The organism is Streptomyces roseochromogenus subsp. oscitans DS 12.976 (assembly GCF_000497445.1).
GTDB lineage: Bacteria > Actinomycetota > Actinomycetes > Streptomycetales > Streptomycetaceae > Streptomyces > Streptomyces oscitans.
The window spans coordinates 1,267,560-1,322,643 of record NZ_CM002285.1 but is presented as its reverse complement, the minus strand read 5'-3'; the positions used below and the strand labels follow the sequence as shown (position 1 = coordinate 1,322,643).

At 69.5% G+C, this 55,084-nt stretch carries 57 protein-coding genes, 1 tRNA gene, 3 pseudogenes and 1 riboswitch (1 of these 62 running past the window's edge); of the genes and pseudogenes, 30 read left to right on the top strand and 31 right to left on the bottom strand.

All coding sequences use genetic code 11. The features are described from left to right. Together M878_RS92125 and M878_RS55955 are read right to left on the bottom strand one after the other, a co-directional pair. Positions 1-2,019, bottom strand: the 5' portion of a protein-coding gene (locus M878_RS92125; RefSeq protein ID WP_023545244.1) for a CHAT domain-containing WD40 repeat protein. 111 nt of this gene lie to the left of the window's left edge; 2,019 of the gene's 2,130 nt are visible here — the first part of the coding sequence; the start codon lies at positions 2,017-2,019; the stop codon falls past the left edge of the window. A gap of 24 nt (positions 2,020-2,043) precedes the next feature. Beyond that, entirely contained in the window at positions 2,044-2,733 is a 690-nt protein-coding gene (locus M878_RS55955) for a hypothetical protein (protein ID WP_023545243.1), read from the bottom strand. 144 nt (positions 2,734-2,877) lie between these two features. Here M878_RS55955 and M878_RS55950 point away from each other — a divergent pair, with 144 nt between their 5' ends. Further along, positions 2,878-3,201, top strand: coding sequence for a CU044_2847 family protein (locus M878_RS55950; RefSeq protein WP_023545242.1), 324 nt, complete (start codon positions 2,878-2,880; stop codon positions 3,199-3,201). Between the two features lie 84 nt (positions 3,202-3,285). On the opposite strand, the gene M878_RS97340 is transcribed toward M878_RS55950, so the two are convergent. Next, the gene (locus M878_RS97340; protein WP_023545241.1) at positions 3,286-3,432 is read right to left on the bottom strand and encodes a hypothetical protein; all 147 of its coding nucleotides are present in this window, start codon (positions 3,430-3,432) and stop codon (positions 3,286-3,288) included. A gap of 111 nt (positions 3,433-3,543) precedes the next feature. Here M878_RS97340 and M878_RS55945 point away from each other — a divergent pair, with 111 nt between their 5' ends. Then, positions 3,544-4,317: a hypothetical protein gene (locus M878_RS55945; RefSeq protein WP_158692649.1), complete on the top strand. Its 774-nt coding sequence runs from the start codon at positions 3,544-3,546 to the stop codon at positions 4,315-4,317. A gap of 146 nt (positions 4,318-4,463) precedes the next feature. On the opposite strand, the gene M878_RS55940 is transcribed toward M878_RS55945, so the two are convergent. The 4 genes from M878_RS55940 to M878_RS55925 all read right to left on the bottom strand — a co-directional run bounded on the left by M878_RS55940 (position 4,464) and on the right by M878_RS55925 (position 8,772). Further along, entirely contained in the window at positions 4,464-5,351 is an 888-nt protein-coding gene (locus M878_RS55940; protein WP_023545239.1) for a carbohydrate ABC transporter permease, read from the bottom strand. Then, positions 5,348-6,328 carry a carbohydrate ABC transporter permease gene (locus M878_RS55935; protein ID WP_023545238.1) on the bottom strand — a complete coding sequence of 327 codons (981 nt, stop codon included), beginning with the start codon at positions 6,326-6,328 and terminating at the stop codon, positions 5,348-5,350. The genes M878_RS55940 and M878_RS55935 overlap by 4 nt, the downstream gene beginning before the upstream one ends. An 8-nt stretch (positions 6,329-6,336) precedes the next feature. Then, on the bottom strand, positions 6,337-7,650 hold the full coding sequence (locus tag M878_RS55930) for an ABC transporter substrate-binding protein (RefSeq protein WP_023545237.1): 1,314 nt from the start codon (positions 7,648-7,650) through the stop codon (positions 6,337-6,339). Positions 7,651-7,980: 330 nt separating this feature from the next. Beyond that, a complete protein-coding gene (locus M878_RS55925; RefSeq protein WP_023545236.1) occupies positions 7,981-8,772 on the bottom strand; it encodes a GntR family transcriptional regulator in 792 nt (263 codons plus the stop codon). 179 nt (positions 8,773-8,951) lie between these two features. Between M878_RS55925 and M878_RS55920 the strand changes: the two genes are divergently transcribed. The 5 genes from M878_RS55920 (at position 8,952) to M878_RS55900 (ending at position 13,248) form a co-directional block, all read left to right on the top strand. Next, positions 8,952-9,971, top strand: coding sequence for a substrate-binding domain-containing protein (locus M878_RS55920; RefSeq protein ID WP_031224249.1), 1,020 nt, complete (start codon positions 8,952-8,954; stop codon positions 9,969-9,971). Next, complete coding sequence (locus tag M878_RS55915) at positions 9,971-11,047, top strand: ABC transporter permease (protein WP_023545234.1); 1,077 nt, start codon at positions 9,971-9,973, stop codon at positions 11,045-11,047. Before M878_RS55920 ends, M878_RS55915 begins: the two co-directional genes overlap by 1 nt. A gap of 4 nt (positions 11,048-11,051) precedes the next feature. After that, positions 11,052-11,963 (top strand): ATP-binding cassette domain-containing protein, encoded by a 912-nt coding sequence (locus tag M878_RS55910; RefSeq protein ID WP_023545233.1) that lies wholly within the window; start codon positions 11,052-11,054, stop codon positions 11,961-11,963. Positions 11,964-11,965: 2 nt separating this feature from the next. Continuing rightward, the gene (locus tag M878_RS55905) at positions 11,966-12,874 is read left to right on the top strand and encodes a sugar phosphate isomerase/epimerase family protein (protein WP_023545232.1); all 909 of its coding nucleotides are present in this window, start codon (positions 11,966-11,968) and stop codon (positions 12,872-12,874) included. Positions 12,875-13,053: 179 nt separating this feature from the next. Beyond that, positions 13,054-13,248: a hypothetical protein gene (locus M878_RS55900; protein ID WP_023545231.1), complete on the top strand. Its 195-nt coding sequence runs from the start codon at positions 13,054-13,056 to the stop codon at positions 13,246-13,248. A gap of 74 nt (positions 13,249-13,322) precedes the next feature. On the opposite strand, the gene M878_RS55895 is transcribed toward M878_RS55900, so the two are convergent. The 3 genes from M878_RS55895 to M878_RS55885 all read right to left on the bottom strand — a co-directional run bounded on the left by M878_RS55895 (position 13,323) and on the right by M878_RS55885 (position 16,361). Next, positions 13,323-14,327, bottom strand: coding sequence for a Gfo/Idh/MocA family protein (locus tag M878_RS55895; protein WP_023545230.1), 1,005 nt, complete (start codon positions 14,325-14,327; stop codon positions 13,323-13,325). A gap of 64 nt (positions 14,328-14,391) precedes the next feature. Further along, positions 14,392-15,180, bottom strand: coding sequence for an SDR family oxidoreductase (locus tag M878_RS55890; protein WP_023545229.1), 789 nt, complete (start codon positions 15,178-15,180; stop codon positions 14,392-14,394). A 14-nt stretch (positions 15,181-15,194) separates the two neighbouring features. Continuing rightward, entirely contained in the window at positions 15,195-16,361 is a 1,167-nt protein-coding gene (locus tag M878_RS55885) for a phytanoyl-CoA dioxygenase family protein (RefSeq protein WP_023545228.1), read from the bottom strand. 201 nt (positions 16,362-16,562) lie between these two features. Between M878_RS55885 and M878_RS55880 the strand changes: the two genes are divergently transcribed. Together M878_RS55880 and M878_RS47125 are read left to right on the top strand one after the other, a co-directional pair. Continuing rightward, entirely contained in the window at positions 16,563-17,594 is a 1,032-nt protein-coding gene (locus M878_RS55880) for a LacI family DNA-binding transcriptional regulator (protein WP_023545227.1), read from the top strand. Positions 17,595-17,603: 9 nt separating this feature from the next. Continuing rightward, complete coding sequence (locus M878_RS47125; protein ID WP_023545226.1) at positions 17,604-18,206, top strand: poly-gamma-glutamate hydrolase family protein; 603 nt, start codon at positions 17,604-17,606, stop codon at positions 18,204-18,206. Positions 18,207-18,331: 125 nt separating this feature from the next. Here M878_RS47125 and M878_RS55875 read toward each other — a convergent pair whose 3' ends face one another. Next, a complete protein-coding gene (locus M878_RS55875; RefSeq protein WP_023545225.1) occupies positions 18,332-19,492 on the bottom strand; it encodes a Gfo/Idh/MocA family protein in 1,161 nt (386 codons plus the stop codon). A gap of 119 nt (positions 19,493-19,611) precedes the next feature. Between M878_RS55875 and M878_RS55870 the strand changes: the two genes are divergently transcribed. Beyond that, positions 19,612-20,610, top strand: coding sequence for a LacI family DNA-binding transcriptional regulator (locus M878_RS55870; RefSeq protein WP_023545224.1), 999 nt, complete (start codon positions 19,612-19,614; stop codon positions 20,608-20,610). Between the two features lie 13 nt (positions 20,611-20,623). On the opposite strand, the gene M878_RS55865 is transcribed toward M878_RS55870, so the two are convergent. Beyond that, positions 20,624-20,968 carry a cupin domain-containing protein gene (locus M878_RS55865; RefSeq protein WP_023545223.1) on the bottom strand — a complete coding sequence of 115 codons (345 nt, stop codon included), beginning with the start codon at positions 20,966-20,968 and terminating at the stop codon, positions 20,624-20,626. A 130-nt stretch (positions 20,969-21,098) separates the two neighbouring features. On the opposite strand from M878_RS55865, the gene M878_RS55860 reads away from it, so the two are divergent. Continuing rightward, positions 21,099-21,614 (top strand): hypothetical protein, encoded by a 516-nt coding sequence (locus M878_RS55860; protein ID WP_023545222.1) that lies wholly within the window; start codon positions 21,099-21,101, stop codon positions 21,612-21,614. Between the two features lie 49 nt (positions 21,615-21,663). On the opposite strand, the pseudogene M878_RS93720 reads toward M878_RS55860, so the two are convergent. Next, positions 21,664-21,825, bottom strand: a pseudogene (locus M878_RS93720) (SbtR family transcriptional regulator); the annotation flags it as partial. Between M878_RS93720 and M878_RS99535 the strand changes: the two are divergent. Then, a pseudogene (locus M878_RS99535) lies at positions 21,818-22,239 on the top strand (MFS transporter); the annotation flags it as partial. The pseudogenes M878_RS93720 and M878_RS99535 sit on opposite strands and share 8 nt — an antisense overlap. Positions 22,240-22,293: 54 nt before the next feature. After that, positions 22,294-22,367, top strand: a tRNA-Pro gene (locus tag M878_RS55850). A gap of 85 nt (positions 22,368-22,452) precedes the next feature. On the opposite strand, the gene M878_RS000000101745 is transcribed toward M878_RS55850, so the two are convergent. The 5 genes from M878_RS000000101745 to M878_RS55825 form a co-directional block, all read right to left on the bottom strand. Further along, the gene (locus tag M878_RS000000101745; protein ID WP_078630200.1) at positions 22,453-23,193 is read right to left on the bottom strand and encodes an AAA family ATPase; all 741 of its coding nucleotides are present in this window, start codon (positions 23,191-23,193) and stop codon (positions 22,453-22,455) included. 173 nt (positions 23,194-23,366) lie between these two features. Continuing rightward, a complete protein-coding gene (locus tag M878_RS55840; protein WP_023545219.1) occupies positions 23,367-24,026 on the bottom strand; it encodes a class I SAM-dependent DNA methyltransferase in 660 nt (219 codons plus the stop codon). Positions 24,027-24,118: 92 nt separating this feature from the next. Beyond that, positions 24,119-24,610 (bottom strand): hypothetical protein, encoded by a 492-nt coding sequence (locus M878_RS55835; protein WP_023545218.1) that lies wholly within the window; start codon positions 24,608-24,610, stop codon positions 24,119-24,121. Between the two features lie 319 nt (positions 24,611-24,929). After that, on the bottom strand, positions 24,930-25,163 hold the full coding sequence (locus tag M878_RS55830) for a DUF7848 domain-containing protein (RefSeq protein ID WP_023545217.1): 234 nt from the start codon (positions 25,161-25,163) through the stop codon (positions 24,930-24,932). Then, positions 25,160-25,531, bottom strand: a complete 372-nt coding sequence (locus M878_RS55825; RefSeq protein ID WP_023545216.1) for a hypothetical protein — start codon at positions 25,529-25,531, stop codon at positions 25,160-25,162. Before M878_RS55825 ends, M878_RS55830 begins: the two co-directional genes overlap by 4 nt. 156 nt (positions 25,532-25,687) lie before the next feature. Here M878_RS55825 and M878_RS99525 point away from each other — a divergent pair, with 156 nt between their 5' ends. The 3 genes from M878_RS99525 (at position 25,688) to M878_RS97335 (ending at position 28,558) form a co-directional block, all read left to right on the top strand. Next, positions 25,688-26,944: an NsdA family TPR-like regulatory protein gene (locus M878_RS99525; RefSeq protein WP_245238051.1), complete on the top strand. Its 1,257-nt coding sequence runs from the start codon at positions 25,688-25,690 to the stop codon at positions 26,942-26,944. Then, complete coding sequence (locus M878_RS55820; protein WP_023545214.1) at positions 26,935-27,462, top strand: GNAT family N-acetyltransferase; 528 nt, start codon at positions 26,935-26,937, stop codon at positions 27,460-27,462. The genes M878_RS99525 and M878_RS55820 overlap by 10 nt, the downstream gene beginning before the upstream one ends. A gap of 568 nt (positions 27,463-28,030) precedes the next feature. Continuing rightward, a complete protein-coding gene (locus M878_RS97335) occupies positions 28,031-28,558 on the top strand; it encodes a hypothetical protein (RefSeq protein ID WP_158692648.1) in 528 nt (175 codons plus the stop codon). A 132-nt stretch (positions 28,559-28,690) separates the two neighbouring features. On the opposite strand, the gene M878_RS55815 is transcribed toward M878_RS97335, so the two are convergent. Together M878_RS55815 and M878_RS55810 are read right to left on the bottom strand one after the other, a co-directional pair. Next, positions 28,691-28,948, bottom strand: a complete 258-nt coding sequence (locus M878_RS55815) for a hypothetical protein (protein ID WP_158692647.1) — start codon at positions 28,946-28,948, stop codon at positions 28,691-28,693. 369 nt (positions 28,949-29,317) lie between these two features. Further along, entirely contained in the window at positions 29,318-30,112 is a 795-nt protein-coding gene (locus M878_RS55810) for an MBL fold metallo-hydrolase (RefSeq protein WP_023545212.1), read from the bottom strand. Between the two features lie 86 nt (positions 30,113-30,198). Between M878_RS55810 and M878_RS55805 the strand changes: the two genes are divergently transcribed. The 3 genes from M878_RS55805 (at position 30,199) to M878_RS92905 (ending at position 32,976) form a co-directional block, all read left to right on the top strand. After that, positions 30,199-30,792, top strand: coding sequence for an ABATE domain-containing protein (locus M878_RS55805; protein ID WP_023545211.1), 594 nt, complete (start codon positions 30,199-30,201; stop codon positions 30,790-30,792). 93 nt (positions 30,793-30,885) lie between these two features. Further along, positions 30,886-31,026: a hypothetical protein gene (locus M878_RS97330; RefSeq protein ID WP_023545210.1), complete on the top strand. Its 141-nt coding sequence runs from the start codon at positions 30,886-30,888 to the stop codon at positions 31,024-31,026. Positions 31,027-31,536: 510 nt separating this feature from the next. Then, complete coding sequence (locus M878_RS92905) at positions 31,537-32,976, top strand: polysaccharide deacetylase family protein (RefSeq protein WP_023545209.1); 1,440 nt, start codon at positions 31,537-31,539, stop codon at positions 32,974-32,976. A gap of 36 nt (positions 32,977-33,012) precedes the next feature. Here M878_RS92905 and M878_RS55800 read toward each other — a convergent pair whose 3' ends face one another. From M878_RS55800 to M878_RS55760, 9 genes are all read right to left on the bottom strand, one after another. Next, a complete protein-coding gene (locus M878_RS55800; protein ID WP_023545208.1) occupies positions 33,013-34,062 on the bottom strand; it encodes an MASE1 domain-containing protein in 1,050 nt (349 codons plus the stop codon). Positions 34,063-34,142: 80 nt separating this feature from the next. Further along, positions 34,143-35,477, bottom strand: coding sequence for a PP2C family protein-serine/threonine phosphatase (locus M878_RS55795; protein WP_078630199.1), 1,335 nt, complete (start codon positions 35,475-35,477; stop codon positions 34,143-34,145). 195 nt (positions 35,478-35,672) lie between these two features. Further along, positions 35,673-37,100, bottom strand: a complete 1,428-nt coding sequence (locus tag M878_RS55790) for an amino acid permease (protein ID WP_023545206.1) — start codon at positions 37,098-37,100, stop codon at positions 35,673-35,675. Between the two features lie 159 nt (positions 37,101-37,259). Further along, positions 37,260-37,961 carry a GntR family transcriptional regulator gene (locus M878_RS55785; RefSeq protein WP_023545205.1) on the bottom strand — a complete coding sequence of 234 codons (702 nt, stop codon included), beginning with the start codon at positions 37,959-37,961 and terminating at the stop codon, positions 37,260-37,262. A gap of 114 nt (positions 37,962-38,075) precedes the next feature. Continuing rightward, positions 38,076-39,077, bottom strand: coding sequence for a proline racemase family protein (locus M878_RS55780; RefSeq protein WP_023545204.1), 1,002 nt, complete (start codon positions 39,075-39,077; stop codon positions 38,076-38,078). 22 nt (positions 39,078-39,099) lie between these two features. After that, a complete protein-coding gene (locus M878_RS55775; RefSeq protein ID WP_023545203.1) occupies positions 39,100-39,996 on the bottom strand; it encodes a dihydrodipicolinate synthase family protein in 897 nt (298 codons plus the stop codon). A 99-nt stretch (positions 39,997-40,095) separates the two neighbouring features. Then, positions 40,096-41,493, bottom strand: a complete 1,398-nt coding sequence (locus M878_RS55770; RefSeq protein ID WP_031224226.1) for an NAD(P)/FAD-dependent oxidoreductase — start codon at positions 41,491-41,493, stop codon at positions 40,096-40,098. After that, positions 41,486-41,788 carry a (2Fe-2S)-binding protein gene (locus M878_RS55765; protein WP_023545201.1) on the bottom strand — a complete coding sequence of 101 codons (303 nt, stop codon included), beginning with the start codon at positions 41,786-41,788 and terminating at the stop codon, positions 41,486-41,488. The genes M878_RS55770 and M878_RS55765 overlap by 8 nt, the downstream gene beginning before the upstream one ends. Further along, entirely contained in the window at positions 41,785-42,945 is a 1,161-nt protein-coding gene (locus tag M878_RS55760; RefSeq protein ID WP_031224224.1) for an NAD(P)/FAD-dependent oxidoreductase, read from the bottom strand. The genes M878_RS55765 and M878_RS55760 overlap by 4 nt, the downstream gene beginning before the upstream one ends. A gap of 176 nt (positions 42,946-43,121) precedes the next feature. Here M878_RS55760 and M878_RS000000101350 point away from each other — a divergent pair, with 176 nt between their 5' ends. From M878_RS000000101350 to M878_RS55725, 10 genes and pseudogenes are all read left to right on the top strand, one after another. Continuing rightward, entirely contained in the window at positions 43,122-43,247 is a 126-nt protein-coding gene (locus M878_RS000000101350) for a putative leader peptide (RefSeq protein WP_342452712.1), read from the top strand. A 75-nt stretch (positions 43,248-43,322) separates the two neighbouring features. Then, the gene (locus M878_RS55755; protein ID WP_023545199.1) at positions 43,323-44,210 is read left to right on the top strand and encodes a glutathione S-transferase C-terminal domain-containing protein; all 888 of its coding nucleotides are present in this window, start codon (positions 43,323-43,325) and stop codon (positions 44,208-44,210) included. A 77-nt stretch (positions 44,211-44,287) separates the two neighbouring features. Further along, a riboswitch (SAM riboswitch) is annotated at positions 44,288-44,399 on the top strand. Positions 44,400-44,432: 33 nt separating this feature from the next. Next, positions 44,433-44,612, top strand: a complete 180-nt coding sequence (locus M878_RS97325) for a hypothetical protein (RefSeq protein ID WP_158692646.1) — start codon at positions 44,433-44,435, stop codon at positions 44,610-44,612. Positions 44,613-44,784: 172 nt separating this feature from the next. Continuing rightward, positions 44,785-45,765, top strand: coding sequence for an amino acid ABC transporter permease (locus M878_RS55750; protein ID WP_023545198.1), 981 nt, complete (start codon positions 44,785-44,787; stop codon positions 45,763-45,765). Beyond that, positions 45,762-46,547 (top strand): amino acid ABC transporter ATP-binding protein, encoded by a 786-nt coding sequence (locus M878_RS55745; protein WP_023545197.1) that lies wholly within the window; start codon positions 45,762-45,764, stop codon positions 46,545-46,547. The genes M878_RS55750 and M878_RS55745 overlap by 4 nt, the downstream gene beginning before the upstream one ends. Positions 46,548-46,600: 53 nt before the next feature. After that, complete coding sequence (locus M878_RS55740) at positions 46,601-47,623, top strand: ABC transporter substrate-binding protein (protein ID WP_023545196.1); 1,023 nt, start codon at positions 46,601-46,603, stop codon at positions 47,621-47,623. 80 nt (positions 47,624-47,703) lie between these two features. After that, positions 47,704-48,357: pseudogene (locus tag M878_RS55735) on the top strand (GNAT family N-acetyltransferase); the annotation flags it as partial. A 211-nt stretch (positions 48,358-48,568) separates the two neighbouring features. After that, positions 48,569-48,688 (top strand): putative leader peptide, encoded by a 120-nt coding sequence (locus M878_RS000000101740; RefSeq protein WP_425347889.1) that lies wholly within the window; start codon positions 48,569-48,571, stop codon positions 48,686-48,688. 105 nt (positions 48,689-48,793) lie between these two features. Next, on the top strand, positions 48,794-50,002 hold the full coding sequence (locus M878_RS55730) for an LLM class flavin-dependent oxidoreductase (protein WP_023545193.1): 1,209 nt from the start codon (positions 48,794-48,796) through the stop codon (positions 50,000-50,002). 26 nt (positions 50,003-50,028) lie between these two features. Further along, entirely contained in the window at positions 50,029-51,411 is a 1,383-nt protein-coding gene (locus M878_RS55725; protein ID WP_023545192.1) for an NtaA/DmoA family FMN-dependent monooxygenase, read from the top strand. 157 nt (positions 51,412-51,568) lie between these two features. Here the strand turns inward: M878_RS55725 and absR1 are convergent, their stop codons facing one another. Next, positions 51,569-52,663 carry a beta-glucuronidase AbsR1 gene (gene absR1, locus M878_RS55720; RefSeq protein WP_023545191.1) on the bottom strand — a complete coding sequence of 365 codons (1,095 nt, stop codon included), beginning with the start codon at positions 52,661-52,663 and terminating at the stop codon, positions 51,569-51,571. Between the two features lie 95 nt (positions 52,664-52,758). On the opposite strand from absR1, the gene M878_RS55715 reads away from it, so the two are divergent. Next, complete coding sequence (locus M878_RS55715; protein WP_023545190.1) at positions 52,759-54,486, top strand: LuxR family transcriptional regulator AbsR2; 1,728 nt, start codon at positions 52,759-52,761, stop codon at positions 54,484-54,486. 11 nt (positions 54,487-54,497) lie between these two features. On the opposite strand, the gene M878_RS55710 is transcribed toward M878_RS55715, so the two are convergent. Then, the coding region (locus tag M878_RS55710; RefSeq protein ID WP_023545189.1) for a CHAT domain-containing protein at positions 54,498-55,084 on the bottom strand (587 nt) is incomplete at its 5' end.

Genomic DNA, 55,084 nt, shown 5'->3' with positions numbered 1-55,084 from the left:
CTTGAGGGAGAGGAGAGCCAGCCCCGTGTCGGCCTGCCACACGCACACGATGCCGTCCTCGTCGCCGGTGGCGATCATGCCGCTGTCGCACCGGAACGCCACCGCCCTCAGACCGCTCCCGTGCTCGACATGGAAGAGCGGCGTCCACGTCTGGGTCTCCCTCACCTGAGCGCTGTGGTCCTCGCTGCACGTGGCGATCATGCGTCCGTCCGGGGAGAAGGCGACACCGAGGACGAAGTCCTGGTGCGGTATCTGTGCCGCCTGCCGGCCAGTGCCCGTGTCCCAGACGTACGCCTTCTTGTCCTCGGACGCCGTGAGCAGCAGACGCCCGTCCGGACTGAACTTCACGTCCTTCACCGCGCGGGCATGACGCACCGACAGGACCCGGTTCCCTGTGCTCAGATCCCAGACACAGGCCGTCGCATCCGCACTCCCTGTGGCCAGATATCGCCCGCTGCCGTCGAAATCCACCGCGTTGACGAAGTGGCCGTGGGTCAATTCGGCGGTCACGGACCCGGTCTCCATGTCCCAGACACGGACGAGATTGTCCGTGCTGCCGGCCGCCAGTCTTCCGCCGTCCGGGCTGAAGGCGATCGCGTTCACCATCGTGCTCCACCCGCCGAGCCGGCGCTCCCACGTCGGCCGGCCGGTGACCACGTCCCAGACCCGCACGAGCTTGCGGGCGCCGGTGGCGAGCAGTCGCCCGCGCGGATGGACGGCCAGACTGACCACCCAGTGCCCGGTGTCGATCTCCGGGCGCGGCGTGACGCCCGGCGAGGGCATCGTCCGGGGAGGCGGGAGCGGCTGAGAGGACGATCGCTCGGGTTCGGGAGCGGAAGCCTGCTCGGAGTGCCTGGCGCGCTCGGCCTCCCACTGCAGCTGATTGATCTCGTGGACCACGGTCTGCGGAGGAGTGGACGGGCGTGGAGAGGTGAGGTCGAAGAGCCGGGCGTCACCACTGCGCTGGTACAGCACGGGGGTGAAGCACTCGAGGCTGTCGTCCTTGTCGGCGCGCAAGGCGATACGGCCCGTGCGCACGGCCTCGTGGACTGGGCGGTTCGCCGCGAGGGCCTGGTAGAAGGCCCTGGCGAAGAGCACGGCGGCCTTGTCGGTCACTGCGAACTGCATGGCCACCACGGCGGGCACCGTGTGCTCCAGCTCGGCTGCCGTGCTGGAGAAGAGATCCTGTGCGTGGGAGGTTCCCGTCTCGCAGCTGTTGAGGACGACCAGGCGCGGTGCGGGCTCGGCGATGCTGATCAACGAGCCGAGTGCCTCGGCGTGCAGCGGATCCTCCCGGCCGTGCTCGTCGGCGAAGACGATCATTCCCTGGCGCCGGACCTCGTCGAACTTTCCATGACCTGTGAAGTGGAAGATGTGGCAGCCGCTGAGCAGAGCCTCGAAGAGGTCCTGTTTGGTCTGGCCGCGCACCCAGTCGAGCTGCACCATCCTCTCGTCGACGAGCGGCTTGAGCGCGGTGCTCAGGCTCTCCCGCTCGGCCTCCGCGTCCAGCGCCCCCAGCGAGCCGGGAAGGGACACCATGCCGAGGATGCGCAGCGGCGGCACCACGCGCAGCGGCGACACCGGTTCCAGGATCTCGACGTACCGGATGATCGGGTGGTGCAGGCACAGATAACCGCCGAGCTTCGCGTCGTGCAGCAGTTCCCAGGGCAGCGCGGCGAGTTCCGGTGAGCGGACCCGCAGCACCATGCGCAGTCTTTGCCCGTGTTCCTGAGCCTTCTGCCTGCTGGAAAGGTAGAGCGCCTTGATCGCGTTCTGGAACACGGCGTCGTACAGAATACCGCCGACCTGTCTGGCCGGCGCCTCGAGCGCGGTCCCCGCGCCCCGCGACCGGGCGGCGGACCCGAGGACCGCCGCCTGCAGGGACGGCAGGCGCTCCAACAGCGCGGGTGCGTCGATTTCGGCGATGGCGCGGTCTTCACCGCACGGCGACGAGACCTCGACGCTGTAGCCGCCGGGGGCCTCGCTCACTTCGAGGACAAAATCGAGCTCCTCCGCCATGGCGCCCTTCTCTCCTCGGGCCCGTCAGCTCCCGTCGGGGGTCTGCGAGGGCGTGGCGGGAGTGGCGTCTCTCGGCCCTGCTGGTTGCGAGGTCGCGATCCAGTTGTTGAACTCGGAGAACTTCTGTGGATCCGATTCCTCGGCGATGACGACGATGTTGTAACGCCGGTCCGTGTATACGATCACGGGTGAATTTCCGTCCATAGTGCAGGCGTCGTCGCCATCAGTGATTGCCTGATCGCTGAGGTAATACGACGTCTTGCTCCCCTTCGTGTAGTCGCTCAAGCTGACGCACTGGGTTCCCTGGAGGTTCACGGTGCCGGCCTGTGTCATCCAGTAGTGCTGCATGGAATTCACGTCGGGGAACATGATGTACCAGACATGGTCCGGGACGGCATTCTGTGTGCCGCAGTCCAGTTCCACCGCATTCTTGGGGGCTTCGGTGGCTTCCGTGCAGTCCATCGACTGCTTGACGTCGGACGGAACACGTGCCCTGAGTTCGGCCAGTGTGGGAGCGTGCTTCGCCGTCCCGGTCGAAAGCCCCCACATTCCGCCCGCCACCAGCAACACCCCGAGAACGGCCAGGGCGACCCGTGGTACCCGATGCATCTTTGGGATGGTCATCAGGCGCCGCGAGATACCGCTGCCTATCAGAGCGGTCGCCAGCAGGAGAACGCCGATGACGATGAGAACTATCTCGACGGCGAGAGGCATCACTCACCTCCTTCGTCGGTGACACCGCATCCGGTCCGGCCGAAGCCCGCCGACCCACCCTCGCCTTCGGCACCCGCACGCGGGAATTTAAGAGAACCATCAACTATCCGGCGTTATCCGACAATTCGTGATAATTCATAGAGTATGACCATCATGGAGTTCCCGCTACATGACGGTGGCGCCGTGCTCGTCCGGGTCTCCGACGAGCAGGCAACGAGCCCGGTGCTCACCCGGGGTGCGTCGACCAACGCGATGATCGAGAGGGCCGAGGGCACGTTCGAGTCCGTGATGCGTGCCGTGCGGGCGGTGGCTTATGGCCTGACCGCGCAGGTGGAGGACTTCGTGCAGCGGCCCGACGTCCTCGTCGTGGAGTTCGGCGTCGAGCTGAACGCCCAGGCGGGCGCGGTCATCACGGCGGCCGGAGCCTCGGCTCAGCTGACAGTCAGCCTGACGTGGAACAAGTCGTGACCGGTGGCAACCACCATAGCCACCGGCCACCGGTCACCCCGCGCATGCACTCACCGGTCGATACCGCGGCAGGTCCTCGGTTGCTCAGCCCTTGTTGGAGCCGAGCGTCAGGCCGTTGACGAACTGGCCCTGGAGGGCGAAGTGCACGATCAGGGTGTCGAACAGCGCGGCTTCGGTCAGCTCGTTACCCCTGGTCGTTGGTCTGCGTCGTGCCGGGAGGAGAGAAGTCACCCATTCAGGTCAAGCCCCATAGCCCGCCGGTAGCGCGAAGTGAGTGTCAGGCATATGACAGAGGAAATACCCATCGCCTACATGGGCAGAACAGGGCGCAGAAGGAGAACCATGGCACCTCGTAACGGCCAGCCCGTCATGGGCAAGCTCGGCAAGGCACCCGCCAGGGTGGACAGGCGAACGCTCAACTTCGCGCAGTACCTCCATCCCACACTGCCCCCGGCCCCTACGGCGAAGAACTGGACCGACAAGGTCATCGACTGGCAGATGCTGGGCAATGACAAATACGGTGACTGCGTAGAAGCCGCTGCGCTCCACATGGAGCAGAACTGGTCAGCCTATGAAGGGCCTGAAGAGTTCGAGCCCACCAAGGAAGAAGCGCTGGGCGCCTACACCGACCTCACAGGGTTTCAGGCGGGGGACCCCTCAACAGACCGGGGCACCAACATGCTCGACGCGCTAAACTTCTGGCGCAAAAAGGGAATCGGGGGCAACACCATCTTCGGCTTCGCTGCCTGCGAGCCGGGCAACACCGAGCATGTGCGAAACACCATCGAACTGTTTGGCGCCGCGTTCATCGGGATGCAACTGCCCTACAGCGCCCAAGGGCAAACCGTCTGGATGGTCCCCCCGGGAGGACCGGTGGGACCGGGGCAACCCAACAGTTGGGGTGGCCACTGCGTGCCCGTCATCGGGTACACCCCGACACAGCTGATCTGCGTCACCTGGGGGAAGCTCCAGCCCATGACCTGGCAGTTCTTCCAGACCTACTGTGACGAGGCCTACGCAGTCCTCAGCGGTCAGTGGACCGATGCCAATCGCGCCGACCCCGACGGCTTCACCCTCGCGCAGCTGAGAGAGGACCTCGCGGCAATCCCCGGCTGATTCAGGTCATCGACTTCGGCGACGCAACACAGCGTGGCCGAGGGGGCCGTACCGGACTGTTCCGGTACGGCCCCCTCGGCCGTGTGATACCTCCACCCGTTGTACGTCGTTGTACGTGCCGGCCGCGTGAACCGGTGTCCTGGCAGTCAGCCCTTGTTGGAGCCGAGGGTCAGGCCGCTGACGAACTGGCGCTGGAGCGCGAAGTAGACGACCAGCGTGGGGATGGCCGTCAGGAGGGAGCCTGCCGCCACCAGGTTGGGGTCGGTGAAGTACTGGCCGGAGAGGTTGTTCAGGGCCGAGGTGATCGGCATGTTCTGACCGGTCGAGATCAGGACGAGGGCCCAGAAGAAGTCGTTGTAGATCCAGATCGACAGCAGGGTCGCCAGGGCCGCCATCGCCGGCTTGCACAGCGGCAGTGTGATCTGCCAGTACAGCCGCCACACCGAGGCTCCGTCGACCAGCGCCGCCTCCGTCAGCTCGTGCGGCAGCGAGCGCATGTAGTTGCTCAGCACGAACGCGCAGAACCCGGACTGGAACGCCACATGGATGAGGACCAGGCCGAGCGCGGAGTCGTACAGCTTGCCGCTCGCCGTGATGCCCGGCAGGTTCGTCAGCAGGTACAGCCGGTACAGCGGGGTGATGATGACCTGCTGCGGCAGCAGATTGCCGGCGGTGAAGACCAGCAGCAGGGCCAGGTTGAGGCGGAAGTCGAAGCGGCTGACGTAGAACGCCACACAGGAGGACAGGAACAGGGTCAGCAGCACGGCCGGCACCGCGATGATCAGCGTGTTGCCGAAGTAGTGCAGCATGTCCGACTGCTTGAACGCGTTCGTGAAGTTCTCGAACGTCAGCTTGTCCGGCCAGGAGACATAGCCCTTCGTGCTTGTCTCGCTGTACGGCCGTAGCGCCGAGAAGATCGCCCAGAGGAGCGGGGCCAGCCAGGCCAGAGCCGTGCCCGCGAGGAAGACGTGCAGCAGCACGCGGGCCGGGCGGATCGGGGCGCGCCGCTTCAGGGGCAGGGTGGTGCTGCTCACGCGCGCCGCTCCTTCCGGAAGGTGGCGATCAGATAGGGGATGATCACCGCTAGGGAGATCACCAGCAGGACCACGGCGATCGCGGAGCCGTAACCGATGCGGCTGGACTCGCCGATGATGTTGTTGGTGACGAGGATCGACAGCAACTCCGTGCCCTGGGCGCCCTTGTTGAAGACGAAGACCAGGTCGAAGGCGCGCAGCGCCTCGATGATGGTGACGACCAGGACGACCGTGTTGGTCGGGCGCAGGGTGGGGAAGATGACGCTCTTGAACGTCTGCCACTCGTTCGCGCCGTCCAGCGCGGCGGCCTCCCTGAGCGACGGGTCGACGCTCTTCAGACCGGCCAGGTAGAGGATCATCATGTAGCCGGTGTGCCGCCAGGACGCGGCGATCAGGATCGCCCATAGGTTCAGATGCGGGTCGCCGATCCAGTCGATGTAGTGGCCGGGCTTGTTGGCGCCGATGATGCTGTTGATCAGGCCGGTGTCCGGGTTGTAGACCAGCTGCCAGACGAAGCCGATGCAGGCCATCGAGATGACGACGGGCAGGAAGAATGCGGTCTGGTAGACCCGGCTGAAGCGGATCCGCTTGTCCAGCTGCACGGCCAGGAACAGGCCGAACGGCGTCGGGATCAGGATCAGCACCACGAACCAGATCACGTTGTGCTGGACGGCCGGCCAGAACTGCGGGTTGTCGTTGAAGAGTTGCTTGAAGTTGTCCAGGCCCACCCACTTGATCGAGTCGAACCCGATGCCGTCCCAGGTGGTGAAGGCGAGGAAGATCGAGGCGATGGCGGTGACCCAGACGAGGGCCACGTGCAGGATCGTCGGCACGCCCGCCATCAGGGCGAGCGTGATCCGGTCGCGGCGGGTCAGCAGGCGGCGGTGGCTGTGCGTGGCCCGCGTGCGCGCAGGCGAGGCGCCCGGAGGCGGCACCGCGGCCGTCTCCGGGGGCTGCGTCGTCGTATCGGTCGTCATCGGGTCGCTCACTCGGACGCGAAGATCGTCTTCTTCTGGCGCTCGATGGACGACAACAGGCTGTCCACGCCCTTGGGGTTCTGCAGGAACTTCTGCAGGCCCGGCTGCATCACCGTGGAGGTGAAGTCGGGCCGGGAGTCGCGGTCCATGAACTGGGTGAGGCTCTTGGCGCTGCCGATCATCTCGAACGCCTTCTTCTGCAGCGCCGAGTACGCCGAGGTGCTGGCCTTGTCGGAGGCGGCGACCACGCTCGGGTCGGTCTTGAGGTATATCTCCTCGGCCGCCGGGCTGCCCAGGTATTCCAGCAGCTTGACGACACCGGCGTGGTTCTTCGGGGCCTTGCTGACCATGAAGCCGTCGGTCGGCGCCTCGACCGTTTCCTGGCCGTACGCGGAGTTGATCTCCGGGAAGGGGAAGAAGTCAAGGTCGTCCAGGTCGGCCTTGTTGGTGAACTGCTGGGCCACGAAGGAGCCGAGGAGGTACATGCCGGCCTTCTTCGACACCAGCGTCTGTGCGGCGTCCTCCCAGGTACGGCCCATGAAGCCGTCCTGGTGGTAGGGGAGCAGCTCGGCCCAGTGGTCGAAGACGGCCTTCACCTTGGCGTCGGTCCAGGAGGCCTTGCCCGCCATCAACTGCACGTGGAAGTCATAGCCGTTGAGGCGGAAGTTGATCTGGTCGAAGGTGCCCATCGCCGGCCAGGCGTCCTTGTCGCCGAAGGCGATCGGGACCAGGTTGTCCTTCTGCATCTGCTTGCACAGGGCGACCAGCTCGTCCCAGGTGGCGGGGATCTTGTAGCCGTGCTGCTGGAAGACGCTCTTGCGGTAGAAGATCGCCCAGGGATACGTCGTCACCGGCACGAAGTAGTACTTGCCGTCCTCGCCCTTGCTGAGCTTCTTCATCGCGTCCGGGAAATTGTCCCCGATCTTCTGCCACACGTCGTCGATCGGTGTGGCCAGCTTCTTCGCCGCGAAGAACTGCATGCGGTATCCGGCGAACCAGTTGAACACGTCGTCCGGCGTGCCCTGCAGATACGAGTTGATCTGCTCCTGGAAGGTGTTGTGGTCCTTGGTGTTCACATCGACGGTGATGCCGGACTGCTTCTTGAAGTCCGCGTACACCGCCGCGAAGGCTTTCTTCGGCACGGCGTCCGAGGCGTTGGAGCCGAGCGTGACGGTCTTCGGGTCGGAGGAGGAACCGCTGCCTCCGCAGGCGGACAGCAAGGGGACACCGGCACCGGCGAGCAGGGCGGCACCGCCCGCTCCGCGCAGCAGCGAGCGACGGCTGGGACCGGGGACGGAAACACCGGAGGGGGAGAGGCGCATGGCGGCTCCTGAGGAAAACAGGGCTCGGTCAAGGGGATGAGTTGATCACCGAAAGGTTGTCGAAACCGCTCAGAAACCAACTCGACCGAACATCGTGGCGTAATAACAGCCCCAAGTCCGCTCATGCGTCAATAGCTCGGCCTCCACTCGACTGTCTCTTGCCCGAAACGTAATCGTCATCGTTACCTGCGAGTTCGCCGGAGCGCGGAGCCGGCGGCCGCCACGGCACGGGCGGCCGTGGGGGCTGTGTGAACACGGGTGATTCCGCTTCCGGTTCTGACCAGCGGCTCGGGTTCGGCCCAGGGGGCTCAGGTCCTGCTGATCGGCGGTTCAGGTTCTGACGAGCAGCTGGAAGTCGAAGGTGTACCGCGAGGCCCGGTACACATGGCTGCCGTACTCCACCGGCCGGCCCGTGACGTCGTACGCGGTGCGCCGCATGGTGAGCAGGGCCGCGCCCGCCTTCTCGTCCAGCAGGGCGCCCTCCTCGGCCGTCGCGCTGCGGGCGCCGATCGACTGGCGGGCGCTGTGCAGGACGATCCCGGCGGACCGCATCATGTGGTACAGGCCTGTCGACTCCAGTCGCTCCGTGGGGAGTTCGAGCAGGCCGGCCGGCAGATAGTTGCACAGGAACGCCACCGGCCGGCCATGGGTGCGGCGCAGCCGCTCCAGCACGGTGACCTCGGCGCCCTCCGCGAGGGCGAGGGCCGCGGCCGCCTCCGGGGGTGCCGGGATCCGTTCGTTGCGCAGCACCCGGGTGGTCGGGGCCTGTCCGGCCGACTCCAGGTCGTCGTAGAGGCTGCTGAGTTCCAGTGGCCGTCTGACCTTGCTGTGCACGACCTGCGTGCCCACCCCGCGGCGGCGCACCAGCAGCCCCTTGTCGACGAGGGACTGGATCGCCTGGCGCACGGTGGGCCGGGACAGGCCGAGCCGTACGGAGAGGTCGACCTCGTTGCCCAGCAGGTTGCCCGGGGTCAGCGTGCCGTGTTCGATGGCCGCCTCCAACTGCTGGGCGAGCTGGTAGTACAGCGGCACCGGGCTCGTGCGGTCCAGGGTGAAGGTGAGCGAGTCGAGCGCGCGATCACCCGGTGCCGTTCGCTGCTCGGTGCGGTGTACTGGGCTCATGCCTCTCAGGTGTAGGTCCGGGAAGGTGAAGGTGTCAATGGTTTGTACTTACATTCGGACCTGCTTGTGAAATGATGTCTTAACAAAGTATTGACAGCGGGCTCGCCAAGGACTTGTATCCCGTCCCAACGCAACAGCGTCCCTTCCCCCCGTCGCACGCACAGTGAGGTGCTGGAAAGATGGACCGCTCTTCTCCCTCCCGCTCCCGGAGACTGGCCCCGATAGTGGCCGTCGCCGCCGCGGCCGCCCTGACACTGGCGGGGTGCGCCAGCGCCCACGGCGGCAAGAAGGCCGAGGAGGCGGCACAGAACGCCTCGGCGGGCAAGGCCAACACCCCGCGCATGACCGTCGCGCTGGTCACCCACCAGGCACCCGGTGACACCTTCTGGGACACCGTCCGCAAGGGTGCCGAGGCCGCCGCGGCCAAGGACAACATCAAGCTTGTCTACTCCGCCGACCCGAACGCCGGCAACCAGGCGAACCTGGTGCAGAACGCGGTCGACCAGAAGGTCGACGGGATCGCGGTCACCCTGGCCAAGCCGGACGCGATGAAGGGCGTCATCGGCAAGGCGGAGCAGTCCGGCATCCCCGTGGTGGGCCTGAACTCGGGACTGAGCGACTGGAAGAAGCTCGGAATGCTGGAGTTCTTCGGGCAGGACGAGAGCGTGGCGGGCGAGGCCTTCGGCGACAAGCTGAACACCACCGGCGCCAAGAAGATCGTCTGTGTCATCCAGGAGCAGGGCAATGTGGGCCTCACCCAGCGCTGCGACGGTGTGCAGAAGACGTTCAAGGGCACGACTGAGACGCTGTATGTGAACGGCACGGACATGCCGTCCGTGCGGTCGACGATCACGGCGAAGCTGAAGCAGGACTCGTCCATCGACACGGTCGTCACCCTCGGCGCGCCGTTCGCGCTGACCGCCGTGCAGTCGGTGGGCGACGCGGGCAGCAAGGCGAAGGTGGCCACCTTCGACCTGAACAAAGACCTGGTGAAGGCAGTCCAGAACGGCTCGATCGAGTTCGCCGTCGACCAGCAGCCCTATCTGCAGGGCTACCTGGCGGTCGACGCCTTGTGGCTCTACAAGTACAACGGCAACTACAGCGGTGGCGGGGTACAGCCGGTGCTGACCGGTCCGGCCTTCGTCGACAAGTCCAACGTCGACAAGGTGGCCGAGTTCGCCGCGAAGGGGACCCGGTGATGAGCATGGCGCAGCAGGCTGAGCCGGCCCTCGGCAGGCCGCCGGCGTCCGGCCCGAAGGAGAGCGACGGCCGTACCGCGCGGCGCCCGCTGGCGCTACGGCTGCTGGCCCGCCCCGAGGTGGGTGTCTTCCTCGGCGCGGCCGCCGTACTGGTCTTCTTCCTGATCGCCGCGCCCGCGGTGCGTCAGGGCAGTTCGATGGCGACGATCCTGTACCAGTCGTCGACGATCGGGATCATGGCGCTGCCGGTAGCCCTGTTGATGATCGGCGGCGAGTTCGACCTGTCGTCCGGTGTCGCGGTGATCTCCTCGGCGCTGACCGCGAGCATGCTCAGCTACCAGCTGACCCTGAACGTGTGGACCGGCGTGATCGTCGCCCTGGTCGTCTCGCTCGCCATCGGGTTCTTCAACGGCTGGCTGGTGGTGAAGACCGGGCTGCCCAGCTTCCTGATCACGCTGGGCACGTTCCTGATCCTGCAGGGTGTGAACCTGGCCGTGACCAAGCTGGTCACCGGCAATGTCGCCACCGACGACATCAGCGACATGGACGGCTTCGCCCAGGCGAAGAAGATCTTCGCGTCGTCGTTCGACGTGGGCGGGGTGCAGGTGAAGATCACGGTCGTGTGGTGGCTGGTCTTCGCCGCGCTGGCGACCTGGGTGCTGCTGCGCACGAAGTACGGGAACTGGATCTTCGCGGTCGGCGGGAACAAGGAGTCGGCGCGGGCAGTGGGTGTGCCCGTGACGTTCACCAAGATCTCGCTGTTCATGCTGGTCGGTCTCGGTGCCTGGTTCGTCGGCATGCACAACCTGTTCTCCTTCAACACCGTGCAGTCCGGCGAGGGAGTGAGCAACGAGCTGATCTACATCGCGGCGGCGGTGATCGGCGGCTGTCTGCTCACCGGCGGCTCCGGCTCGGCGATCGGTTCCGTCTTCGGCGCGTTCATGTTCGGCATGGTCAACCAGGGCATCGTCTACGCCGGCTGGAACCCTGACTGGTTCAAGGCCTTCCTCGGCGTGATGCTCCTCGGCGCCGTCCTGATCAACCAGTGGGTCCAGCGCACCGCGACCCGGAGGTAACGCCATGACTGACAACGGAACCGGAACCCACGGCGCCGTCCTCCAGGACGCCGCACCCCAGCAGGACGGCCCGCTGGTCGAACTGCGCGGCGCGGGCAAGTCCTACGGCAACATCCGCGCCCTGCACGGCGTCGACCTGACCGTCCGTCCCGGCCAGGTCACCTGCGTCCTCGGCGACAACGGCGCCGGCAAATCCACCCTCATCAAAATCATCTCCGGCCTGCACCAGCACACCGAGGGCGAATTCCTCGTCGACGAGGAGCCGGTACGCTTCACCACCCCGCGCGAGGCCCTGGACCGCGGCATCGCCACCGTCTACCAGGACCTGGCGACGGTGCCGTTGATGCCGGTGTGGCGCAACTTCTTCCTCGGCTCGGAAATGACCAAGGGGCCCTGGCCCGTCCGCCGCCTGGACATCGCCCGCATGAAGGCCACCGCCGATCAGGAACTGCGCAACATGGGCATCGTCCTGGACGACCTCGAACAGCCCATCGGCACCCTCTCCGGCGGCCAGCGCCAATGCGTCGCCATCGCCCGCGCCGTCTACTTCGGCGCCCGCGTCCTCATCCTGGACGAGCCCACCGCCGCCCTCGGCGTGAAGCAGTCCGGCGTCGTCCTCAAATACATCGCCGCCGCCCGCGACCGCGGCCTGGGCGTCATCTTCATCACCCACAACCCCCACCACGCCTACATGGTCGGCGACCACTTCAGCGTCCTGCGCCTGGGCACCCTCGAACTGTCCGCGTCCCGCGCCGAGGTCAGCCTGGAGGAGCTGACCAACCACATGGCCGGCGGTGCCGAACTCGCCGCCCTCAAACACGAACTGGCCCAGGTACGCGGCGTCGACACCGACGAACTCCCCGAAGAGAGCGACCTCACCCCACCCGTCGCACCCTCCCCGGAAGGAACCCCCTGACCATGGCCACCCCCACCCCGCTGGACCGTATCCGGGTCGGCTCGGCCCCCGACTCCTGGGGCGTCTGGTTCCCCGACGACCCGCGGCAGGTGCCCTGGGAACGCTTCCTCGACGAGGTCTCCGAAGCGGGCTACGAGTGGATCGAACTCGGCCCCTACGGCTACCTCCCCACCGACCCCGCGCGCCTCAGGGACGAGGTGGCCCGGCGGAACCTGAAGGTCTCGGCGGGCACCGTCTTCACCGGCATGCACCGCGGCCCGTCCGTGTGGGAGGAGACCTGGGCCCATGTCAGCCAGGTCGCCGCGCTCACCGAGGCGATGGGGGCACGGCATCTGGTGGTCATCCCCTCCTTCTGGCGGGACGACAAAACCGCCGAGATCCTGGAGCCGCCGGAGCTGACCGCCGAGCAGTGGGCGCACCTGACCAAGGGCATGGAGCGGCTCGGTCACGAGGTCAAGGAGACATACGGCCTGGACATCGTCGTACACCCGCACGCCGACACGCACATCGACACCGAGGAGCACGTCGAACGCTTCCTGGACTCGACCGACACGGATCTGGTCAACCTCTGCCTGGACACCGGGCACTACGCCTACTGCGGCGGGGACAGCGTCAAGCTCATCGAGACCTACGGCGAGCGCATCGGCTATCTCCATCTCAAGCAGGTGGACCCGGAGATCCTCGCCGAGGTGCAGGCCGAGGGAACTCCGTTCGGGCCCGCCGTGGCCCGCGGTGTGATGTGCGAACCGCCCTCAGGGGTACCGGTGTTGGGGCCGGTGATGGAAGCGGCGCAGCGGCTCGGCGTGGACCTGTTCGCGATCGTGGAGCAGGACATGTACCCGTGCGAGCCGGACAAGCCCCTGCCGATCGCGGTCCGCACCCGACGGTTCCTGCGCTCCTGCGGGGCTTGAGGATTCCGCGCGCCGCATGGGCCGGTTCCTGCGTCTGCGGGGACCGGCCCTCGGCATGCCCGGCCGGCCGGTTCCTGCGGTACGGCAATGGATTCGGGCGGGGGACGGCCGGGAACCAACCGGGTCATGTGGGCGTTGAGCAGGACGACGGGGGACGCCCGCGCAGACGGGAGGACGAGATGACACAGCGCACGGAATCCGGGAAGACGCCCCAGGAGGCCACCGACGCGGCGGTCCCGCGCCGCACCCGCTTCGGCTCGCTGCCCGAGCGGATACGCCCCGAGGACACGGTCGAGACCAAGCCGGTGACGGTGCCGGACCCGGCGCGGGACGCCTACAACCCGGACGAGTGGCTGGTGCGTTACTGCCTCTGAGCCGCACCGAGTGGGACGGCGCCGTAACCGATGAGGCTCACGGCGCCGTCCAGCCCGTCGACGGAGGCGCGGGGTCAGGCCTGGCGGACCTCCGCCAGCGTCACCGGTCGGTGCTCATGCAGGGACAGGGTGCAGGCCTCGGCGATCCAGCCTGCCTCCAGGGCGTCCTCGATCGTGCAGGGGGAGGGGCGGGCGCCGGCCACGACCTCGGTGAACGCGGTGAGTTCGGCACGGTAGGCGTCGGTGAAGCGGTCCATGAAGAAGTCGTGCGGGGTGCCGGCCGGGAAGGTCACCCCGGGTTCGACCGAGCGCAGCGGCAGCTTGTCGTCCAGGCCGACCGCGATCGAGTCCGTGAAGCCGTGCAACTCCATGCGGACGTCGTAACCACGTGCGTTGTGGCGGGAGTTGGAGACCACCGCGATGGTGCCGTCGTCCAGGGTGAGGATCGCGCCGGTGGTGTCGGCGTCGCCCGCCTCCTTGATGTAGTCGGCGCCCCGGTTGCCGCCGACCGCGTACACCTCGGTGACCTCACGGCCGGTCACCCAGCGGATGATGTCGAAGTCGTGCACGGAGCAGTCGCGGAAGATGCCACCGGACGCCGCGACATACGCGGCCGGCGGCGGCGCCGGGTCCAGGGTCGTGGAGCGGACCGTGTGCAGCTTGCCCAGCTCGCCCGCCCGGACGGCGGCGCGCGCGGCGGTGAATCCCGCGTCGAACCGGCGGTTGTAGCCGATCTGGATCGGCACGTCGCTGCCCCGGACGGCCTTGAGCACCTCGACGCCCTCGCTCATCGTCTTCGCGACGGGCTTCTCGCAGAAGACCGGGACGCCGGCCTCGACGCCGGCCAGGATCAGGGCGGGGTGGGCGTCGGTCGCGGCCGCCACCACGATGCCGTCCACACCGGCGGCCAGCAGCGCCTCCGGCGAGTCCACGACCTCGGCCCCGAACCGATCGGCGGCGGCCTTGGCCGCGTCCGCGAACGGGTCGGTGACAACGAGTGACTCGACGGCGTCGAGGCCGGAGAGGGTCTCGGCATGGAAGGCGCCGATGCGGCCGAGGCCGAGGATTCCGATGCGCATGGGGATGAGGCTCCTTGCATTTCTTACGGGGACGAGCGGAGAGGAAGGTTCAGGAGAGGGAGGTTCAGTCGAGGCCGCCGAGCACGTTCTGGTCCCAGTCGATCACCGACCCGGTCACCACACCGGAGCGATCGGACAGCAGGAACACCACGAAGTCGGCGATCTCGTCCGGTTGGCCCAGCTTTCCCATCGGCAGCCGCGCCGCGGCCTGCTCCCGCCAGTCGTCGCCGGCGCCGTGGAAGGCGCGCTGTGTGGCGTCCTCGCCCTCCGTCGCGGTCCAGCCGATGTTCAGGCCGTTGATCCGGATCCGGTCCCAGCGGTGCGCGTGCGCCGCGTTGCGGGTCAAACCTGCGAGGCCCGCTTTGGCGGCGACGTACGGCGCCAGGAACGGCTGACCGCCGTGCGCCGAGGAGGTGATGATGTTGACGATCGTGCCAGGCGCCTTGCGCGCCACCATGTCGGCGACCGCCGCCTGCATCGCGAAGAACGGCCCCTTGAGGTTGATCGCGATGTGCGCGTCGAACAGGTCCGGCGTCGTGTCCAGCAGTGTGCCCCGCGAGGTCAGCCCCGCCGAGTTCACCAGACAGTCGATCCGGCCGTAGGCGTCCACCACCTCGGCGACCGCCGCCCTGGCCTGCTCGGCGTCCGCCAGATCGGCACGCACGAACATCGCCTTGCCCCCGGCCGCCGCCAGCTCGGCCACCAGCGCCTCACCGGGTTCGGTACGGCGGCCGGTGACCGCCACGACGGCGCCTTCCCGGGCGGCGGCCCGCGCGATCGCGGCACCGACCCCCTGGCTGCCGCCGTTGACCAGGACGATCTTGTCCCGGAGAAGTCCGTCGAGAAATCCCACTGCCCTGACCTTCCTCAGCTCGCTCGCCGTTCCGTACCTGCCCGCAGCTCGGCACGGAGCCGCTGCGGGGACCACTCCTCGCGCACCGCCCGCCGCACCACGTCCGCCTGCGCGGGCGGGGCCAGACCGTCGACCGGCGGGTCGCTGTCGAGGTTGGTCGGGAAGGGGTAGCCCTCGGCGCTCGCCGCGATCACGTTCTCCAGCCACTCCTCGCCGGCACCCTCGGCCGCGCGGCGCAGCAGCACCGGGAACACCGCGTTCGCCACGGCTTCCCGGTCCACCGTCTCCATCGCGCGTCCGAAGGCGGAGGACACCTGGAGCAGATTGGCCGTGCGCCGCACGTCCGCCGTGCGGTTGGTGCCGGCGGCGTGGAAGAGCGCCGGGTTGAAGAAGGCCGCGTCGCCCTTGGCGAGCGGGAGTTGTACGTGGCGCGCCTCGAAGTACGCCTGGAACTCCGGCAGTCGCCAGGCCAGATACCCCGGCTCGTAGCGCTGCGAGTACGGCAGATACAGCGTCGGGCCCGACGCCACCGGCATGTCGCAGTGGGCGACCGCGCCCTGCAGCGTGAGCACCGGGGAGAGGCGGTGCACATGGGCGGGGTAGGCGGCCGCGGTCGCGTTGCTCAGGAAGCCGAGGTGGTAGTCCCGGTGCGCGCTCTGGCCGGCGCCGCCCGGGTTGACCACGTTGACCTGCGAGGTCACCTGGTAGCCGGGGCCCAGCCAGGCGGCCGAGACCAGGGCCAGGATGTCGTTCGCGTAGTAGTCGGCGAACGCCTCCGGGTCGTACAGGGCCGTCTTCTCCAGCGCGTTCCACACCCGGTCGTTGGCGCCCGGCTTTGCGAAGTGATCGCCCGCGGCCGCCCCCGAGGCCCGCTGCTCGGCGATCAGCGCCTCGAACACCGCGGTGACCCGGTCGACGACGGACGGGTCGGCGAAGGCGCCCCGCACCACGACGATCCCCGGGCCGTCGGCGAGCGCCCGCACGAGCTCGGCCCGCTGCGCGTCCCGGTCCTCGGCGGTACGCAGCCGCTCACCCTCGTACACCAGGACGTTCTCCGCCACGGACGCGGCGTGCGGATAGTCCGCCAGGTGTGTCGTCCGGTCGATCAGGGCGCGGAAGGTGCCGAGGTCGCAGTCCTGCTCGGACAGCGAGGCACGGCCTGGCACGGAAGCGACGGACATGGGTGTCCTCTCGGTCAGGGCCTGGCGGCCTCGGGCCTTGGATCCCGGGCTCCGGCCGATCAGGGGCCTCCGGCCGATCACGAGCGTCCGCCCGATTGCGGCTCTCGGCCACGGGAACGATGCGGCCCTGTCATTCTTGTCAGTACAAACCCCTCCAACAACCAGCAGCTGGCCATCAAAAACCCCTCAAGGAGCCGGGCCATGGGCCACCCGTTCCCGATCCGGGAGATCGCACGTCAGGCGGGTCTCAGCGAGGCCACCGTGGACCGAGTGCTGAACGCCAGGGGAGGGGTGCGCGAGAGCACCGCGCAGGAGGTGCGCCGGGCCATCGCCGACCTCGACCGTCAGCGCACACAGGTCCGGCTGGTCGGCCGTACGTTCATGGTCGACATCGTGGTGCAGGCGCCCGAGCGGTTCTCGACCGCCGTACGCGCCGCCCTGGAGGCCGAACTGCCGTCCCTGCACCCGGCGGTGGTCCGCTCCCGCTTCCACTTCCGCGAGACCGGCCCGGCCGCCGAGCAGGTCAGGACGCTGGACCGGATCGCCCGGCGCGGCTCCCAGGGCGTGATCCTCAAGGCGCCGGACGTCCCCGAGGTCACCGCGGCCGTGGGCCGGCTCACCGCGGCCGGCATCCCGGTCGTCTCCCTGGTCACCGACCTGCCCGCCAGCCGCCGGGTCGGCTACGTCGGCAGTGACAACCGTGCCGCCGGCGCCACCGCCGCCTATCTGATGGGCCAGTGGCTCGGCGACCGGCCCGGCAACGTCCTCACCAGCCTCAGCAGCGGCTTCTTCCGCAACGAGGAGGAGCGCGAGATGGGCTTCCGCAGCGTGATGCGGGCCCGGCATCCCGAGCGGACCCTGGTGGAGATCGCCGAGGGACAGGGCCTGGACGCCACCCAGTACGACCTGGTCCGCGCCGCCCTGGCACGGGATCCGGAGATCCGCGCCGTGTACTCCATCGGCGGCGGCAACGACGCCACCCTGCGCGCCTTCGCCGACCTCGGCCGCACCTGCGCGGTGTTCATCGCCCACGACCTCGACCACGACAACACCCGGCTGCTGCGCGAACACCGGCTGTCCGCCGTGCTCCACCACGATCTGCGCCAGGACATGCGGGAGGCCTGCCATCTCGTCATGCGGGCGCACGGCGCGCTGCCCCCGGCCGGCCCGCCGCTGCCGTCCGCGATCCAGGTTGTCACGCCGTACAACATGCCCGCACCGACGGACGGCTGAGGGGGAGCGATGACACGCACCGAACAGGTCGAGATCGAGGGCGTCCCGCTCCTCGCGACCCTGGTACCCGGCGACGGTATCGGGCTCCTGGCGCTGCACGGCAGCATCGAGGGCGGCACCGCCGAACTCGCCGGCCTCGTGGCCCGCCGCTGCGGCGCCACCAGCCTCGTCTTCACCCAGCCGGGCGCCCGGGAGCCCGTCCACATACCGTCCCCACGCATGGCGGCCGATCACTGTGCACTGCTCCGGGAGTTCCTGCGGCGGGTCTCCCTCACGGTCTCCCTGCACGGCCATATGCGCCCCGAGGCGCCACGCACGGTCTTCCTGGGCGGCGCCAACCGGCCCGCGGCCCGAGTCCTGGCCGAGGCGTTCGCCGCCGGGGCCCCGCAGTTCCCGACCGTCACCGACCTGGCGGCGATTCCGCCCGGCCTGCGCGGCGTACACCCCCGGAACCCCGTCAACCTGACCCGCCTCGCCGGAGTCCAGGTGGAACTACCCCTCCTGGCCCGTACGAGCGGCGGCGCTGACATCCCGCCGGATGCGGTGGCGGACGCGCTGACCGCAGGAGTGGAAGAACTCGGCAGGCCGGTGCCCCGAGGTGCAGCGCCCTGAAGGGGCGCGGGGCTATGTCTGATATGCGGCTACCGCCGCGTGGGCGCGACAAGCCACGACGGACCCGCAGACGACTGACGGCACATCGCGGCACTCCTGGCGGCGCCTCCAGCAGAGAAATCAGATCAACCTGTCTCCACGTCCACCCAAGTCCTCCGCTGAGCGGCCAGCGTCATCGCGTCCAACGCGGCAGCGCTCCGCACCGCATCCGCAAGCGTCGTACCGTACGGCACCCCCTCGGCCACCGACCGTACGAAGCGGTACGCCTCGATCACCTTCAGATCGTCGTACCCCATCGCATTCGCCGCCCCCGGCTGAAACGCCGCGAACTCACCGGCGCCCGGCCCGACGTACACCGTGCTCACGGGCTGGTCCTGGTACGCCGAACCCCGGCTCACCGCCAGCTCGTTCAGCCGCCGGAAGTCCCAGAAGACAGCCCCCTTCGTGCCGTGCACCTCGAAGCCGTAGTTGTTCTGTTCGCCGACCGAGACCCGGCAGGCCTCCAGGACCCCGCGCGCGCCGGAGGCGAAGCGCAGCAGGCAGTTGACGTAGTCCTCGTTCTCGACCGGGCCCCGTTCGCCGCCGGCGGCGAGGGTGTGGCCGGCGGTGGCGCCGGTCGGCCGGGCCCGCTCGGGGAGGAAGATCGCAGTGTCGGCGGTGAGCGAGGTGATCTCGCCGAGCAGGAAGCGGGCCAGGTCCGCGCCGTGCGAGGCCAGATCGCCGAGCACCCCGCTGCCGCCGCGCGCCCGCTCGTACCGCCAGGTCAGGGCGCCGTCCGGGTGGGCCGCGTAGTCGCTGAACAGGCGGATGCGGACGTGGGTCACCGCGCCGATCTCACCGGAGGCGATCAGCTCGCGGGCGGCCTCGACGGCGGGCGCGTTGCGGTAGTTGAAGCCGACCGCGCCCCGCACGCCGGCCTTGGCGGCCGCGTCGGCCACCGCGCGGGCGTCCCCGGCGGTCAGCCCGACCGGTTTTTCGATCCAGATGTGCTTGCCGGCCTCGGCCATCGTCACACCGATCTCCCGGTGCAGGAAGTTCGGGGCGGTGATGCTGACGGCCCGCACGCGCGGGTCCGCGGCGACCTCCCGCCAGTCGCGGGTCGCGGAGGCGAACCCGAACTGCGCGGCGGCCTCCTCGGCCCGACCCGGCACCTCCTCGGCGACGGTGATCAGCCGGGGCCGCAGCGGGAGGTGCGGATAGTGGTGCGGCAGCCGCGCGTACGCCTGGGAGTGCACCCGGCCCATCCAGCCGAACCCGACGACGGCGACACCCAGCTCATCCACCATGACAGCCCTCCCGGGGCGACTTGGACCGGTCCACGCTCTGTCCAGGCCACCTTTGTGCTGACATGGCAAGCGTGTCAACCTTTTGACAGCGCGGCACGTCGCATGGAACGGTCCATGTCATGAGACCGCCGACGATCCGTGACGTGGCCGACCGGGCCGGAGTGTCCAAGTCGCTGGTCTCGCTGGTGCTGCGGGGCTCGGGACCGGTCAGCCCAGGGAAACGGGAGGCCGTGCTGCGGGCCGTGCGCGAGCTGGGCTACCGGCCCAACGCGGCCGCCCGCAGCCTGAGCGAACAGCGCACCCGCACGGTCGGCGTCCTCCTGGACGACCTGCGCAACCCGTGGTTCGTCGACCTGCTCGACGGCCTCAACTCCCTGCTGCACACAGCCGGTCTGCACATGCTGCTCGCCGACGCCCGGCTGAACCGGCGGATGGGACACGACCTCGCCGAACCGTTCCTGGACCTGGGCGTCGACGGCCTGGTGGTGGTCGGCACGGTTCCGGACCCCGGCGAACTCGGGGCGACGGCACGGCGGATGCCGGTCGTGGTGGCGGGTGCCCGCGAGCCGCAGCCGGCGGGTGTGGACGTCGTCGCCGGGGACGACGAGCACGGGGCCCGGCTCGCCACCGAGCACCTGCTCGGCCTCGGTCACCGGCGGATCGCCCATCTCGCGGGCCACGGCGCGGTCGGCGCACTGCGCCGGCGCGGCTTCGAGGCGGCGATGCGGGCCCACGGCGCCGAACCGGTCGTGGAGCCCGGCGATCTGACCGAGGAGGGCGGCTACCGGGGGACCGTACGCCTGCTCAGCCGCCCCGAGCGGCCGACGGCACTCTTCGCCGTCAACGACATGGCCTCGGTGGGCGCCCTCTCGGCGGCCGAGGAACTGGGCTTGCGCGTGCCGCGGGACCTCTCGGTGGCCGGCTACGACAACACCAGCATCTCCCGGCTGCGGCACGTCTGGCTGACCACGGTCGACACCGCGCCGTACGAGATCGGACGGCGCGCCGCCCGCTGTCTGCTCGACCGGTTCGACGGGCGGTACGACGAGGGGGCGGGGCGCGTCCACCTCGCCGTACCGACGCTGGAGATCCGGGGGACGACGGCGCCGCCTTCGTGAAGAGCGGGCGGCCTCACAGGTTGATCGCGTACGCCTTGCGCAGTGTCTCGTGCACCGTCCACGTCGTACGGTCGCCCGCGCGCAGCACCGCCATGTCGCCCGGCCCGACGGTCAGCGTCGGCCCCTCCGCGATCTCGATCGTCGCCGAACCGCTGATCACCACGAACAGTTCGTCCGCCTCCGTGTCGGTGACCACGCCGGGCGTGATCTGCCAGATCCCGCGGATCTGCCGGCCGTCCGGAGACTCCCAGACCACCTTCCCGGTGACCTCCGGGTTCCCGGAGACGATCTGCTCCGGGGCGAGGGGTTCGGGTTCGAGGCCGGCGTCGGGGATGTGCAGTGCGAAGCTGTGCGTCATGCGGCGAGCCTAGCCAGCGCCCCGCGCGTGCCGCCGTCGACAGAGTGTGGGGCATCAGGGCTGGTGGGAGGACACTTCGTCGGTCCGTGCGGACTGGCGCAGCGGTGCGCCCGGGGTGATCGTGGGGAGCATGGCTGACTCCCCGGCGGTCGGCACGGCACCGCCCCGGCAGCACGGCACACGCGAGGCCGTCCTGTTCGGCGGGGTGTACGGCGCCGTCCTCGCCAGCTCGATGGTGGCGGCGCTCACCCAGTACGGCCGGGTGACCCCGGCGGGCCGCCGCTACGACGCAGCCTGGCTGCTGGTGACCGCGCTCGCCTCCGCCCTGGCCCACGGCTACGCCCACTACATCGCCGAACGCGGCCCGCACCGCCGCTGGGACGTGCTGCGCACGCTGCGCGACGAGTGGCCGCTGGTCACGGCCGTGCTGCCCACGGTGTTGGTGCTGGCGGGCGCCGGCTGGGAATGGTGGCCCGCGAAGGGCCTCGAGTACCCGGCCTTCGCCCTCAACATCGTCATCCTCTTCGGCCTCGGTCTGGTCACCGCCCGCTGGTCGGCCCGGCGATGGCCGATCGCGGTGCTCATCGGGATGGGGGACGCGCTGCTCGGGGTGATCGTGGTGGTGGCGAACGCGGTGATCAAGTAGGCGGCGGGACGGGACACGCGTCCGCTCGCCGCCGACCGCGCCACCGATGTCAGCGGGCGGTGCGAACCCCGTCCAGCGCGATCGCCGGCACCCGGTCGCGCCGGGCGTCGTCGTCGAAGGCCGTGGCCGTGATGCCGGCGACCATCCGCAGCAGGTCGGTGAAGCCCATGTCCGGCCGCACCACCCCCGCGTTCTGCGCACGTTCCAGCACCACCGGTGCCGCCCTCGGCGCGCTGGCCTGCGGATTCCTCACCTTCTGGCATGACGCCCAGTGGCAGATCGCGGTGGTCGCCGGGCGGTTCGGGCTGGGCATCGGACTGGCCTTCGCCTCGATGGCCAACCTCATAGCCGGCAGCGTCCCGCCCGAGCAGACCGGCGCCGCGACCGGTATGAACGCCAGCATCCGCACCGTCGGCGGCTCCATCGGCGCCGCGCTCACCAGCGTCCTGGTCACGGCCGCCTCCAGCCCTCCGGCCTGCCGTACGCCTCCGGCTACACCCACGGCTGGGCCCTGCCGGCCCTGCTCTGCCTCGCCGCGGCCGGCGCCGCCCTGCTGGTCCCGGTCCGCCGCCACGGCCGTACGACCGCCCCCGCCACCAGCGGGGCGACACGGGCACCCGCATAGGTGCGGTAGGGTTGACCTGCGTGATCACACGGGGCACCCCGGGTGAGACCGCATCGGGACGTGGCGCAGCTTGGTAGCGCACTTGACTGGGGGTCAAGGGGTCGCAGGTTCAAATCCTGTCGTCCCGACTGGAGTTCGCTCCGTCGTTGCAGGTCAGGGCCTTGGATCACATGATGTGAGACGAGGCCCTTGATCGTTTCTAGGGCACTCGTCTCACAATTTCTCACAAACGGGGGGATGATCTCCCCTAGCCGAGGAGCTCACCCAATTTCTGGGAGCCTGCCTTGAGGCTCTGCGGGGCGGGAAGCACATACACCCGCTTGGTGAAGGACAGGTCACTGTGACCGGCCCAGGCAGAGACCACGTGTCGGGCACGCCGTTGTTTGCCATCCAGGGCAGGCAGGCGTGGCGAGCGTCGGAGAGACGAACCCGGCGCACCCCTGCCTCCTCCATGAGCTTCTGCGCCTCACGCCGAAGCTTGTCCGTTTCAAACGGGCGACCCAGTTCATCAACGACCACGTAGCCCGAGTCCTCATAGACCTGCCCGGCCTGCTCCTTCTCCCACTCCTGCCGAAGCTTGAAAGCGATGAGCGCCACATAAACGGGCTTGGGCAGCGGGAGCACCCGCTTGCCGTTGTGCATCTTGGGCTCCTTCTCAACGACCTTGTTGCGCTCTCCCGTCTGATCAACATCCTCTCGCCACCTCGCCCCGCAGACCTCGGCTGGACGCTCGGCGATAAGAGTCAAGAGCATGACGCCGAAGAGCCGATGATCCTTGCTCGCCTCGATAAAGGCTTTCACTTCAGTCTCATCCCAGGGGCGTCGCTCAGGCGCATTCTGGCCGATATCAATGAGCAAGACCCGCTCGCCCTTATGGGCGAGGCTGGCGGCGAGTGAGATAGTAGATGATGTTTTTCCAACGCCTCCCTTCCGTGAGGCAACTGCGATAACCATAGGCAAGTTAAACCCGCCGAAAGCCCGAGCAGAGGTTCGTTTCAGTGGAATTTCTTAAACTTATTGAAAGAATAGCGAAAAAATGGACATTCCGTCAATGAGGAATAAAAAATGGGCCGGCCTCCCTAATTGGGGGAACGCCGGCCTTGTTTGCGCTCAGGACCTCAACTCACTCACGACGGTCGGGTGGCACTCCCGAAGAGGGTGCCGATGTACCCCTCGGTGGGTGCCTCGATGACCTTCACGCCTGCTCGCTGGAAGCCGCCCTTGAGGAGTAGGTTTCTCCACTTCCGTGGGGTGTAGCTGTACCGGTACGTGTAGACGGGCCGTCCGGCGAAACCTCCCTTATACATCCCTTGTGGGCCGTAGGCACCCGGGATGGCCGGCGGCTGCGAGAAGGCGAAGACGCCTCCGGGGTTCAGGCGGAGCAAGACCAAGGGGAAGAGCTGCGTCGGGTTCGCGAACCAGGCGCAGCCGAAGATCGAGTAAATGGCGTCGTACGTCTCGCCGGTCGTGGCGAGGAAGGAGAGCCCCTCGCCCTGATGGAAGACGGCTCCTGTGCCCGACCACCTCTCGGTGATCTTCTTGACCATGACGGGGGAGAGGTCGAGCCCGTGTGCTTCTACGCCCTGCTTCGCGAGGAAGGCGACCGCCCGGCCGGTGCCACAGCCGATCTCCAGGGTCTTGCGTGGCTTCCCCAGTACTTCCGGACCGGGACCGTGATCTTTGTACTGTGTCCAGCGGAAGGCCGGCTCGGCGTCCGGCTCGAAGGCCGATTCGGCGTAGGCGTCCCAGACCTCGGTCTCAATGGCGTAGTCATGCTGTGCAGGCACGAAGCGTTCCTTGTCGTTGGTACGGGAGAGCCCCCGCCCTCGGGGAGCTGGATGAGGGCAGGGGCGAACCTAGGCGGGGAGACCGCCGGCCATCAGTGAGAGTCCGGCACCTTGTCGTCGCAGGGGCCGCAGTTAGAGGCGTCGACCTCCCACAGCTCGCGGTCGACGGCGAAGCCGTTCTGCCGGATGATCTCGGCGGTGCGCATCACGATGCCGTCGCGCCGGCGCTGAATCAACGGTGCATGGTGCTTGTACCGGCCGCCGTTGTGCCGCTCGCAGATGGCGAAGTACACGGGGGTGTCGAGGATGATCTGGTGGACGCCCTGGTCAACCTCGAAGCCCGGCCCCATATCGTTGCCCGGCTTCTCCATGGCGGTGATCAGGTAGGCGACGCCCTGGCCCAGGATGCGTTCCGCGAGGCTGCGCACTCGCACGGTGTCACGCATAAGGAGCCGCACTTCGCGCTCCCACAGGCCGATGCCGAGGTCGGGGATCAAGTGAGGATTGGCCTGCCCGACCTCCTCCAAGATCGCTTTCGGGTCCCGGACGATCGTCGTCTCGGGAGCCTCAAGCAGTACTGTCATGGTTGTGCCCTCTCTCTTGTGTGGTGAGGGTGCGGACCCACCCGGCTGGCCGACTGCCTAGGAAGTCCAGGCGGGTGGGGACTTGCCCCGCCCAGCTCTGTCGGGGGAGGCAGAGCCGGGACGGGAGTCTGGGTGGGCTGTGCGTCGCGTTGCCGGTTGTAGGTACGGACGAAGCTGCGCATGTAGGTGCAGCAGCTGACGCATGCATGGCCGGGAGCTGACATGCCGTCTGATTCAACCGGGCCTATGAAGACAACTTGTTCGTAGTGGCGGCCGAGAACGCACCAGCCCCAACTCATCGGTCGGCGTGGTCGACTCGTCACGACTTCGGCTCCACGAGCGCGTAGTCCTCGAAGGTACGCTTGAACCGTTCGTGTCCGGTCTGTGCGGTGTGTTCGACCATCCAGTCGTTGACGGCTTCGTCACCGCCCAGCACCATCGACTCGGCCCCGCATTCCTCGTCGTTGCCCGAGACGCAGCGCGCCTGGTAGGTGACCTCGCCCAGGGGATCTCGGATGGTCTTGTAGTCCACGAAGCGCAGTACGGCCCTCATGGTGCGGCGATCCCGTTCCTTTTCGTGTACACGGCCAGGAGCGACCTGGTACGGATCGCCACGTCACGCATGAACGCGAAGGCTTCATAGGCCGGAGTGGTCTCAGTGGGTCTCCTGCCCATGTCCAGCAGGTAGGAGGAGGCCCGAACCAGAGCCACTACCTCTTCGTCCCTCTCCACGCCGAGTTCTTCCGCCAAGAGCATGGAGAGCTGTCCGATGAGCCTGGTCGTCTTGTCGTCGATCTGCTGACGGGTCGATGTGCTCAGGCTCATCGCCAGAACCGTGCTCACCGCGTCCAAGATCAGCTCGGCATCGATCGGCGCGTCCATGCTGGGGTGCGCCTGTTGCTGTTCGGTCACGCCCGCCACCACGCTTCTCCCTCCGGTGCTCTTGCCTTGCGACGCCTAGTCAACGGCGGCTTGGACATCCGCGACAGGTGAAAAAGGGGACAGCGCCCTGCCATGACCCCGGTGATTTTTACCTTCACTCGTGTCCCCGAGGTCGCTCAGAACTACCGTGGAGGCATGCCACAGGTGAACCGGAAGCTTGCAGACCGGATGGAGGAACTCGTCATCGGTCAGGCTGAGTTAGCACGTCAGCTCAATGTCGAGATCGAACTTCTGACCGGGAAGCTTGGCAACGTCACCGACGCGGATGTGCGCCGATGGCTACGTGGTGAGACCAAGTGGCCGCAGGAGCGCATCAGGTTGTGCCTTGAACGGGTTCTGGGTGCCCGCGCTGAGGACCTAGGGTTCGTACCCCGTAAGAAGAGCAGTGCACTACCGAAGGCGGATCCTGTGCACCGTCGTACGATCCTCAACGCAGCGGGCAGTCTGGTCTTGACCATTGGGACCTCGGACGCTGGCGACTATGGGCGCCTGGGCGTCAATGATGTCCGGCGCTTCCACCAGGACTACGTGACGATCCTTCGACACGACGATGCCGGCCGGGGCCCACAGCAGGTGGAGAACTTGGCGGTCGAGCTGGCTGCTCGAATCCAATCCGCTTTGGCTGCGTCGACGGCCTCAACTCGCGTACGCGGCATGCTTCATCGGCTCGCTGCGGAGGTCATCAGCACGGCCGCCTTCGCTTCGATAGATGGCAGCGCACCACAGCGGGCTCGTGCGCATCTCACTGAGGCCCTGGCCTTGGCTGGCTTGTCCCGAGACAGCGAGACGCAGTACCACGTCTGGAACTTCATGTTCCTGGCATCAAGCCAGCGGGAGAATCACGCTGAGGCCGTCGCAGGGGCAGAGGTCATGAAGCGCTCGTCAATCGCACGGCGAGACCCGCTCTACGCCTCTCTTGGGCACATGCGCAGCGCCAACGCACTTGCGCGCACGCGACGGCAGTCTGAAGCTCTGTGTGCCCTGAGGGATGCCGAGCGAGCCTTCGGACGCGCCGACGACCAACGGCGTCCCGAGTGGATCAGGTTCTACGACAGTAGCGAGTTTGAAGCCCTCTCCTCGTTCGTATGGACAGCGCTCGGGGATCACGGAAAGGCCGAGTACTGCCTCCACCGGACCCTTGCCTCCATTCCCGGAGAAATGATCCGCAACCGGGCCTTGTATACCGCACACTTGTCCCTCGCCCAGGCCAGACAAGGAGAGTTTGAGCTCGCCTGCGCGACCGGCCGGCAGGCAGGCCTGCTGTCTCCCTCGTCCTCCGGATCACGGCGAACAGCCAAGACTCTGGCTGCGACGCGCAGGGTACTCATAGCCTCGGGCTCGAAGGCCCCCGAGGTCGCAGAATGGATTGAGGAGTCTGGCCAATGGACCTGAAGCGCTACACGCACGCCGACGCGCAGGACGTGCGGTCGCTACTGCTGGACATCCACGATGAGGCATACACCGACGATCCGAACCCGTTCCATTCGCGTGAGCGCTTCTCCTACTACGTCGACCTCTGGTCTTCACGAGAAGACTGGCAATGCGTTTCAGGCTGGGAGGAGGATGATCCGGTCGGGTATGCATACGGTTCCATGTTCAAGCCGGGCGGCTGGTGGAAGGGCCACCGGCGTCCTTCTGACCTCAGAGGCTCTGTATTCGCCTTGTCGGAGCTCATGGTGGTCCCCAAATGGCGCAGGACGGGACGCGCACAGCAGCTCCACGATGCGCTGCTCGACAAAGTGACGGCCGACATGGTTTCGCTCCAGGTAGAAGCTGAACACCCGAGAGTTCAGGCTCTATACGAGCGGTGGGGATACAGCAAGGTAGGAGAATCGAAGCCTCACGACGACTCGCCGCTGTACGCGGTCATGGTTCGGAAGCTATGGAAAGGGAACCCACTGGGGGTGTGAGGCATGCGCCTTGGTCTGGAAAAAGAGTGAACCTTCGGGACATAATTCCAAGCCCTAAGACTCAGGAGCCCGTGATTCCAAGCCAGCCACTATTACATGTTCAATGAGCTGCTCCCATGTCACACCCTTCGTCCGCCGAAGGCGGGGATACGCAAAAACCGATCCCTTGTCGTGGCCGTCGCGTTCAATGATGTTGGCTGCTGCTCGCAGCACCTCGGCAGGTGCCATCGCAAACCCCAGTCCTTGAGTGACTTGTAAAAGAGCCAGCGAAGATTCATCGCTTCGCCGAGGGTTTGCTTATACCACGGGTCTATAAGCCGTAGGTAAATTATTTCGCATCCGTCGAGTCACGCTCGGCTTCGTATTCGGGGAAAGCGAATCAAAGGGTTGTTGGGGGCCCGGCTCCTGGGGTGAGCGCCTGGACGCAGGGCTGGAGGTAGCCCAACTCCACGCTCCAACTGGACCAAAGGGGGCAAGCATCGGCGTGTCGCCGTGCCCCATGCTTAGCGTAATGGTCACGGTCGTATCGTCGGAAAGTAGTCCCTCATCGATCCTCGGAGGATGCGTTATGGACAAGTCGTTGCTGGGTCACATTGAAGCAGTGGTCGAGAGTGGGCGGGCCGTCATTTCCGCAGACGAAGCAAACATCGTGGCTATCGTCCAGGAGGCTACTAAGAGTCGAAAGACTGCCTCCTTCTATTTGTCGCGCGACCACGCTGATGCGTTTAAGGAAACGCACTGGACGACGGAACGTGTCAAAGCGGAACAACTGGAAGCCGTATCTGATGAAGAAAGGTCCAGGATCGAATCCGAGCTGGGCCTCAATAACATTGGCTCTTTCCGCATCACCAGACTCAAATGTGACTGCGGGGCCACGTATGGGCCCTTTGAATTCTTTCAGCAGGGAGTCCGCGAGCATGGCCTGGAGGCAGTGAAGTCGATCTTCGAGATGAAGAATGCGAGCTTCATTCGGGTCAACCCGGCTCTGACGCCTGTTTGCCCAAATTGCAATCAGGTCCTGGAGGATACGGGAATCACCTATGAGGGAGACACCTACGGAGGGTGCTCCTACCCGGACCCGCCTGTGTGCCGTTGACAGTCCCTCGCGCGGCGTCGTATGCGAGGGAAGCGGATAAGGGTTGTTGGGAGGTCTGGCTCCTGCCTGGGCGGCTGGGAGTAGCGGTGGAGGTAGTAGTGCTCGACCTCGGCCAGGTCGTGGGGGAGTAGGTCAAGGTCTGGCAGGCTCGACGTCCTCGGCGGCCTCGTCTGCGACGACGTGCTTGACCGCGTCGGGGTCCACTGTGCCGAAGGGACGGGCCGAGTGTTCGGCGTCGGGTCGGCTGGCCTTGAGGATGACCTCCATGCCGACGTTCTGAAGCGCCCCCTTCAGGCGGTCTGAGGCCTGGCTCCAGTTCTGGTGCGCCACCTCGGCCTCTCTGAGGCCGTGTAGCTCCACTAGGCGGGCGCTCCGCGCCTTCCTGATCAAGAACTCTCCAGCGCGTGACGCGCCCTTCCTAGGCCCTCTGGTGACGTGTGACAAGCCCTTCCTGTCACACAGACCGTGTCACCGACGTGTCACACACACCAAGGCGCACCCTGAAGCACAACCTCCCTGGCCTGGACATTGCCAGACTGTCTGGACTGGATGGACGCTGCGGACTAGGCGTCAGTTTCTGGGGGCAAGGGGTCGCAGGTTCAAATCCTGTCGTCCCGACTTTGCGAAGTCGTAGGTCAGGGGCCGTTTCAGAGATGATCTGAAACGGCCCCTGAGTCATTCTTGGGGCCGGTTGGGGCCGGCGTGCTTGCCTGGGCTGAGGGGCACGTTCGTGGCGCGTCGGCGTCGTAGGGCGCTCGCTCAGTCCAGCTCCAGGCGGTCTGCCAGGCCGGCGGCGGTGAAGGCGGCCACCAGATCGTGCCGGCCTTCGGTGAAGTGGGCCCAGCTGTCGTAGTGGACGGGGACCACCCGACGGGCGGCGAGGATCTCGGCGGCCTCGGCGGCCTGGGCGCTGTCCAGGACGATCAACTGGTTGTCGAAGAGCACGGGGAAGCGGGGAGCGCCGGCGAAGAGGATGGCGGTGTCGATGGGGGCGAAGCGGACGGCGGTCTCCCGTACCGCGTCGAGGGAGGCGTTGTCACCGCTGACGTAGACGGTGGGCAGGTCCTCGCCGGTCAGGACGAAGCCGACGACCTGGCCGGTGAACGGCTCGACCTCCTCCCGGGGACCGGGGCCGTGGATGGCGGGGACACCGGTCACGGTGATCGTGCCGCCGTCCGGGCGGTCCAGTTCGATGGACTCCCAGTCGGCCAGGCCCTTGGCCTTCTCACCCAGGTGCGCGCCCAGACGCTCGCCGCCGCTGGGTGTCGTCAAGGTGAGGGGTATGTCGGCGAGCAGGGCCCTGCCGGAGGTGTCGAGGTTGTCGGCGTGCTCGTCGTGCGAGAGCAGGACCACGTCGATGCGGCCGAGGTCGGCGGGGGTGGTCGTGGAGGGGGCGGTCTTGGTCAGGACCGGGCGGCCGGGCCGGCGGTAATCGCCGGGGCCGTCGAACGTCGGATCGGTCAAGAACCGCAGGCCGCCGTATTCGAAGAGGGCGGTCGGGCCGCCGAAGACGCGGACGGGGAACTGGCCGGTCGCTGCGGGGAGAGTGGACACGAAACACCTCACGGATAGATGTGGTCGAACCGTGAGATGACCGTAGCGGCTTCTCACGGATGCGCGCAAGCCGTACCATGAGGAATATGAAGGAGCCCGCGACGGAACAGCCCGGCCCGCCGCCCGCACAGGGCGAGGAAGAGCACCTCTCTCTTGCCCTGGCCAACAGCGCGATCGCGCTGCCCGGCGGTCTCACCGTCGATCTCCTGGGTACTCCCGCGCAGGCGAACCACTGGCTGACGGAACGCGGTCTTGCCCCGGTCGACGCCGGCATGCGGGAGATGTGCGCGTCGCAACTGCGCTCGCTGCGTGAGCAGATCAGGTCGCTGTTCGCGTCCCGCGCCGAAGGTCTGCCCGCCCTTCCCGCCGCGGTCGCGGCCATCAACGATGCGATGTCCCGTGTCCCCACGGCCCCGCTGCTGCGGTGGGACGACAAGACCGGCCCTTACCGCGCCGTCCCCCACCCCACCACCGCTGTCCTCGACCACGCCCTGGCCACCCTCGCCGCCGACGCCGCCGACCTGCTCACCGGCCCCGGCGCAGAACGCCTCACCGCATGCGGCTCCACACCCTGCAACCGCTACCTGCTCCGCTACGGCCGCCGTCACTGGTGCTCCACCCGCTGCGGTGACCGCGCCCGCGCCGCACGCGCCTACGCCCGCCGCGGCAACTCCCCGTGACGGGAGCGCTCGCGTTGTCCTGATCGACCTCTCCTGATCGACGGCAACCGCACCTTCACCCCGAAGCGCCGCGAGCGCTTCACCGAGTGGGACGTGCGCACCCACACGGTTCGTACGGTCTTCACCGCTTCCGGCGCGGCCGACCGCCCCGTGCCGGCGATGGCCCTGGCCGCCGGCGGCCGTACACTCGCGTCCGTGCGCTCCACGAGTGACGGCCGGGCGGCCGAGATCTGAAGCACCCGGACCCGCCGCAGTGACGGAGCCCTCTGCGGCTCCGTCGAGGCGGTCGTGGCCGTGCGGCCGGCCGACGGCTGCTCGTCGGCTCCGACCGGTACGCCGATGTGCGCTCGGGCAAGGCCACCGGGTGGTCGCTCGCCGACCCGCCAGATCACCGCGCTCGCCTTCTCCGCCGACGGACGCACCCTGGCCGCACCCTCCGGCCGTGGGACACCGCCGGTCGGCAGCTCCTCGGCGGCGGATTCACCCGGGCGCAGTGGCGGACGTACGCTCCCGGCGCGCCGTAGCGACAGGTCTGCCCGGTAGCGCGCTAAATCGGGGCAAAATGTGACACAGTTTCGCCGGAATCGGTCACAGGATTGTTCATGGTGACTCGGGGCCTCGCTGAACAGGGCTCACGACCAGAACGATCAGGGACCAGAAGGGCCGCAGCGTCCCTCGTGGGCGGCGGCCGGCCGGCGTCCGATCCGGGACGCGCGGCAGGCTCCTCTCCCCAGGTTCTGGTTCATGCGCTCTCACACCCTGTTTCCCACGCTCCTGCTGCTCGGCTCGCTCACCCTCACCGCGGCCTGTTCGTCCGGGGTGCCCAAGTCCTCGGGCACGGCGTCCGCCGACGCACGGCCCGACTCCTCATCGTCCGCGGCCGAGACGGTCGACCCGTCGAAGATCAAGGGCCTGAAGATCGTCAACGACAACAGCGAGCACAAGTCCTGCCCCTTCGCGACCAGCTACCCGGACGTGCCCGGCGCGCAGCCGATGACAGCCGCGATGAAGAAGGACGTGGAGGGGCGCCTCGCCTCCTTCCGCTCAGCGGCCTGCACGGCCGACGCGGGCGGCGCGCAGGGCCGTGACCTCAATGTCAGCCACCAGTTCCTGGTCGCGTCCGGCGACGTCCTCGGTGTCCGGCTCACCACGCAGGACCAGGGCGCGGCCGGGTCCGGTCTGTCGACCAGGACGTACTGGTACGACGGCAAGGCCGGCGCGTATCGCACGGCTCTCGGACTCGTCGCCGACGGCTCCCGGAACGCCTTCGTCGCCGCTCTGAAGGGCCAGCTCCAGGGCCGGGAGGGCGTGCGCGCCGCCACCCTGCACGACGCCTTCGCCGGCCCTCAAGATCGTACGACTGTCCTGGACGACATGGCTTTCACCGCCGACGGCGGACTGCGGGTGGAGTTCGACAGCGGCGAGGTGGGCACCCCCGCCGCCGGCTCCTACGTGGTGACCCTCTCCAAGGAGACCGTCACCCCGTGGCTGTCCGCGTTCGGGCAGCGCGCCCAGCGGCAGACCGTGAGCCCCGGCAGCTCGCTCGACCTGGGAGCGACCCACGTCCCAGAACCGGCTGTCCCGACCCACACCGCCTCCGGCGACGACGACACCGACTGCAAGAAGGTCAAGTGCATCGCCCTGACCTTCGACGACGGGCCCGCCGCTCCCGAGACCGCGAACCTGCTGACCGGCCTCGCCCGGTACAAGGCCCGCGTCACGTTCTTCACCGTCGGCCAGAACGTCGCCGCCCACCCCGATCTCGTCCGCGCCGAGGTGAAGGCCGGCCACGAGATCGGCAACCACACCTGGAACCACCCCAACCTCACCCGGCTCTCCCCGGAGCAGATCGCCAGTCAGCTCAACCGGACCAACGCCGCCATCGAGGCCGCGACCGGCGAGGTCCCCACCGTCTTCCGTCCGCCCTACGGCGCCGTCAACCAGAGCGTCAGGAGCGCCACGACCATGTCGCCGGTGCTGTGGAACGTGGACAGCGAGGACTGGAAGTGCCGGGACGCCGCCAAAGTCGCCCAGACCGTCATCAGCAAGGGCCGGCCCAACGCCGTCGTCCTCATGCACGACATCCACGCCACTTCGGTCGTGGCCGTCCCCGAGATCCTGCGCACCCTCACCGCGAGGGGCTACCACTTCGTCACCGTCAGCCACCTGCGCGCCACGCTGTGACACCTGGTCCTGCAGGCGTGCAGAGCAATGTGGTGCTCACGGATGAGCAGACGGCCTTGGCCGTTGTCTGCGGGGCTCCTTCTTCTCGTCTTCACCGTCGGGGAGCTTCTCGGCCTCCCCGTTGGTCAATTTCGGGCTGTAGCCGCTCGTGGCGATCTTGGCTGCCATCCCGGCGAGCTGCCCGCAGGCTCGTACGATCTCCCGCTGGGTCTGGTTCCGCTCACCGATGACGGCGGCGAGCATCAGCGCGGTCAGCGCGGCGGAGCCGTTGAACGCCTGCAGGGTGATCATGCTGGTGAGCAGGTCGCGACCGGCGAAGGGGCCCGTATGCCGGGTGGCGGAGATGATCGCATAGGTCGACACGGCAAGGGCGCAGGGCGCGGCGCCGGCCAGCTGGAAGCGGAAGGCGGCCCAGATCAGCAACGGGTAGCCGAGGAACAGGAGCGGCGTGCTGCTGGTCTCGACGAAACCGACGCCGACGGTGGCCGCCAGAAGCAGCAGCCCCTCCGCCCACCGCCACGGCGGCACGTCCTTCGGCCGGTGCGCCGAGCGGAGGACGAACAGGACCGGTGTCACCACCAGAACGCCCATCGCGTCGCCGGTCCACCAGACCCACCAGGTCGGCCAGAAGCCGCCGTGCCGCAGCACACCGGCGAGCAGCAGGGTCCCGCTGCCCGTCGTCGCACTGACCAGCATCCCGGTGAACGCACCGAGAAAGATCAGCGCGAGCGCGTCCCGCAGACGGTTCAGTTCGTTGTGGAACCCCGCACGGCGGAGCAGCGCGTACGAGCAGAGCGGCGCGAGGGTGTTGCCCGCCGTGATCGCGAACACGGCCGGGAGTGACGGGCCCAGTGAGACGTTGGCCAGAAAGGCGCCGAGCGCGATACCCGGCCAGACCCGCGGACCGCGCAGCAGCAGGCTCGCCACCGCGATACCGCTCGGCGGCCACAGCGGGGTGACCTGGCCGCGCACCAGCTGCTGGAGCAGTCCCGCCTTGGCCGAACCGAAGTACAGCGCGGCCAGGACACAGATCTCCAGGGCGGCCGAGCCACTACGCCGGAGCCGTTCTTGCCGCGCGCGATCCATCGGGCGACCTCCGAGTCGCTATCGCCCCGAGGCCCATCATCCGTCCGATCCCGCGGATCCTCCACGTCACCGTCGAGCGGTCAGGCCCGCGGGGTGCGCAGAGCGAGGATGGCCATGTCGTCGTGACCGTCGCTGGGGTGGTGATCCGCCAGCGCCCGCACGAACTCCGGCAGGGGCAGGGCGGCATGTTCCGCGGCGAGTCCGGCGAGCTGACTCAGGCTCTCGTCGATGGAGTGGCGCGGATGCTCGATCAGCCCGTCGGTGAAGAACACCACGGTCGCGTCCTGCGGCAGGAAACGTGAGTGGTCGGGCCGGGCCTGTTCGGGATCGACGCCGAGCGGCAGTCCGGGCTCGGCGAGCAGATAGCGCGCCCGGCGATCGTGGGTGACGACCAGGGGCGGGACGTGGCCCGCGGTGCTCCAGCGCAGCCGCCAGCCGGATCCCTCCGGTTCGATGCGGGCCAGGGTGGTCGTCGTGACGGGATTGCTCGTGATGGCTTCCAGGGCATGATCGAGCTGGGTGAGGATCGCGCCGGGCGGACTGGTGTGGTCGAACAGCAGGGCGCGCAGCATATTGCGGGTGGAGGCCATGGCGGCCGCGGCCTGCAGATCGTGGCCGACCACGTCGCCGATGACGACCGCTACGACCTTGTCGGGCAGCAGGATGGCGTCGTACCAGTCCCCGCCGAGCTGACTCGGCTCGGCGGCGGGCCGGTAGATGGCGGCGGCGGTGAAGGGCCGCAGGTCGGGCAGGGTGGGCAGCAGCAGCCGCTGGAACTGCTCGGCTCCCACCCGGATCCGTTCGAACAGGCGGACGTTCTCGATCGCGATGCCGGCGGCGCCGGCCAGGGCGACGACGACGTTCTCGTCGTGCAGGTCGAAGGGCTGGCCGTCGCGCCGCTCGGCCAGGTAGAGGTCGCCGTAGATCTCGCCCCGCACGCTGATGGCGACGCCGAGCAGCGTGCGCATGTGCGGGTGGCCGGGTGGGAACCCGGCGGAGGACGGATGGGCCGTGATGTCTTCGAGCCGCAGGGGTTCGGGGTAGCGGATCAGATGGCTGAGGACGCCCAGACCACGGGGCAGGCCGACCTCGGCGAGATCAGCGCGTTCCTGCTCGGACAGACCGGCGGAGACGAACTGTTCCAAGTGCTCTCCGGACGCGTCGAGCACGCCCAGGGCCCCGTAGCGGGCGCCCACCAGGTCCATGGCGGTGGTGACGATACGACGCAGCACCGCGGGCAGCTCCACCTCACGGCTGATGGCCACGACCGCGTCCAGCAGGCCCTGCAGCCGGTCCATGGCGGACAGCAGGGCACGCAGCTGGTCGTCGATCCGGCCCAGCTCGGACCGCAGCCGCACATGCAGGTCGGGGTCGTGCGCCCGCCACGGCTGTCGCCCCATCCGCTCCGCGGTCATCAGGTGCGCCTGGTGGCCGGCTGTTCGGTCGCGGCACGTGAACGGTACATGCCGACCTCCTGACACCGGGGTGCCGTCTCGGCAGCCGCGCCGGTGGTCCGGTCTCCGGGGGCCGCCTCGCCTTCGATTGTGACATCGCAGGAGAAGACCGACGCGTCAGAGCGCGGCCCACGGCACCGGGCGGGCCCTTGGGAGCTAGGCCTCGCGTCGCTGTCGGCGTGCTGCCAGCACCGCGTAGACGATGATCCCGGCGAACAGGAACAGCGCGCCCTGGTACACCGCCGCGTAGCCGGCGCCGGCCATCAGCCAGAGGGAGAAGGCGGCCGCGATCGCGGTGATCACCGAGTCCCGCGCCAGACGGGCGCGGTCCACCGACTCGCGCCGGCCGGAGACCAGGTGGAAGATCTGGGCGGCCGTCGCCAGCAGGTACGGCACGGTCGCGGTGAACGTGGTGACGAGGACCAGGACTTCGAAGACCTTCCCCGAGCCCGACAGGTAGTTGTACGCGGTCAGGAGGGAGGAGAGGACCACCGTGACGGCGACGCCGACCGTCGGCACACCCCGGCGACGGCGCCCGAACGCGGCAGGGAACAGGCCGTCCTTGGCCGCCGCGTAGGGAGTCTGGGCACTCAGCAGCGTCCAGCCGTTGAGGCATCCGGTCATCGACACCAGCGCCGCAAGCGCCACCACCGTACCGCCCCAGCTGCCGCCGAACATCGCGTCCACGGCGTCGGAGAAGGGGGCCGTGGAGGTCACCAGCCGGTTGTGCGCGACCGTCCCGAAGACGGAGAGCGTGCCCAGCAGATAGACCAGCGCGGCACCCGAGGTGCCGATGACGGTGGCGCGACCCACGTTGCGGCGGGCGTTCCTGACCTCGCCGGCGCTCACGGCGGCGGACTCCACCCCGAGGTAGGAGAAGAGCAGCAGCGCGGCGGCGGCGGACACCGCGCCGACGGCGCTGTGCCCACTGGTGTTGAACGGCCCGAGCCGGGACGGATCGAAGAAGAACAGCCCGCCCACCGCGACAAGCAGCAGCGGCACGAACTTCAGCACCGTCGAGACCAGCTGGACGGCGCCCACGTACCGGGTGCCGGCGAAGTTGGCCAGTGCGGGCAGCCACTGCAGGGCCAGGGCGGCCAGGCACGCGGTCCACTTGTGGTCGTTGACCGGGATCAGCACGTCCAGATAGCCGACGGCGGCGACGGCGAGCGCCGCGTTCGACACCCAGGTGGTGATCCAGTACGCCCATGCGGCGAGGAATCCGGCGAAGTCACCGAAGGCCTCGCGGGCGTAGACGTACGGGCCGCCGGTACGGGGGTCACGCGCGGCGAGCCGGCCGAAGACCAGGGCGAGCGCGATGGCGCCGACGGTCAGGACACCGAAGGCGACCAGGCTGACCGTGCCGTAGGGGGCGATGGAGGCGGGCAGCAGGAAGATGCCGCCACCGATGATGTTGCCCATGACCAGCGCGGTCGCGACCGGCAGACCGAAGCGACGGGCATGTCTGCTGCCGGAGTCGTGGGCGTCCACGGCGCCCGTGGTGTCGCGGGGGTCTCCGACGGGGACCGTGCGGTCCTCGGAGGGGGCCGGAGCCGGCTGCGGGGCGGTTCCGGTGACGTGCATGGGGGCGCCTCTCATCGAACAGACGTCCCAGGATCGCCGGGACCCAGTCATGCTCCGTGAAGCCCCCGCTCACCACAAAATCGCCGGTTCTTGTGGCGTCTAGCCTGGCTGATCGTGAAAAAAGTTCACCGAAGCGGAGCCAGCACCGCAAGATGTTCGCTAGTCGCGTTGCGTGCCCTCTGCCCACAGGCTGCGTACATGTCCCAGATGCCGGGTCATGATCGCGTGTACGGCCTTCTCGTCCCGCTCCAGAAGGGCGTCGAGGAGTTCCAGATGTTCCTCGGCCGAGGCAAGCAGCCGGCCGGCCTTCATCAGGGCTGTCAGGCCGTAGAGGCGGGAGCGGCCGCGCAGGTCGGCCACCACCTCGACCAGATGGGCGTTGCCCGCCAGAGCGAGCAGACCGAGATGGAAGCGGGTGTCGGCCTCGACGTAGGCGATCAGGTCGCCCGCGGCCGCCGCGCTGACGATCTCGCGGGCCGCCGGGCGCAGCGCCTCCAGCGAGACGCGGTCGGCGGAACGGGCCAGTGCCGCCACGGTGGGGATCTCGATGAGCGCGCGGATGTGCGTGTACTCGTCCAGCTGCTGGTCGGAGACCGCGGTGACCCGGAAGCCCTTGTTCGGCACGGTGTCGACCAGGCCCTCCTTGGCCAGGTCCAGCATCGCCTCCCGCACCGGCGTCGCCGAGACGCCGAAGCGGGCGGCGAGCGAGGGCGCTGAGTAGACCTCGCCCGGCCGCAGCTCGCCCGCGATCAGCGCAGCGCGCAGCGCGTCCGCGACCCGCTGGCGGTAGCTGCTGCGCCGGCCGCCCAGCCGGGGGAGCGCGGGCAGGTCCGAGTCCGGCCTGTTCTGTTCCTGTGCCATGTCACGCATCACCGGCGCGAGTCTAGAGGACGACGGGGGCGGTTGGGGAACGGCCGGAGGACGAGCCCTGACGGCCGGCGGACAAACTTGACGACCAGAGAACGAACCTGACGACTAGAGGACGAATCCTTCCGGGAAGGGATCAGTGGGGTCGAGGAGGTACTGCGCGGTGCCGGTGATCCACGCGCGCCCGGTGAAGCTGGGCAGCACCGCCGGTACGCCCGCCACCTCCGTCGTGCCGAGCAGGCGTCCGGTGAACCGGGTCCCGATGAAGGACTCGTTCACGAACTCGGTGTGCAACGGCAGTTCGCCCCGCGCGTGCAGTTGCGCCATGCGCGCGCTCGTGCCCGTGCCGCACGGGGAGCGGTCGAACCAGCCCGGGTGGATGGCCATGGCGTGCCGCGAGTGGCGTGCGGTGGCGCCGGGCGCGTAGAGGTGGACGTGGTGGCAGCCGCGGATGGACGGGTCCTCGGGATGCACCGGTTCCGCCTCGGCGTTGATCGCCGCCATCAGGGACAGGCCGGCCGCCAGGATGTCGTCCTTGCGGGCGCGGTCGAAGGGCAGTCCGAAGGCGTCCAGCGGCAGGATCGCGTAGAAGTTGCCGCCGTAGGCGAGGTCGTAGGTGACCGTGCGGCCGTCGGGCAGGGCGATCTTGCGGTCCAGGGCGACGGCGAACGACGGCACGTTCCGCAGGGTCACATTCCGCGCGGCCCCGTTCTCCACCGCCACCTCGGCCACCACCAGCCCCGCCGGGGTGTCGAGCCGGATCGTGGTCACCGGCTCCACGACCTCCACCATGCCGGTCTCCACCAGCACGGTGGCGACCCCGATGGTGCCGTGCCCGCACATCGGGAGATAGCCGGAGACCTCGATGTAGAGGACGCCCCAGTCGCAGTCGGGGCGGCTCGGCGGCTGCAGGATCGCACCGCTCATCGCGGAGTGGCCGCGCGGCTCGTTCATCAGCAACTGCTTGATGCCGTCGCGGTGTTCACGGAAGTACAGCCGCCGTTCGTTCATCGTCGCACCCGGAACGGTGCCGATCCCGCCGGTGATCACCCGGGTCGGCATGCCCTCGGTGTGCGAGTCGACGGCGTGCAGGACGAGTTTGCTGCGCATGATCCGACTCCCTTGTGCCGGCCTAGGCGAGGCCCGCGGCGACGGCCTTCTCGGTGGCGGCCCGGACCTGGGCCTCCTGTTCGAGCGGCAGCGGCACGCGGGGCGGGCGCACCGGGCCGCCGTACCGGCCGACGATGTCCATGGACAACTTGATGGCCTGCACGAACTCGACCTTCGAGTCCCAGCGCAGCAGCGGGTGCAACTGCCGGTACAGGGGGAGCGCGCTGGTGAGGTCGCCGGTCACCGCGGCACGGTACAGCTCCACCGAGGCCTGCGGCAGCGCGTTCGGGTAACCGGCCACCCAGCCCTTGGCACCCGCCACCGCCAGCTCCAGCAGGACATCATCGGCGCCGATCAACAGGTCCAGTTCCGGGGCGAGTTCGGCGATCCGGTAGGCGCGGCGGACATCGCCGGAGAACTCCTTGACACCGTGGATGTGCCCCTCGCCGTGCAGCCGGGCGAGGAGTTCGGGCACCAGGTCGACCTTGGTGTCGACCGGGTTGTTGTACGCCACCACCGGCAGCCCGGCGCGGGCGACCTCGGCGTAGTGGGCGAGGACGGAACGCTCGTCGGCGCGGTAGGCGTTGGGCGGCAGCAGCATCACCGAGGCGCAGCCCGCCTCGCCCGCCTGCTCGGCCCAGCGCCGGGCCTCCGCCGAGCCGTACGCGGCGACGCCCGGCATCACCCGCTCGCCGCCGATCGCCGCGACGGCCGTCTCCACCACCCGGGCGCGCTCCTCCGGCGTGAGCACCTGGTACTCGCCGAGCGAGCCGTTGGGTACGACGCCGTCGCAGCCGTTCGCCACCAGCCAGGAGCAGTGCTCGGCGTAGCGGTCGTAGTCGATCGAGAGGTCGTCGCGCAGCGGGAGCGCGGTGGCGACGAGGACACCGCGCCACGGGCGGTTCTGCGGGTGGGTCATCTGTGGTCCCCAATCGGATGACGTGTGACATGGTACTGAGTTGGCCAGTTATTGGGTGCTGGGTGCAGTGGCTTGTGTCGGTCGTCTCGGTCCGGTTGCTCAGTCGTCCGGCAGGCCGGCCAGGACGCCGAGCGGTACCGGCCGGGCGAACGGGCGGCGTCCCGCAGTGAGCGGGCATCCGGTCAGGCCGGCCACCGCCGGTGCGCACATCCGGCCCTGGCACCAGCCCATCCCGGCCCGCGTGAGCAGCTTCACGGTGCGCAGATCGCCCGCGCCGAGCGAGCCCGCGGCGGTGCGGACCGCGCCGGCCGTGACCTCCTCGCACCGGCACACCACCGTGTCGTCCGTGAGCCGTTCCGCCCAGCCCGCGGGCGGCGCGTACGCCGCTTCGAGCGCCGTGAAGAACGTCCGCAGCCGGGTCCTGGCCCGGGCGGCAGCCGCCCAGGAGCGCGGGTCGGGGGCGGTGCCGTGCAGGCGCGCGGCGATCGAGCGGCCCGCGATGTGTCCCTCGGCGAGCGCGAGGGCCGCGCCGCCGATGCCGGTGGTCTCGCCGGCCGCCCAGACCCCGGACACGTCGGTGCGCTGCTCGTCGTCGACTCGTACGGCCGTGCCGTCCGCCTCGGACAGTGTGCAGCCGAGCGTCTCGGCGAGGTCGGTGTGCGGCAGCATGCCGTGTCCGACGGCGAGGGTGTCACAGGGGATGCGGCGTGCGCTGCCGGGCCTGATCCGGCCGTCCTTCCTCAGAGCGGCGACGGTGACCACCTTCAGCCGGTCGGTGCCGTGCGCCTCCACGACGATGTGCCGGGACAGGGTGCGGACCTTGTGGCGCAGCAACTGCCCCGCGTACCAGGCGCCTTCGGCGAGCTTCCCGGGCTCTGCGGCGAGGGCCGGGGCATGGCGCAGCAGGGCCCTGGGGTCGGCGGACTCGACCAGCGCGGCCACCCGCGCCCCGGCCGCGTCGAGCCCCGTGGCCACCGGCAGCAGCAGGGGTCCGGTGCCGGCGACCACGACCCTACCGCCAGGCAGCACCAGGCCGCCCTTGAGCATGGCCTGCGCCCCGCCCGCGGTGACGACACCGGGGAGCGTCCAGCCCGGGAAGGGCAGCACACGCTCGTAGCCACCGGTGGCGAGCAGCACGGCGTCGGCTCGGACGGTGACTCCTTCCTCCTGCGCGGGGCCGCGCAGGGCGTGCACCGCGAAGGAGCCGGATTCTCGTTGCACACACCACACATGATGATCCGTCAGGTGGCTGATGCGTCCGGCGGCGATGTGCCGGTCGACGCCGTCCCGCAGACGCTCCCAGGTGTGCCACTGGTGGTGCAGGGCCTCGGGGCGACGGGCGCCGAGGGCTCGGGCGGGCTGCCGGTAGAACTGGCCGCCCGCCTGGTCCGCCCCGTCGACGAGGGTGACCCGGACGCCCCGGGCGGCGGCCGTCAGTGCCCCGGCGAGTCCCGCCGGGCCCGCTCCGACGACAGCCACATGCGCTCGCTCAGTCATCGTCCTGGCCCGGCCCCTCCTGTGTGCGGATCACATCGCCCGGGCGCACCGGCACCAGACAAGCCCGTTGGTTCGCACGGCCGTTGACGGTCACCAGGCAGTCGAAGCACACCCCGATCCCGCAGAACACCCCGCGGGGCCTGCCGCCGCCGCGGGTGCTCCGCCAGGCCGTCACGCCCGCCGTCCACAGTGCCGCGGCGACCGTCTGCCCGGACAGGGCCGCGAGGGGCCGGCCGTCGAAGGTGACGGTGAAGGCCTCGCCCGGCCCTGCTTGGGCCAACTCCAGAGGATTCACGGTGTGTCGCCTCCGTCGGTGTCGAACCGCTCCGGCCGGAACGGCGTGAGTTCCAGTTCCGGTGTCTTCCCGGTGAGCGTCTGTGCGATCAACTGCCCGGTGCCGGCGGCCAGTCCGATACCGGCGCCCTCGTGGCCACAGGCGTGGAACAGCCCCGGCGCGCGCGGGTCCGGGCCGATCGCCGGCAGATGGTCGGGCAGATACGGCCGGAAACCCGCGTACGTCCGCAGCGCCCGCACCCGCTCCAGGAACGGGAACAGCCCGATCGCCCCGGCCGCGAGCGCCCGTAGCGCCGGGAGCGAGAGCGAGTGGTCGAAGCCGACCCGCTCCCGGCTCGCGCCGATCAGCACCGGCCCGGCGGCCGTGCCCTCCACCACCGGCGAGGTGCGCAGGGCGGCCGAGTCGCTCGCGACGTCGGCCACATAGTCCGCGGCGTACACCTTGTGCCGGACCATGCGCGGTAGCGGCTCGGTGACCAGGACGAAGCCGCGCCGCGGGAGGACCGGCAGCCGGACGCCTGCCAGCGCCGCGAGGCCGCCGCCCCAGGTGCCGGCCGCGTTCACCACCGCCGGTGCGTGCAGGTCGCCCCGATCGGTGCGGACGCCGGTCACCGCGCCGTCCGCCGTGCGCAGTACTCCGGTCACGGTCCAGCCGGTGTGCAGGCGGGCGCCGGAGGTGCGGAGCAGGTGAGCGGCGGCGAGGGCGGGCATGACCTGGGCGTCCTGCGGATAGTGGACTCCGCCGGCCATGCCGCTGGACAAGTGGGGCTCCAGGGCGGAAAGTTGATCCGCCGCCACCGGTTCGGCTTCGACTCCGGCGGTCCGCTGGGCGGCGGCGAAGGTGTGCAGTGCGGTGAGGGTCTCCGGGGTGGAGGCGACCACCAGGCCGCCCTTGGGTTCGTACTCGACGGCCGTACCCAACTCGTCGCCCAGGCGCGACCACAACCGGGCCGACAGCAGGGCGAGGTCGAGTTCGGGGCCCGGTTCCTTGTCGGACACGAGCAGGTTGCCCTCGCCGGCGCCGGTGGTGCCGCCGGCCACCGGGCCGCGGTCCACCACCCGCACATCGAGGCCGGCCCGTGCGGCGTACAACGCGCAGGCCGCGCCTACCATTCCGGCTCCTACGACCACGACGTCGCAGGTCAGTCGTTTCGCCACGGCAGTACTATGTCACATGGCGCTGGTTTTGAGGAGGCCCCGGCGACTTCCTGTCGACGCGGCCCCGCACCCCTCGGGTCGCCCGCGCCCCGGAGTCCTGTGCGTGGACGCCCTCTTGACGCCGCAGGAAGCCCGGTCGACACTCCGGAGTGGGAATCCTAGTGAACAGGTAGGGAATGATGATGCGCCTTGAAACGGCAGGCGGCCGAGGGAGCCGTATGCCGTTCCGCGCACCCCTGCTCACCTCCCGCCGGCACATCGATCTGCTGCGCGTCTGCAGCGCGATCAGCCTTCACCGCTGAGAGCCGGGCCCCTCGCGCCCGTCGGCCGCCGCCTGTCGGCGCGCACCTCCGCACGCCCATCACCCGGGGAGACGCATGTCCATCACTTCACTCGCCGCCGTTCCGTCCGTCCACCGCGCCGCCCCCGTCTTCCGGGGCCGGATCGGCCGGGACGCGCGCAGCGGCCACTACGCCGTGCCGCACCGCTACCGGCTCCATCTGTCGACCGCCTGTCCCGACGGGCTGCGCCTCGCCGTCGGGCACGGCCTCCTCGGCCTGGACGCGGGCTGTCCGGTCACGTTCCTGCCCGCCGTCCCGGACTGTCCCGGCGGTGGGCACTCCGCGCTGCGCCCCCTGTACGAGGCGAGCGCCCACCACTTCACCGGCCCGGCCCTCGCGCCCGTGCTCAGCGACGACTGGTCAGGCCGTATCGTCAGCACCCACGCCCCCGACATCCTGCGCGACCTCGACCGCTTCCCGCGCGAGGGCCGCGTCTCGCTGTACCCGTGCGGCCTGGAGTCCGTGATCGAGGCCGTCGAGCGGATGTGTGCCGAGGGGATCGAGGAGGCCGCGCAGCGCGCCGGACAGGCCGGTGCCGGCCCGGCCGAGCGGGCCGCCGCCCTCGACGTGCTCCTCGACACCCTGGGCCGGCTGGAGAGCCGGCTGACCGGAGAGGAGTACCTGGCCGACGACCGGCTCACCGCCGCCGACGTCGAACTGTGGGTCGCGCTGGTGCGGTTGGACACCGTCCACCGACACCACCTCGACGCCTCCGCCGTGCACCGCATCGCCGGTCACCGCGCCCTGTGGGCCTACGCCCGCCGGCTGGCCGCACACCCCGCGTTCGGCCGCCATCTCGACCTCGACGGCATCTCCCGCCGCCACCACGGCTGTTGCCAGGGCCTGGAAGCCGCCGGAGCCGCCGTCCAGATCCTGGACTGGGCGAGCCTCGCCGCGGATGCCGAGCATGCCTCCCGCAGGTGAGGGCGGGCGAGTGAAGTCCACTACGCGGACGGCCGTTGACATTCGAATGGACGACTGCCTTACTTACGGCTCAGAACGGTCATGAGTGTCAGCGACAAGCCCTGGCTCGCTGACCGGCAACCCTCGCATCGCGGTGGGGTGCCCCAGGTGACGACCGGACCGGAATGACGTTTTCGGTAAGCGCGAGAGCCCCGCGGGGCCGGAACAGTGACAGGTGACGCCATGTACGCAGCTTCGAGGACGGCCGCGAGCCGCCCGTACGGCTGCGTACGGCCGAACGCCCGCCCGTACGGCCGCGTACGGCCGTACGCCGGGCTCCTCGTCGCTGATCGCGCCGTCGATCTGCTCCGCGTCAACAGCGCACTGTGTACCGCGCCGGGCCGTGCCCGCCGCCGGGGCTGACGTCCCTTTCCAGCCCGCGCGTTCCTGAGGCGCACCGCCCCCGTGGTGTGCCGTCGCCCGCCCAGCCCCCGGTCCCCGCGCCCCGCCGTGCGCCGCCTTGTGCCGTAGTGCCGTTGCGGCCCGCACGCGGTGGCCGCGCGGTCCGGGGTGTCCGACTCCGCCGGAGCCCGCCATGAGTGAACCCCCAGGCGCCGCCGTCTCCCTCGCCGAGGCGCCACCCGTCGACTCACCGTCAAAGCCCGTCAGAGCACAGCGCGTTCAGCCACTGCGCCGCCCCGGCCGGTGGATCGCCACCGCCGTCGTCCTCGTGGTCGTCGCGCAGATCCTGCACGGACTGGCCACGAACCCCTTCTACCAATGGGACCGCTTCCGCTACTGGTTCCTGCGGCCCACCGTCCTCGACGGGCTCCTCGTCACCCTCGAAGTCGCCGCCCTCAGTGCCGTGCTGGGCCTGCTCGGCGGCGTCCTGCTGGCCCTCGGCCGCCAGTCGGGCAGCCCGGTCCTGCGCGCCGTGAGCTGGACCTACACCTGGCTGTTCCGCTCGGTGCCGCTGATCGTCGTCCTGATCTTCCTCTACAACTTCTCGGCTCTGTACAAGACGCTGAGCCTCGGCATACCGTTCGGGCCCGCCTTCGTCACCTTCGACGAGTCGCGCCTCGCCACCGACATGACGGTCGCCGTGGTCGGGCTCAGCCTCAACGAGGCGGCGTACGCGGCGGAGGTCGTGCGCGGCGGCATCCTCTCCGTCGACCAGGGCCAGCACGAGGCGGCGGCCGCTCTCGGCCTGCCCAGGCGCTACCAGTTCACCCGGATCGTCCTCCCGCAGGCCCTGCGGTCCATCACCCCGAACTACGTCAACCAGCTCATCGGCCTGATCAAGAGCACCTCGCTGGTGTTCTACGTCTCGCTGCTGGACCTGTTCGGCTCCGTGCAGACCATGGGCAGCACGTACCCCGGCGACATCGTGCCGCTGCTGCTCGTCGCCACTGTCTGGTACCTGCTCCTCACCAGCGCCGTGTCCGTCGTCCAGTACTACGTCGAGCGGTACTTCGCGAGGGGCGCCACCCGCACCCTGCCGCCGACCCCGCTGCAGAAGGCGCGCGCGAGCCTCGCCGAGTTCCGGGCCCGGCTGCGCAGGGAGGCTGCCGTATGACCGCCACCGACACACCGGCCCCGGCTGCGCTGGAGGTTCACGACGTCCACAAGTGGTACGGCACCCATCGCGTGCTCGACGGCATCGACCTGACCGTGCGCCCCGGCGAGGTCACCGTCGTCATCGGCCCCTCCGGCTCCGGCAAGTCCACCCTGCTGCGGGTCGTCAACCACCTGGAGAAACCCGAGGTCGGCCAGGTCAGCGTCGGCGGCGAGCTGATCGGCGTCAAACGCGGCAGCGGCGGCCGGCTGAAGGAGCTGAGCGAGCGTGCCATCCTCGTCCAGCGCAGCCGGATCGGCTTCGTCTTCCAGAACTTCAACCTCTTCCCGCACCTGACCGTCCTCGACAACGTCGCCGCCGCGCCGGTCGCCACCGGGAAGCTGAGCAGGCCCGAGGCGCTGGAGCTGGCCCGCGAACTGCTCACCCGGGTCGGCCTGGGCGACCGTACCGGCGCCTATCCGCGCCAGCTGTCCGGCGGACAGCAGCAGCGGGTCGCCATCGCCCGCGCCCTCGCGCTGCGCCCCGGCATCATCCTCTTCGACGAGCCGACCTCCGCGCTGGACCCGGAACTGGTCGGCGAGGTGCTGGCCGTCATCAAGAACCTCGCCACCAGCGGCACCACCCTGGTCATCGTCACCCACGAGATCGGCTTCGCCCGCGAGGTCGCCGACCGGATCGTCTTCCTCGACGGCGGCCGGATCGTCGAACAGGGCCCGCCCCAGGAGGTCCTGGACCGGCCCCGGCACCAGCGCACCCGGGACTTCCTGGCCAAGGTCCTCTGACGCCCCTCCCCGGCCACCATCACCACCACGCTCACCGAACGACAAGGACAGCCATGCGCAGCCACCTCTCCCGACGCAGCCTGATACGCGGCATCACCGCGGCGACCGCCGTGGCCACCCTGGCCACCGGGCTCGCCGCCTGCGGTGGCGACAGCGACGCGGCCACCACCGACGGCGCCAGGTCCGGCGAGGTCGTCATCGGACAGGTCTCCAACGGCGCCGCCCGGCAGGCCACCATCAAGGTGTCCGAGGTGAAGTCCATCAGCGCCGAACTGCCCGCCTCCCTCCGCAAGGGCGGCAAGCTCGTCATCGGCGAGGGCGCCCTGCCGGCCGGGTTCCCGCCGCTGGCGTACGTGGGCAGCGACCAGAAGACCCTCACCGGCTCCGAACCCGACCTCGGCCGCCTGGTCGCCGCGGTCCTCGGCCTCAAGCCCGAGCTGAGGAACTTCACCTGGGAGAACCTCTTCGTCGGCATCGACAGCGGCAAGGTCGACGTCGCCTTCTCCAACGTCACCGACACCGAGGAGCGCAAGAGGAAATACGAGTTCGCCTCCTACCGTCAGGACAACCTCGCCTTCGAGGTGCCGAAGAAGAGCACCTGGAACTTCGGCGGAAACTACGAGAACCTCGCGGGCAAGACCGTCTCCGTCGGCTCCGGCACCAACCAGGAGAAGATCCTCCTGGAGTGGAAGGCCAAGCTGGCCGAGCAGGGCAAGAAGGTCGCCATCAAGTACTACCCGGACCACAACAGCACCTACCTGGCGCTGGCCAGCGGCAAGATCGACGCCTACTTCGGCCCCAACCCCGGCATCGCCTACCACATCACCCAGGTCGCGAACACGCCCAACGCGACCCGCAACGCGGGCAGGGTGTCCGGCGCGGGCTCGACCCTCCAGGGGCTGATCGCGGCGGCCGCGAAGAAGGACAGCGGTCTCGCCAAGCCGCTCGCCGACGCCATCAACTACCTGATCGAGCACGGTCAGTACGCCGAGCTGCTGAAGGCCTACAACCTCTCCGACGAGGCCGTCGCCTCGTCCCAGGTCAACCCGCCCGGCCTCCCCCTGGACAACTCCTGACCCACCGTCCATCCGAACCGAGTCGAGAGAGAGGCTCCGCCTCCGTGTCCCTCCAGACCGACCTCCGCGGAGAAGGCTGGGAGAGCATCGGCCGCGCCGCCCGCTACCAGGACGGCGTTCCACGCCTTCGCTGCGCTCGCCGGCCCGGCGGACCCGTCCGCCTGGCACGACCTGCGGACCCTTCGTCGGCCCCGGAACCACCTTACGGATCAGGCCCGTCGACCGGGTGCCCGACGACTGGAGGCTCGAAGGCGGCGGAGAGGGCGTGCAGTTGGTCGATGCCGCGCTGAGCGCCGAACCGGCTCCGGAAGCGGTGCGGCTCGGGCCCACCGGCGTCCCCGAGATCCTCGGCCTCGTCGCCCGCACCCGGCCCGGACCGTTCCCGCAACGGACCGTCGAGATGGGCACCTACCTCGGCATCCGGCACCGGGGGCGGCTGATCGCCAAGGCGGGCGAGCGCAGCGAGACGGGGGTCCCCCGGCCGAAGGCTGGGTGAGGCTGAGGCTGCCCGGCTGGACCGAGATGAGCGCGGTCTGCACCGACCCCGACCACCGGGGCCGGGGCCGGCCACCCGGCTGGTGCGCGCGGTCGCGTGGGGCATCCGGGAGCGCGGGAACATCCCGTTCCTGCACGCCGCCGCCGACAACACGCGCGCGATCCGGCTCTACGAGTCGATCGGGTTCACCCTGCGTCGCCGCAACCGGATCGTGCGGGCCCGTAGTTGCGCGAACTGACGAGTCCGCCACAACGGGCGCAGGCCGGGGAACCAACGGTTCCCGCGGAGCGGGCGCGTGCCCGGGAACCGACGAGTCCCGCGGAACGGGCACGTGCGCGGGAACAACCGACGCCGGCCGTGCGTTGTGACTCATGACGGGATCCGGTTGCGATTCATGACGAGATCCGCCGGGCGGCCGAGATGGCGCCCCGGCCGACGGACGGACGGAGGTGACGGTCGTGATACGAGTGCTCTCGCTGTGCGTCCGACACCCCTACCGCTCCGTCCGCCTGCACTCCCGGCCCCACATAGATCTCCAGCGCGTGTCCGCAGCGCTCTGTCGCCGCTGACGTATCTCCCGGGCTGAAGGCCCAGCTCTCCTCCTGCCGCGCTCGCCCTCGCCGACGCCTGCCGCGAGCCGGTGTTCTCGTACGGACATCAAGGAAGGCACAGACGTGTCCTCAACTCCCGCTAATCGTCTGCATCTTGCCGTCGCCCTGGACGGCACGGGCTGGCACCCCGCCTCCTGGCGCGAGCCGGTCGCCCGCCCCCGGGACCTGTTCACCGCCGGCTACTGGACCGACCTGGTCGCCGAGGCCGAGCGCGGCCTCATCGACTTCGTCACCCTCGAAGACGGCCTCGGCCCGCAGTCCTCCCACTTCCTCGACCCCGACGAGCGCACCGACCAGGTACGCGGCCGGCTCGACGCGGTCCTCATCGCCTCCCGTGTCGCCCCCCTCACCCGGCACATAGGCCTGGTGCCGACCGTGGTGTCCACGCACACCGAGCCATTCCACATCTCCAAGGCGATCGCCACCCTCGACTACGTCAGCACCGGCCGCGCCGGACTGCGCGTGCAGATCAGCGGCCGGCCGAACGAAGCCGCCCACTTCGGCCGCCGTACCATCCGCCGGATCGAGGCCTACGACAGCCCGGCCGCACAGGACGTGATCACCGAGCTGTTCGACGAGGCCGCCGACCATGTGGAAGTGGTGCGCCGGCTCTGGGACAGCTGGGAGGACGACACCGAGATCCGGGACGCCGCGACGGGCCGCTTCATCGACCGGGACAAGCTGCACTACATCGACTTCGAGGGCCGCCACTTCAGCGTCAAGGGCCCCTCGATCACGCCCCGGCCGCCCCAGGGCCAGCCGCTGGTCACCGCCCTGGCCCACCAGTCCACCGGGTACCGGCTACTGGCCCGCCAGGCCGACATCGGCTATGTCACCCCGCACGACGCGGACCAGGCCCGCGCGATCGTCGCCGAGCTCCGCGCCGGGCAGCAGGCGGCCGGCCGGGCCGGGGACACCCTGCATGTCTTCGGTGACCTCGTCGTCTTCCTCGACGACAGCCGGGCGCAGGCGCAGGCCCGCCGTGACCGCCTGGACACGCTCGCCGGTGAGCCGTACACCAGTGACGCCCGGATCTTCACCGGCACGGCAGCCCAACTCGTTGATCTGCTGGAGGAGTTGGCGGTGGCCGGGCTGACCGGGTTCCGGCTGCGGCCCGCCGTCGCCGGTCATGATCTGCCCCGCATCAGCCGCGACCTGGTGCCCGAGCTCCAGCGCCGAGGCCGTTTCCGGGAGGCCTACGAGGCCGACACCCTGCGTGGCCTGCTCGGCCTCGCCCGCCCCGCCAACCGCTACGCCGCATCCGTCGCCTGAGCAGCCGGAGAGGACGACCGCACCCCATGAGCAAGCCGCTGAAGCAGATCCACCTGGCCGCCCACTTCCCCGGCGTCAACAACACCACCGTGTGGAGTGACCCGGCCGCCGGCAGCCACATCGATTTCAGCTCCTTCGCGCACTTCGCGCGGACCGCCGAACGCGCCAAGTTCGACTTCCTGTTCCTCGCCGAGGGACTCAGGCTGCGCGAACAGGGCGGAAAAATCTATGACCTGGACGTCGTCGGCCGCCCCGACACCTTCACCGTGCTCGCCGCGCTGGCCGCCGTAACCGACCGGCTCGGCCTGACCGGCACCATCAACTCCACGTTCAACGAGCCGTACGAGGTGGCCCGCCAGTTCGCGAGCCTCGACCACCTCTCCGGCGGCCGCTCCGCGTGGAACGTCGTCACCTCCTGGGACGCCTTCACCGGCGAGAACTTCCGGCGCGGCGGCTTCCTGCCGCAGGAAGACCGCTACTCCCGCGCCAAGGAGTTCCTCGCCACCGCGCACGAACTCTTCGACTCCTGGCGCGGCGACGAGATCCTCGCCGACCAGGCCACCGGTACCTTCCTGCGGGACGCCCAGGCAGGCGCCTTCGTCCACCGCGGGCAGCACTTCGACATCCACGGCCGGTTCAACGTCCCGCGCTCCCCGCAGGGCCGCCCGGTGATCTTCCAGGCGGGCGACTCCGACGAGGGCCGCGAGTTCGCGGCCTCCGATGCCGACGCGATCTTCAGCCGGTACTCGACACTGAAGGAGGGCCAGGCCTTCTACACGGACGTCAAGAGCCGGCTCGCCAAGTACGGCCGCCGGCACGACCAGTTGCTCATCCTGCCGGCCGCGACGTTCGTCCTCGGCGACACCGACCAGGAGGCCGCCGAACTCGCCCGCGAGGTCCGCCGCCAGCAGGTCAGCGGCGCCACCGCCATCAAGCACCTGGAGTTCGTCTGGAACCGGGACCTGTCGGCGTACGACCCGGAGGGCCCGCTGCCCGACGTCGACCCGGTGGTCGGCGAGGACCACATCTCCCGGGGCCGCGCCCAGGTGCGCATGTACCGGGACCCGATAGCCATCGCCCGCGAGTGGCGGCAGCTCGCCGAGGCCAACAAGTGGTCCATCCGCGATCTGGTCATCAACACCGGCAACCGGCAGACCTTCGTCGGTGCCCCGGCCACGGTCGCGCAGACCATCAACGACTTCGTGCAGGCGGACGCCTCCGACGGCTTCATCCTCGTCCCGCACATCACGCCCGGCGGCCTCGACCTCTTCGCCGACAAGGTCGTCCCCCTGCTCCAGGAGCAGGGCGTGTTCCGCTCCGACTACGAGGGCACGACCCTGCGCGACCACCTCGGCCTCGCCCATCCGGACGCGGACTCCGCCGGCGCGCCCGAACGGGCCGTGTCGTGAAGTTCCTCGCGATCACCCTGATCGTGCACCGTTCAAAAGCCGACGTACGCCCGCTTCCGCGCACATGGGTGTGGCCGTGGACGTCACCTCCCCCGTAGGTGACGTCCACGGCCGCTTCCCCCGGTGCCGGGCTGTGGTCGGTGTCGTCCGTGTGCGGTCACCAGCACATGACCGCTGTCTCTCCCGATCCCCACGTCGAGTACAGCCGGACGCGGACGACATAGCGCCGGCCCTTGACGAGCCGGACGCGTACGGCGGCGTTGTCCGGGGCGCCGCCGTCGTCGTGGCCCGCGAGGAAGCGCGGCACCCCGTCACGCTCCTCGAAGACCACGAGCACGGTGTCGGCGTCGCCGAAGGTGCCCACGGTGTAGTCGCGGGTCTCCGGCGGCTCGACGGTGAAGTCGGCCTGCTCGCCCGGCCCGAGACCGAGCGGTGCCGACCGGAACGGCACCAGCGCGGCCGGCCCCGCAGGGTCGGCGGGCGGATACCAGCGCAGCACGAACTCCTTGTCGGCCGGCGACGGCCCGCCCGACGGACCCAGCCCCCCGCGGTACTGCTCCGGCTCCAGCACCAGCCCCGGTCCGAACGGGAACGTCATCACCGACTGCGGATCCCACACCGAGCCGCTCGCCTCGCCGGCGTCCAGCGCGCGCAGGACGTTCGTGTGCGTCGTCTCCCGGCTCCAGAAGTTCGGCGGGCCCGCCAGCTCGGCGTAAACGGCCTCGTCGTCCCAGTGCAGCCCGGCATACGGGCTCTGGTGCTCGTGCACCATGCCGAGGGCATGCCCGATCTGGTGCAGGACCGTGCCGCGCTCCCCGGGACCCGTCACATCCCAGCCCAGGTTCATGGTGCGCTCGCTCCGGCCGACCGACAGCGCCTCCCGGCCCACCGCCGACCAGGAACCGCCGCCGGCCTGGAACCCGATCCGCAGCTCCGCCTCGCGCCGGTCGCCGACCTCGGCGAACGCGACACCGATGCCGAGCCCCTGCCATTCGCGGAAGGCATCGCGGACCACGTCCCGCTGCTCCTCGCCGCCGGCCCACGGCATCCGGCGCAGCTCACCGGTCCCGGGGACCGGGATCACCGAGGCGGCCGAGCCGTCGTCGACGTCGTCGAAGAAGGCGTAGTGCAACACCGTGCCGTTGACCCACATCCGCCGCCCGGCGAGCAGCGCGCCCAGCCGCTCGGCGGTCAGCCCCGGTGCGAAGCACGGGGCCGGATGCCGCGGGAGCGAGCAGAGGCGTCGGGTCATGCGGCCAGCCTGCCCCCGCACCGGTGCCGGGCACCTGAGTCGGGGGCTACTCAAGTCGCCCTGTATCAAACCTGAGTACAAGCCCTCTGCATCATGTGACGACTTACGGACAGGACGCGAAGACGCTGGAGCCGCCCTGGCCGTTCACCGGCCGGGACGCCGAACTGGAGCTGGTGCGCGGGGCGTCGGCCGCCGGCCGGCCCGGCATCGTGGTGACCGGACCGGCCGGCCACGGCAAGACCCGGCTGATCACCGAGGCGCTGCGGGACACGGAGCACACCCTGGTGACCGGTACGCCCGAAGCCCGGCACCTGCCTCTCGCGGCCTTCGCCCACCTGCTGCCCGACACCGTCTCACCGCACCGCGCGGTGCGGATCCTGTCCGGCGTACGGCTCCTCGTCGTGGACGACGCCCATCTGCTGGACGAGACCTCCGCCGCCGTCGTCCACCAGCTCGCCGCACACGGCCGTACCCGGCTCGTCGTGGCCGCCGTCGACGGCGCGCCCGCGCCCGCCGCCGTGTCCCGGCTGTGGACCGGGGAGCTGCTGCCCCGGCTGGTCCTCGAACCCCTGCCCTGCGAGGACACCGCCCAGCTGCTCGCCGCCGCCGGGCTGGAACCGCTCACCGTGCGCCGGCTGCACCGGATGTGCCGGGGCGATCTGCGGCTGCTGCGCGACTTGGTCACCGCGCTCGGCCAGGCCGGACGGCTGACTTCCGTTCCCGGCACGGGAGAGCGGGCCTGGCGGGGGGCGCTGCCGGTAACCGCCGCGGTACGGGAGCGGGTTGCACCCGTGCTCGAGCGCTCCCACCCCGGTGAGCTGGACATTCTGGAGCGCCTAGCGTTCGCCGAGCCGCTGCCCCTGCCTCTGGACCGGTTCGACTTGGACATCCTGGAGCGCCTGGAGACGGACGGTCTGATCCACGTCGACGACCAGGGCGGTACCGTCACTCTCGCCCTTGCCCTGCACGGGGCGGCCCTGCGGGCCGCGGCCGGGCGACTGCGGGCCCGTCGGCTGGCGTCCGGTGCTCCTGCCGCCTGCGGCCCGGCTCTGGAGGCTGAAGAGCGGCTGCTGGTACGGCGGATCGAGCAGCTGGATGTCCGGGCGCTGCCGACGCCCGTGGGGGAGTGGCTGGTCGCGGAGGGCGCCGTACTGCCTGCCGGGTACGCGGCCGTACGTGCCCGGTTCGCGCGGCTGCGGGGCGAGGTACGGGACGCTGCCGCTTGGGCGCGCGAGGGGTTGCGGGGTGCGCCGGGGGACGCGGGGTGCCTTGCCGAACTCCGCTCAGCTGATGGTGCGTTGGCGGAGGCGGGCGGTGGTGATGTGTACGACCGCTACGACGCCGTACGTCTCGGTGAACCCGAACGGGTCGCCGGGCGGTTGCCTGCGGGCAGTGTCCTCGCGCGGCACGCGGACGCGCTGGTGCGGGGAGACGGGGCCGGGCTGGACCGGGTGGCCGAGGATCTGGAGAAGCGCGGGTTCTCGCTGTTCGCGGCGGAGGCGCGGGCGCAGGCTGTGCGGGTGCACCGGGATCCGCGGGCGGTGCGGGTTTCCCGTACCCGGGCGGTCGCGCTCGCTCGGCGGTGCCAAGGCGCGCGCACGCCGGCGTTGGCGGGGCTTGTGCTCGGTGAACTGACTGCTCGGCAGCGGCAGATTGTGACGCTCGCTGCGGCGGGGCTCAGTAATCGGGAGATCGCTGAACGGCTGACCCTGTCCGTGCGGACGGTGGGGAATCATCTGTACAGCGCCTATACCCGGCTCGGTACGGGGGATCGGGGCGCGCTGCCCTGGCTGGTGGAGTTGCCGGAGTGCGAGTCGGCTTAGCGTCTGCCTGGTCACGCCGCCCCGAACGCCGCGAAAGCCCACCCCGTTGCCTGGTGGACCGGGTCCTCGGGCAAGGTGGCGCGGGCGTCGCGGAGGGACTCCGCCAGGGAGAGGCCCGTGTCGAGGCCCTTGTGGAGGGCGAGCATCAGGGGAACCACGGCCGCGTCGTTGACCGGTGCGCTGCTCGCCACCACTCCGGCCGTGCCCAGTGGCAGCAACGCCGTGACCAGGCCGAGGAGTTCATCGGCGCCGACGGAGGCGAGGCGGGCCGTGTCGCAGCTGGAGAGGATGATCCGGTACGGACTGCGGGTCAGGCGTTCGAAGTCGTGGACGATCAGGGGACCGTCGGACATGCGCAGGGCCGAGAAGAGGGGGCTGTCCGCGCGGAACGTGCCGTGGGCCGCGAGATGCGCGAGGGCCGCGCCGTCGAGGTGTTCCAGGACGCGCGGGACCTGGGCCTCGTCGCCCTCCAGGACCGTCGCCGTGCCGTATCGGTCGGCCAGTTCCGGTACTTCCGCGCCGCCGGTGGCGAGGCCGGGGCCGCGGACCAGTAGCTGCCGGCCGCCCGGCGGCGGCTCGGTCTCGCGGGCGCGCAGCC

Bases quoted from the DNA above. Each gene is read 5' to 3' on its own strand.
- M878_RS55885 (WP_023545228.1), bottom strand. From the start codon at position 16,361: ATGTCCGTCGCTTCCGTGCCAGGCCGTGCCTCGCTGTCCGAGCAGGAC.
- M878_RS92905 (WP_023545209.1), top strand. From the start codon at position 31,537: ATGCGCTCTCACACCCTGTTTCCCACGCTCCTGCTGCTCGGCTCGCTC.
- M878_RS99525 (WP_245238051.1), top strand. From the start codon at position 25,688: ATGCCACAGGTGAACCGGAAGCTTGCAGACCGGATGGAGGAACTCGTC.
- M878_RS55900 (WP_023545231.1), top strand. From the start codon at position 13,054: ATGACACAGCGCACGGAATCCGGGAAGACGCCCCAGGAGGCCACCGAC.
- M878_RS47125 (WP_023545226.1), top strand. From the start codon at position 17,604: ATGACACGCACCGAACAGGTCGAGATCGAGGGCGTCCCGCTCCTCGCG.
- M878_RS55790 (WP_023545206.1), bottom strand. From the start codon at position 37,100: ATGCACGTCACCGGAACCGCCCCGCAGCCGGCTCCGGCCCCCTCCGAG.
- M878_RS55780 (WP_023545204.1), bottom strand. From the start codon at position 39,077: ATGCGCAGCAAACTCGTCCTGCACGCCGTCGACTCGCACACCGAGGGC.
- M878_RS55945 (WP_158692649.1), top strand. From the start codon at position 3,544: ATGGCACCTCGTAACGGCCAGCCCGTCATGGGCAAGCTCGGCAAGGCA.
- absR1 (WP_023545191.1), bottom strand. From the start codon at position 52,663: ATGACCCGACGCCTCTGCTCGCTCCCGCGGCATCCGGCCCCGTGCTTC.
- M878_RS000000101745 (WP_078630200.1), bottom strand. From the start codon at position 23,193: ATGGTTATCGCAGTTGCCTCACGGAAGGGAGGCGTTGGAAAAACATCA.
- M878_RS55895 (WP_023545230.1), bottom strand. From the start codon at position 14,327: ATGCGCATCGGAATCCTCGGCCTCGGCCGCATCGGCGCCTTCCATGCC.
- M878_RS55905 (WP_023545232.1), top strand. From the start codon at position 11,966: ATGGCCACCCCCACCCCGCTGGACCGTATCCGGGTCGGCTCGGCCCCC.
- M878_RS55870 (WP_023545224.1), top strand. From the start codon at position 19,612: ATGAGACCGCCGACGATCCGTGACGTGGCCGACCGGGCCGGAGTGTCC.
- M878_RS55785 (WP_023545205.1), bottom strand. From the start codon at position 37,961: ATGGCACAGGAACAGAACAGGCCGGACTCGGACCTGCCCGCGCTCCCC.
- M878_RS55880 (WP_023545227.1), top strand. From the start codon at position 16,563: ATGGGCCACCCGTTCCCGATCCGGGAGATCGCACGTCAGGCGGGTCTC.
- M878_RS55775 (WP_023545203.1), bottom strand. From the start codon at position 39,996: ATGACCCACCCGCAGAACCGCCCGTGGCGCGGTGTCCTCGTCGCCACC.
- M878_RS55795 (WP_078630199.1), bottom strand. From the start codon at position 35,477: ATGACCGCGGAGCGGATGGGGCGACAGCCGTGGCGGGCGCACGACCCC.
- M878_RS97335 (WP_158692648.1), top strand. From the start codon at position 28,031: ATGGACAAGTCGTTGCTGGGTCACATTGAAGCAGTGGTCGAGAGTGGG.
- M878_RS55875 (WP_023545225.1), bottom strand. From the start codon at position 19,492: ATGGTGGATGAGCTGGGTGTCGCCGTCGTCGGGTTCGGCTGGATGGGC.
- M878_RS55770 (WP_031224226.1), bottom strand. From the start codon at position 41,493: ATGACTGAGCGAGCGCATGTGGCTGTCGTCGGAGCGGGCCCGGCGGGA.
- M878_RS55910 (WP_023545233.1), top strand. From the start codon at position 11,052: ATGACTGACAACGGAACCGGAACCCACGGCGCCGTCCTCCAGGACGCC.
- M878_RS55800 (WP_023545208.1), bottom strand. From the start codon at position 34,062: ATGGATCGCGCGCGGCAAGAACGGCTCCGGCGTAGTGGCTCGGCCGCC.
- M878_RS55930 (WP_023545237.1), bottom strand. From the start codon at position 7,650: ATGCGCCTCTCCCCCTCCGGTGTTTCCGTCCCCGGTCCCAGCCGTCGC.
- M878_RS000000101350 (WP_342452712.1), top strand. From the start codon at position 43,122: ATGATGATGCGCCTTGAAACGGCAGGCGGCCGAGGGAGCCGTATGCCG.
- M878_RS55955 (WP_023545243.1), bottom strand. From the start codon at position 2,733: ATGCCTCTCGCCGTCGAGATAGTTCTCATCGTCATCGGCGTTCTCCTG.
- M878_RS55925 (WP_023545236.1), bottom strand. From the start codon at position 8,772: ATGAGCCCAGTACACCGCACCGAGCAGCGAACGGCACCGGGTGATCGC.
- M878_RS55950 (WP_023545242.1), top strand. From the start codon at position 2,878: ATGACCATCATGGAGTTCCCGCTACATGACGGTGGCGCCGTGCTCGTC.
- M878_RS55725 (WP_023545192.1), top strand. From the start codon at position 50,029: ATGAGCAAGCCGCTGAAGCAGATCCACCTGGCCGCCCACTTCCCCGGC.
- M878_RS55865 (WP_023545223.1), bottom strand. From the start codon at position 20,968: ATGACGCACAGCTTCGCACTGCACATCCCCGACGCCGGCCTCGAACCC.
- M878_RS55920 (WP_031224249.1), top strand. From the start codon at position 8,952: ATGGACCGCTCTTCTCCCTCCCGCTCCCGGAGACTGGCCCCGATAGTG.
- M878_RS55755 (WP_023545199.1), top strand. From the start codon at position 43,323: ATGTCCATCACTTCACTCGCCGCCGTTCCGTCCGTCCACCGCGCCGCC.
- M878_RS55935 (WP_023545238.1), bottom strand. From the start codon at position 6,328: ATGACGACCGATACGACGACGCAGCCCCCGGAGACGGCCGCGGTGCCG.
- M878_RS55750 (WP_023545198.1), top strand. From the start codon at position 44,785: ATGAGTGAACCCCCAGGCGCCGCCGTCTCCCTCGCCGAGGCGCCACCC.
- M878_RS55860 (WP_023545222.1), top strand. From the start codon at position 21,099: ATGGCTGACTCCCCGGCGGTCGGCACGGCACCGCCCCGGCAGCACGGC.
- M878_RS55740 (WP_023545196.1), top strand. From the start codon at position 46,601: ATGCGCAGCCACCTCTCCCGACGCAGCCTGATACGCGGCATCACCGCG.
- M878_RS55745 (WP_023545197.1), top strand. From the start codon at position 45,762: ATGACCGCCACCGACACACCGGCCCCGGCTGCGCTGGAGGTTCACGAC.
- M878_RS55835 (WP_023545218.1), bottom strand. From the start codon at position 24,610: ATGACAGTACTGCTTGAGGCTCCCGAGACGACGATCGTCCGGGACCCG.
- M878_RS55820 (WP_023545214.1), top strand. From the start codon at position 26,935: ATGGACCTGAAGCGCTACACGCACGCCGACGCGCAGGACGTGCGGTCG.
- M878_RS55915 (WP_023545234.1), top strand. From the start codon at position 9,971: ATGAGCATGGCGCAGCAGGCTGAGCCGGCCCTCGGCAGGCCGCCGGCG.
- M878_RS55805 (WP_023545211.1), top strand. From the start codon at position 30,199: ATGAAGGAGCCCGCGACGGAACAGCCCGGCCCGCCGCCCGCACAGGGC.
- M878_RS55830 (WP_023545217.1), bottom strand. From the start codon at position 25,163: ATGAGGGCCGTACTGCGCTTCGTGGACTACAAGACCATCCGAGATCCC.
- M878_RS97325 (WP_158692646.1), top strand. From the start codon at position 44,433: ATGTACGCAGCTTCGAGGACGGCCGCGAGCCGCCCGTACGGCTGCGTA.